45 protein-coding genes are annotated in these 47,276 nt (G+C 39.8%); 23 read left to right on the plus strand and 22 right to left on the minus strand.

The annotated features are described in order from the left end of the window. Positions 1–445 precede the first annotated feature (445 nt). The 7 genes from H6G08_RS08485 (at position 446) to H6G08_RS08515 (ending at position 5,984) form a co-directional block, all read left to right on the plus strand. Complete coding sequence (locus H6G08_RS08485; protein WP_190540470.1) at positions 446–733, plus strand: Mo-dependent nitrogenase C-terminal domain-containing protein; 288 nt, start codon at positions 446–448, stop codon at positions 731–733. A 187-nt stretch (positions 734–920) separates the two neighbouring features. Continuing rightward, positions 921–1,595 (plus strand): response regulator transcription factor, encoded by a 675-nt coding sequence (locus tag H6G08_RS08490; RefSeq protein ID WP_190540472.1) that lies wholly within the window; start codon positions 921–923, stop codon positions 1,593–1,595. A gap of 181 nt (positions 1,596–1,776) precedes the next feature. After that, the gene (gene arsM, locus H6G08_RS08495; protein ID WP_190540474.1) at positions 1,777–2,745 is read left to right on the plus strand and encodes an arsenosugar biosynthesis arsenite methyltransferase ArsM; all 969 of its coding nucleotides are present in this window, start codon (positions 1,777–1,779) and stop codon (positions 2,743–2,745) included. A gap of 341 nt (positions 2,746–3,086) precedes the next feature. Next, positions 3,087–4,094 (plus strand): arsenosugar biosynthesis radical SAM (seleno)protein ArsS, encoded by a 1,008-nt coding sequence (gene arsS, locus H6G08_RS08500; RefSeq protein WP_190540476.1) that lies wholly within the window; start codon positions 3,087–3,089, stop codon positions 4,092–4,094. Positions 4,095–4,357: 263 nt separating this feature from the next. Next, positions 4,358–4,498: a hypothetical protein gene (locus H6G08_RS08505; RefSeq protein WP_190540478.1), complete on the plus strand. Its 141-nt coding sequence runs from the start codon at positions 4,358–4,360 to the stop codon at positions 4,496–4,498. Between the two features lie 226 nt (positions 4,499–4,724). After that, complete coding sequence (locus tag H6G08_RS08510; protein ID WP_190540560.1) at positions 4,725–5,096, plus strand: four-helix bundle copper-binding protein; 372 nt, start codon at positions 4,725–4,727, stop codon at positions 5,094–5,096. Between the two features lie 87 nt (positions 5,097–5,183). After that, the gene (locus tag H6G08_RS08515; RefSeq protein ID WP_190540479.1) at positions 5,184–5,984 is read left to right on the plus strand and encodes a hypothetical protein; all 801 of its coding nucleotides are present in this window, start codon (positions 5,184–5,186) and stop codon (positions 5,982–5,984) included. A gap of 784 nt (positions 5,985–6,768) precedes the next feature. Here the strand turns inward: H6G08_RS08515 and H6G08_RS08520 are convergent. Next, complete coding sequence (locus H6G08_RS08520) at positions 6,769–7,485, minus strand: tetratricopeptide repeat protein (protein ID WP_242046102.1); 717 nt, start codon at positions 7,483–7,485, stop codon at positions 6,769–6,771. Between the two features lie 270 nt (positions 7,486–7,755). Here H6G08_RS08520 and H6G08_RS08525 point away from each other — a divergent pair, with 270 nt between their 5' ends. The 4 genes from H6G08_RS08525 (at position 7,756) to H6G08_RS08540 (ending at position 12,609) form a co-directional block, all read left to right on the plus strand. After that, positions 7,756–8,496, plus strand: coding sequence for a prolipoprotein diacylglyceryl transferase (locus tag H6G08_RS08525; protein ID WP_190540562.1), 741 nt, complete (start codon positions 7,756–7,758; stop codon positions 8,494–8,496). A 230-nt stretch (positions 8,497–8,726) separates the two neighbouring features. After that, a complete protein-coding gene (locus H6G08_RS08530; protein WP_190540481.1) occupies positions 8,727–10,145 on the plus strand; it encodes a radical SAM protein in 1,419 nt (472 codons plus the stop codon). 36 nt (positions 10,146–10,181) lie between these two features. Beyond that, complete coding sequence (locus H6G08_RS08535) at positions 10,182–10,502, plus strand: hypothetical protein (protein ID WP_096645508.1); 321 nt, start codon at positions 10,182–10,184, stop codon at positions 10,500–10,502. A gap of 106 nt (positions 10,503–10,608) precedes the next feature. Continuing rightward, a complete protein-coding gene (locus tag H6G08_RS08540) occupies positions 10,609–12,609 on the plus strand; it encodes a variant leucine-rich repeat-containing protein (RefSeq protein ID WP_190540483.1) in 2,001 nt (666 codons plus the stop codon). A gap of 131 nt (positions 12,610–12,740) precedes the next feature. On the opposite strand, the gene H6G08_RS08545 is transcribed toward H6G08_RS08540, so the two are convergent. Continuing rightward, positions 12,741–13,295, minus strand: a complete 555-nt coding sequence (locus tag H6G08_RS08545; protein ID WP_190540485.1) for a 1,2-dihydroxy-3-keto-5-methylthiopentene dioxygenase — start codon at positions 13,293–13,295, stop codon at positions 12,741–12,743. Positions 13,296–13,572: 277 nt separating this feature from the next. Further along, on the minus strand, positions 13,573–14,073 hold the full coding sequence (locus H6G08_RS08550) for a hypothetical protein (RefSeq protein ID WP_190540486.1): 501 nt from the start codon (positions 14,071–14,073) through the stop codon (positions 13,573–13,575). A 305-nt stretch (positions 14,074–14,378) separates the two neighbouring features. On the opposite strand from H6G08_RS08550, the gene H6G08_RS08555 reads away from it, so the two are divergent. Both H6G08_RS08555 and H6G08_RS08560 read left to right on the plus strand, forming a co-directional pair. Next, positions 14,379–14,561 carry a hypothetical protein gene (locus H6G08_RS08555; protein ID WP_096645512.1) on the plus strand — a complete coding sequence of 61 codons (183 nt, stop codon included), beginning with the start codon at positions 14,379–14,381 and terminating at the stop codon, positions 14,559–14,561. Positions 14,562–14,626: 65 nt separating this feature from the next. Continuing rightward, positions 14,627–15,412: an HAD family hydrolase gene (locus H6G08_RS08560; RefSeq protein WP_190540488.1), complete on the plus strand. Its 786-nt coding sequence runs from the start codon at positions 14,627–14,629 to the stop codon at positions 15,410–15,412. 183 nt (positions 15,413–15,595) lie between these two features. On the opposite strand, the gene H6G08_RS08565 is transcribed toward H6G08_RS08560, so the two are convergent. Continuing rightward, positions 15,596–16,102, minus strand: a complete 507-nt coding sequence (locus H6G08_RS08565; RefSeq protein ID WP_190540498.1) for a pentapeptide repeat-containing protein — start codon at positions 16,100–16,102, stop codon at positions 15,596–15,598. 111 nt (positions 16,103–16,213) lie between these two features. Continuing rightward, the gene (locus tag H6G08_RS08570) at positions 16,214–17,737 is read right to left on the minus strand and encodes an LCP family protein (RefSeq protein WP_190540500.1); all 1,524 of its coding nucleotides are present in this window, start codon (positions 17,735–17,737) and stop codon (positions 16,214–16,216) included. Between the two features lie 116 nt (positions 17,738–17,853). On the opposite strand from H6G08_RS08570, the gene H6G08_RS08575 reads away from it, so the two are divergent. The 3 genes from H6G08_RS08575 (at position 17,854) to H6G08_RS08585 (ending at position 21,744) form a co-directional block, all read left to right on the plus strand. Then, a complete protein-coding gene (locus tag H6G08_RS08575) occupies positions 17,854–18,918 on the plus strand; it encodes a mannose-1-phosphate guanylyltransferase (RefSeq protein ID WP_190540502.1) in 1,065 nt (354 codons plus the stop codon). A 193-nt stretch (positions 18,919–19,111) separates the two neighbouring features. After that, positions 19,112–20,758: an ABC1 kinase family protein gene (locus H6G08_RS08580; RefSeq protein WP_190540504.1), complete on the plus strand. Its 1,647-nt coding sequence runs from the start codon at positions 19,112–19,114 to the stop codon at positions 20,756–20,758. A 5-nt stretch (positions 20,759–20,763) separates the two neighbouring features. Then, positions 20,764–21,744 (plus strand): ABC transporter ATP-binding protein, encoded by a 981-nt coding sequence (locus H6G08_RS08585; RefSeq protein WP_190540506.1) that lies wholly within the window; start codon positions 20,764–20,766, stop codon positions 21,742–21,744. Positions 21,745–21,819: 75 nt separating this feature from the next. Here H6G08_RS08585 and H6G08_RS08590 read toward each other — a convergent pair whose 3' ends face one another. From H6G08_RS08590 to H6G08_RS08600, 3 genes are read right to left on the minus strand one after another with little or no spacing between them, the layout of a single operon-like run. Continuing rightward, the gene (locus H6G08_RS08590) at positions 21,820–22,245 is read right to left on the minus strand and encodes an HNH endonuclease (RefSeq protein ID WP_190540508.1); all 426 of its coding nucleotides are present in this window, start codon (positions 22,243–22,245) and stop codon (positions 21,820–21,822) included. Next, positions 22,242–22,631, minus strand: a complete 390-nt coding sequence (locus H6G08_RS08595) for a hypothetical protein (protein ID WP_190540510.1) — start codon at positions 22,629–22,631, stop codon at positions 22,242–22,244. The genes H6G08_RS08590 and H6G08_RS08595 overlap by 4 nt, the downstream gene beginning before the upstream one ends. A 4-nt stretch (positions 22,632–22,635) precedes the next feature. Next, positions 22,636–22,776: a hypothetical protein gene (locus H6G08_RS08600; protein WP_190540512.1), complete on the minus strand. Its 141-nt coding sequence runs from the start codon at positions 22,774–22,776 to the stop codon at positions 22,636–22,638. A gap of 58 nt (positions 22,777–22,834) precedes the next feature. Here H6G08_RS08600 and H6G08_RS08605 point away from each other — a divergent pair, with 58 nt between their 5' ends. Together H6G08_RS08605 and H6G08_RS08610 are read left to right on the plus strand one after the other, a co-directional pair. Then, entirely contained in the window at positions 22,835–24,613 is a 1,779-nt protein-coding gene (locus H6G08_RS08605; RefSeq protein WP_190540514.1) for a GmrSD restriction endonuclease domain-containing protein, read from the plus strand. 205 nt (positions 24,614–24,818) lie between these two features. Continuing rightward, positions 24,819–27,266 (plus strand): VIT domain-containing protein, encoded by a 2,448-nt coding sequence (locus H6G08_RS08610; protein ID WP_190540516.1) that lies wholly within the window; start codon positions 24,819–24,821, stop codon positions 27,264–27,266. Positions 27,267–27,440: 174 nt separating this feature from the next. On the opposite strand, the gene ureG is transcribed toward H6G08_RS08610, so the two are convergent. The 3 genes from ureG to ureE form a co-directional block, all read right to left on the minus strand. After that, positions 27,441–28,040, minus strand: a complete 600-nt coding sequence (gene ureG, locus H6G08_RS08615) for an urease accessory protein UreG (RefSeq protein ID WP_190540518.1) — start codon at positions 28,038–28,040, stop codon at positions 27,441–27,443. Between the two features lie 109 nt (positions 28,041–28,149). Further along, on the minus strand, positions 28,150–28,836 hold the full coding sequence (locus H6G08_RS08620) for an urease accessory protein UreF (protein WP_190540520.1): 687 nt from the start codon (positions 28,834–28,836) through the stop codon (positions 28,150–28,152). Then, positions 28,817–29,257 carry an urease accessory protein UreE gene (ureE, locus tag H6G08_RS08625; RefSeq protein ID WP_190540522.1) on the minus strand — a complete coding sequence of 147 codons (441 nt, stop codon included), beginning with the start codon at positions 29,255–29,257 and terminating at the stop codon, positions 28,817–28,819. The genes H6G08_RS08620 and ureE overlap by 20 nt, the downstream gene beginning before the upstream one ends. 123 nt (positions 29,258–29,380) lie before the next feature. Here ureE and H6G08_RS08630 point away from each other — a divergent pair, with 123 nt between their 5' ends. After that, positions 29,381–32,119: a cation-translocating P-type ATPase gene (locus H6G08_RS08630; protein WP_190540524.1), complete on the plus strand. Its 2,739-nt coding sequence runs from the start codon at positions 29,381–29,383 to the stop codon at positions 32,117–32,119. Between the two features lie 953 nt (positions 32,120–33,072). Here the strand turns inward: H6G08_RS08630 and H6G08_RS08635 are convergent. After that, positions 33,073–33,477, minus strand: coding sequence for a hypothetical protein (locus H6G08_RS08635; RefSeq protein ID WP_190540526.1), 405 nt, complete (start codon positions 33,475–33,477; stop codon positions 33,073–33,075). 578 nt (positions 33,478–34,055) lie between these two features. Continuing rightward, positions 34,056–34,715: a hypothetical protein gene (locus H6G08_RS08640; protein WP_190540528.1), complete on the minus strand. Its 660-nt coding sequence runs from the start codon at positions 34,713–34,715 to the stop codon at positions 34,056–34,058. 379 nt (positions 34,716–35,094) lie between these two features. Between H6G08_RS08640 and rppA the strand changes: the two genes are divergently transcribed. Together rppA and H6G08_RS08650 are read left to right on the plus strand one after the other, a co-directional pair. Next, positions 35,095–35,769 (plus strand): two-component system response regulator RppA, encoded by a 675-nt coding sequence (gene rppA, locus H6G08_RS08645; RefSeq protein ID WP_190540530.1) that lies wholly within the window; start codon positions 35,095–35,097, stop codon positions 35,767–35,769. Positions 35,770–35,963: 194 nt separating this feature from the next. Further along, positions 35,964–37,226 (plus strand): sensor histidine kinase, encoded by a 1,263-nt coding sequence (locus tag H6G08_RS08650; protein ID WP_190540532.1) that lies wholly within the window; start codon positions 35,964–35,966, stop codon positions 37,224–37,226. A gap of 229 nt (positions 37,227–37,455) precedes the next feature. Here H6G08_RS08650 and H6G08_RS08655 read toward each other — a convergent pair whose 3' ends face one another. The 5 genes from H6G08_RS08655 to H6G08_RS08675 form a co-directional block, all read right to left on the minus strand. Then, entirely contained in the window at positions 37,456–38,025 is a 570-nt protein-coding gene (locus H6G08_RS08655; protein WP_190540534.1) for a hypothetical protein, read from the minus strand. Between the two features lie 402 nt (positions 38,026–38,427). After that, on the minus strand, positions 38,428–39,471 hold the full coding sequence (locus H6G08_RS08660; protein WP_190540536.1) for a hypothetical protein: 1,044 nt from the start codon (positions 39,469–39,471) through the stop codon (positions 38,428–38,430). Positions 39,472–40,011: 540 nt separating this feature from the next. Beyond that, a complete protein-coding gene (coaBC, locus tag H6G08_RS08665) occupies positions 40,012–41,217 on the minus strand; it encodes a bifunctional phosphopantothenoylcysteine decarboxylase/phosphopantothenate--cysteine ligase CoaBC (RefSeq protein ID WP_190540538.1) in 1,206 nt (401 codons plus the stop codon). 67 nt (positions 41,218–41,284) lie between these two features. Continuing rightward, positions 41,285–41,497 (minus strand): protein IsiD, encoded by a 213-nt coding sequence (gene isiD / locus H6G08_RS08670; RefSeq protein WP_096645534.1) that lies wholly within the window; start codon positions 41,495–41,497, stop codon positions 41,285–41,287. Between the two features lie 154 nt (positions 41,498–41,651). Continuing rightward, on the minus strand, positions 41,652–42,278 hold the full coding sequence (locus H6G08_RS08675) for an alpha/beta hydrolase (protein ID WP_190540540.1): 627 nt from the start codon (positions 42,276–42,278) through the stop codon (positions 41,652–41,654). A gap of 216 nt (positions 42,279–42,494) precedes the next feature. On the opposite strand from H6G08_RS08675, the gene purH reads away from it, so the two are divergent. Beyond that, entirely contained in the window at positions 42,495–44,039 is a 1,545-nt protein-coding gene (purH, locus tag H6G08_RS08680; RefSeq protein ID WP_190540542.1) for a bifunctional phosphoribosylaminoimidazolecarboxamide formyltransferase/IMP cyclohydrolase, read from the plus strand. Between the two features lie 304 nt (positions 44,040–44,343). Here the strand turns inward: purH and H6G08_RS08685 are convergent, their stop codons facing one another. Further along, a complete protein-coding gene (locus tag H6G08_RS08685; protein ID WP_190540544.1) occupies positions 44,344–44,841 on the minus strand; it encodes a DUF2808 domain-containing protein in 498 nt (165 codons plus the stop codon). Between the two features lie 319 nt (positions 44,842–45,160). Here H6G08_RS08685 and H6G08_RS08690 point away from each other — a divergent pair, with 319 nt between their 5' ends. Beyond that, the gene (locus tag H6G08_RS08690) at positions 45,161–45,835 is read left to right on the plus strand and encodes a response regulator transcription factor (protein WP_096645538.1); all 675 of its coding nucleotides are present in this window, start codon (positions 45,161–45,163) and stop codon (positions 45,833–45,835) included. Between the two features lie 226 nt (positions 45,836–46,061). Here H6G08_RS08690 and H6G08_RS08695 read toward each other — a convergent pair whose 3' ends face one another. The 3 genes from H6G08_RS08695 to H6G08_RS08705 form a co-directional block, all read right to left on the minus strand. Next, the gene (locus tag H6G08_RS08695; RefSeq protein WP_190540546.1) at positions 46,062–46,358 is read right to left on the minus strand and encodes a type II toxin-antitoxin system RelE/ParE family toxin; all 297 of its coding nucleotides are present in this window, start codon (positions 46,356–46,358) and stop codon (positions 46,062–46,064) included. Then, entirely contained in the window at positions 46,355–46,585 is a 231-nt protein-coding gene (locus H6G08_RS08700) for an addiction module protein (RefSeq protein ID WP_190540548.1), read from the minus strand. The genes H6G08_RS08695 and H6G08_RS08700 overlap by 4 nt, the downstream gene beginning before the upstream one ends. Positions 46,586–46,653: 68 nt before the next feature. Beyond that, positions 46,654–47,013 carry a uracil-DNA glycosylase family protein gene (locus H6G08_RS08705; RefSeq protein ID WP_190540549.1) on the minus strand — a complete coding sequence of 120 codons (360 nt, stop codon included), beginning with the start codon at positions 47,011–47,013 and terminating at the stop codon, positions 46,654–46,656. Positions 47,014–47,276 lie beyond the last annotated feature (263 nt).

The following is a 47,276-nucleotide window of genomic DNA, read 5'->3' on the forward strand; positions in this document are numbered from 1 at the left end:
CGGTAGGGGCGGGGTTTCCCCGCCCTTGTGCGAGTTTCAATGTTACGTTTTAGATTGCAGTTTGGTATCAACAGTCAACCGTCAACCGTCAACCGTCAACCGTCAAGAATATCCTGTTTGTAATCTAGCGTAAAGCTGAAAGTCTTGCATTTAGGTATAGACGAACGATCGCGTTCGGGTAAGCCTACTGAAAAATCGCCAATTTGGCGTGGCAATTTTATCTTCAGACGTTAGGATAAGAGCGACAACAGACAAATTATCCGGAATACAGGTACTTAAGTGCGTAGTTGGATTTATCGCTAACAGCAAAATGCACCAACTAAATAACTAACTAAAACTGCAAAGCCCGTGCATAAGTCTCAACTAACTAAACCTATATATCTTTAGGGAATTAAATCCACTAACTAAGCAGGCTTTGCAATTATAAAATATTAGGAGAAAAATTATGTCATGCTTTACTCAAATTCTCTTACATCACGACCTTCTCTACCCAGTACGTCAATGGTTAGAAGGTATAGAAATTCATAACCGCAAACTAGCTCATTTCTTATGTAAAGCTATTCCCGCCCAATGTCCATTTGAAAGAGATATTACACTTTTCGGTCGCACCTTAATGCACATTCCACCGATGTGTAAGTTAAATCCTCTTTATGAACAAGTGGTAACTTTGCGTTTTAAAGCTCTCTGTTATCTTGCGGATGAGTGTGGTGAAGATATTGCAGTATACTGCTAAATTGTGATGATTTGGTGATGTAGCAGTCATCGGTAACCGCAGATTTACGGTTGTTACTGAATCCGAACTATACTAAGCTGACGGAGTACTAATTAGATGTCTAACTATTTAATAGTTAGTACCTCTCTAAACTGGGCGAGTCTGTATCTGTGCTAACCGTATTCTGCTGAAATTATCAACATCATCTATGACGCACATCTTACTGGTTGAAGATGAAGTCAAGCTAGCTCGATTTTTAGAATTAGAACTAAATTATCAGGGTTATCAAGTCAGTGTTGCTTACGATGGACTAACTGCCGTTACCGCAGCACAGAAGTTACATCCAGATTTAGTAATTGTAGACTGGACTTTACAAGGTTTATCCGGACACGAAACCTGTCATCGCCTGCGAAGTATTGACAAAGGACTACCAATAATTTTATTAACTGTCAAGGATGAAACAAGCGATCGCATTGCAGGCTTAGATGCTGATGTTGACGATCGGCTAGTGAAACCTGTTTGTATCGAAGACTTAGTTACCATCATCCGGACTCATCTGCGAAAAAGCCAAGTAAAACATGGTGCAGATATTTTAGAATTTGAAGACCTGAGTTTAAATCGTCTGACGCGCAAAGTATATCGAGGCCAGAGGTTGATTGATTTAACCGAACAGGAATTTGAGTTACTAGAATATTTACTGATACATCCGCGACAGATTATCACAAGCGATCGCATTTTAGCAGAAGTTTGGAGTCACAACTTTATCGCCGACTCTCAAATCGTGGAAATGTCTATTCGCTACCTCCGCCAAAAACTCGAAGCTAATAACGAAAAGCCTTTACTGCAAACCTTACATGGTATCGGCTACGTATTATACAATTAATCCTGACTCTCGCAAATCCCCTAAACTCCCTATTCTCTGGTTGTTTGGGGGATGCTTGTTGGCGGCAAAACCGTTAAAACCAGTAGTTTAGAGGTTGCTTGGATTCTTATCTCAGATTCATATAATTGAAAGTTAATTGTATTAGGATGCGTAAAGTTAAAGTTGATTTTACGCGATCACAATGACCTATTTAGAAACAGCAGCAGAATTTTATCGTGAAGTTGCACAAACACCACAAGTCGGACTTTGTTGTGTCCAAAGTACACCTCTGCAACTACCAGGATTGAAAGTACCTTTGGCGATGCAAGAAATGAACTATGGTTGTGGTACCACTGTTCACCCAACTGAACTAGCTAATCAACCTACCGTTTTGTATGTTGGTGTGGGTGGTGGCTTAGAAGCCTTACAATTTGCTTATTTTTCCCGTCGTCCCGGTGCTGTAATTGCCGTGGAACCAGTAGAAGCCATGCGAGAAGCCGCTACACGCAATTTAGAAATTGCTGCTCAAGAAAATCCTTGGTTTGATCCCAGTTTTGTCCAAATTTACGCAGGAGACGCCTTTAACTTACCAGTTGCTGATGCGGCTGTAGATGTCGTAGCGCAAAACTGTCTTTTCAACATCTTTGAACCAGAAGATTTAACCCGCGCTTTAAAAGAAGCATATCGCGTTTTAAAACCAGGCGGACGTTTACAGATGAGCGATCCCATCGCTACTCGTTCCATACCAGCACATCTACAACAAGATGAACGCCTCAGAGCCATGTGCTTATCAGGCGCACTAACATATCAAGATTATACACAATTGATTGTTAATGCTGGCTTTGGTCAAGTAGAAATTCGTGCCCGTCGTCCTTACCGATTACTAGATACTTTAACTTATAACCTAGAAGAAAATTTACTCCTAGAAAGTCTAGATTCTGTATCTTTTAAAGTTTCTATACCTGAAGATGGAGCCTGTATTTTTACAGGTAAAACCGCAATTTATGCAGGTACAGAATCTTTATTTGATGACGGAGCAGGACATTTATTGCAGCGTGGTATTCCCGCAGCCGTGTGCGATAAAACTGCTGCTAAACTTGCAGCTTTAAAGCCAACAGAAATCATAGTTACCGATTCCACATGGCATTATGACGGTGGTGGTTGCTGCTAATTTTTAACCACAAATTACTATCTATATTAGTAGGGTTTTTTATGCCAACGGCTAATATCAATTCTTTATGAAGCTGCATAGAATTTGATCCCCCCTAGCCCCCCTTAATAAGGGGAGAACCGGAATAAATCTATCAAAGTCCACGGCAGTTGCTTCAAGTCGGGAAACCCGCCCAACGCACTGCCTCCCCTTTTTTTAAGGGGGATTTAGGGGGATCTAAATATGTGCAACTTCACATAAAATTGATATAACTCACCACCTGAATATTGTGGTGCGTTGCGCTACGCGACAACACACCCTACAAAGATTAAGAGTGAATCTTATTGGAGAAAAAATCAACAATGCAAACTCAATCTTTAAATTCACAAGATATAAAAGTAACACCATTTAAACAGAAACTCAGTCAACCGTTAACTAAAACCGCTATATCTGTATTACAAATTAATTTAGGTAAACGCTGTAACTTAGCCTGCACACACTGTCATGTAGAAGCTAGTCCAAAACGCACAGAAGAATTATCTCCAGAGATTTGCGCACAGTTAATTGAGTTAATTGACAAGTTTCCCCAAATTCAAACTGTCGATTTAACTGGTGGTGCGCCAGAAATGAATTATGGCTTTAAGCCATTAGTAGCCGCCGCAAAAAAAACAGGTAAACAGGTAATTGTTCGTTCTAATTTAACTATTTATTTTGCTGATGGGTTTGGCGATTTACCCGAATACTTTGCAGAAAACAAATTAAGAATAGTCGCTTCCCTACCCTGTTACCTAGCAGATAATGTAGATAAAATGCGCGGTGCTGGTGTTTTTGATGATTCTATAAAAGCTTTGCAATGGCTAAATCGTCTTGGCTATGGAAAAGAATCAGATTTAATTTTGGATTTAGTTTATAATCCCCAATTACCCAAAGCAGAAAAATTTTCTTTAGCTCCTGAACAAACAAACCTAGAGAAAGCTTATAAAATGTTCTTACAAGAACATTTCGATATAGTATTTAACAACCTCTTCACCATCACTAATCTACCAGTCGGTAGAACAAAAATGTATTTAGAAAGGCAGAAATTGTCCGCCAGCTATTTGCAGTTTTTAGAATCTAATTTTAATGCTGGTACAGTTGAGCATTTAATGTGTCGCAATCAATTATCAATTGACTATTTAGGTAACGTCTATGATTGCGACTTTAACCAAATGATGAATTTACCAGCAAAAAGCCATAATGGTGAAACTTTGACAATTGCTAGCTTGTTAGCGGCTGGTAGTTTAGACTTGATTGATGAGATTCAAACCGCAGCTTATTGCTATGGTTGTACAGCTGGTTGTGGTTCTAGTTGCGGTGGTGCTTTAGTCTAAATTTTAATTGATTTTTAATTTGCTTATTTGTAAGCACCAAAATTTTTTGTCAGCAAAAGACTATTTTGTTACAAACCTGTTAAGCTTGCGTTACATAGCGTGAGATCGGTTTATCATGGCATTAATTAAGTCTCCTCACACCACACCAAAGCCGTGGACTTGTTATAAGTCTCACGGTTTTTATTTTAGGGGCTAGGAGCTAGGGAAGGGAGACAAATGACAATTGTAGAGACGCGATTCATCGCGTCTTTGCCCAATGCCCAATGCCCAATGCCCAATGCCCAACTTTTTATAGATATTTGTTAAGAGAAACTGACATAAATCTATCGTTAGACTTAAGCCGAATTAGCGATCGCATATTAACAAATTTAGTGATTTGCGAAAACTCCGATTTTTTACGGTAGTTTCCGAGGCTTTATTTTACAATAATTCTCGTGCAAATAACCAGATAAATATCACTAAACTATGTGCAATTAAGACAAATTAGCGGTAAGCATATCGAGATAGTGAGCATATAAATACCCTCGTAAAAACACTATTGACTCCCTAAAAAACTCAGTCTAAATTGATAGTTAAGTCCTCCACAGGACGAGTCAAAAACGCATCAGTTATTTAGGAGGTTTTCCTATGATGATGATGATGATGAACGAATCCATGACAACTGAAATGCAAACCTGCATGGACGCTTGCATGGAATGTCACAAGATGTGTATGGAAACCATGACTCACTGCATGTCTATGTCTCAAGGCAAGCAGATGGACATGAAAATGATGAGCATGATGAGCATGATGCGCGACTGCGCGGAAATGTGCATGATGTGCATGAACATGATGATGAGTGGTTCCGAATTCATGGGACGTACTTGTATGCTGTGTGCAGAAATGTGCGATCGCTGTGCAATGGCTTGTGACGAAATGGGCGGTGATAAAATGATGGAATGTGCCGCAGCTTGCCGCAAATGTGCAGAAACTTGCCGGATGATGCAAATGATGCCTGCTTAAATTCCATAACCAGCAGAAGTTTCTCTGCAACCTAATATTCAAGCGCTCAGGCTCAACAAGTCTGGGCGCTTGAAGTATATTTATAGGATGAAGCACCTTAAATCCCGTTCTCAAGATTTGCGGAGTTTATTTGAGAACAACATCACCATTGAATACGTAGCAGAACCCCTCAAAGCAGTGTCGGCGGAAGCTGAGGTAACAGAGGTGCTGCAATGGATGCAAGCACGCGACTTTGATGTCGTTGGTGTTGAGTCAGGTGATACCATCACCGGCTATGTAGAACGCGCCAACTTACACAAAGCAACATCGGGAAAAGTATGCAGCGATTATCAGCGCGTATTTCATCCCAGAGAACTCATCGCTATTTCTACCCCACTGATGAAACTGCTACCAATTCTGCAACAAACTCCCCGATTATTTGTGCTGGATTGCAATCAAGTCACGGGAATTGTTACCTGTGGCGATTTGCAAAAAGCACCTGCAAGAATGCTGTTATTTGGCTTAGTCACGCTGTTAGAAATGAATTTGCTGCGACTCGTGCGGCTTTATTATGTAGATAATAGTTGGCAGAAAGTTTTAAAACCAGAACGTTTACAAGTCGCACAAAGATTATGGCGCGAAAGCCAAGAAAGAAATGAAGCCACAGATTTATTAGATTATCTACAATTTTGCGATAAGCGCGAGTTAGTTTTAAATCAACCAGAACTGCTAGAACAACTAGGATTAAAATCCAAGCGATTTGGCGAAAGGTTTCTTAAATCAGCCGAACAGCTACGCAACCGATTAGCACATGCACAAAATTTAGTTAGCGGCTCCTCTTGGACAGATTTAATTTCTTTAGCGGAAGCGATGGAAAAATTATTGATTCTGTGTGAGGAAATTGAGTGATCATTACATAAAATTGTAGAGACGCGATTCATCGCGTCTCTGACAAATAACAATGACAACCCAGATTGAACCACATCTATCGTAGGGGCACGGCACCGACAATCTTTTGGTACATACAATAATTTTACTGATGCCGTGCCCCTACAGCGTGGTCTATTTACCTAAAAATAGCTGTAAGTAGCGGGTAATTTTTTCGTCTGCAATAATCGCATCAGGGGGAATTTTCATTTCTCATAACACCACAGATTTCCGTAACACTTTATCTCTCATCATGCTACAGTCTCTCGATTCACCGAATGCCCATGAGCTTGCGCTCGTTGTGCGATCGCCTGATACAATTCCAGGCAATGTCACTTGAGTATCAATGTCTCTGAGAATATACAGCAGATTGCAAGCCAATGAAGTACAGTTTATCGTTAATTGTAGGGGCACTGGCACTGCCATGCCCTAATAATTATCTGTACCTTACCAAATTGCAATTTGCTGTATGAGACGATGTGAATAACGAATATCACGATAATTTATGATAAAAATTGTGATATTCATAATAAAAATTGCAATATTTACGAAAAAATCGTGATGTTTTCTATGGAGAATACGATATTTATAATAAAAATTGCAATATTTACGAAAAAATCGTGATGTTTTCTATGGAGAATACGATATTTATAATAAACATCGCAATATTTACGAAAAAATCGTGATGTTTTCTATGGAAAATACAATCTTTATAACAAACATTACGATATTTATGATAAAAGTCGATTTTTTATTACTTTCTTAATTACGAATCACGATTTTCATCAAAACTCTGCCGCACTTCCTCAACCGACACCCCCAAAATTTCGGATACGGTGGCTAATAAACTCTCATCCTGAGTAACTTGGTAGAAACGGGCAAGATTACGCCGAGAAATTCCTAAACCATACTCATCATTAAACTCAGCCGTAATCTGTAAATCTTGCAGATAATAAGCTTTCGCTGATTCCAGTTCCCCTAATTCTTCTGCAAGTTTACCAAGGTGAAAATATGTGCCTGCACAATTATAGCGATCGCCATATTCGATATCAATATCCAAAGCCTGTTGATAATTGCGCCTAGCTTCTTCAAATTCCCGCAATTGTTGGGCAACAATTCCCAACTGGTGGTAGGTGCTAGCACAACTATAGCGATCGCCATATTCGATTTTAATATCCAAAGCCTGTTGATAATTGCGCCTGGCTTGTTCAAATTCTCGCAACTCTTGGGCAACTATTCCCAAATTGTGGTAGGTGCTGGCACAACTATAGCCATCGCCATATTCGATATAAATATCCAAAGCCTGTTGATAATAATCCCGTGCTTGGTGGAACTGTCGCATATCCACAGAGACATTACCTAAATAAAACCAGGAATTTGCAACAGCACGATGATTTTGCTGCTTTTTGGCAATTTCTAAAATTCTTCGCGAATAGCGATCATTGGCATGGTGCAGTCTGCTTGATGCTAAAGGCGATCGCATAATCATATACTACACAACAGATTTAGCGATCGCCTTTGAGTACTTTGTAGAACGATACCGTTCAGTTAAGGATAAATGTAGGTTGGGTTGAACGAAGTGAAACCCAACAAAGCGCTGAAAATGTTGGGTTACCCTACGGGAAGCCGCTCCGCGTCTACGTCCCTCAACCCAACCTACGCCAAATCAGTTAACGCTAACTGAACCGTATTGCTTTATTTATGTTTAACTACTTATTAATACAACTTGAGACTTTATAAATTACAAATTATGTTGACTTTCCCTGTTTATATCGGGATAGGTTCCTTACGAATTCATCCGCATATTTTATTTGAATCTTTAGCTTATGCTACTGCTTTTCGTTTATTAATAAAGCGTGTCCGTAAAGATTCAATTACACCTAGTCAACGTACTTCTGTAATTGTTGGGGGGATGATAGGTGCTTTAATTGGTGCCAAAATGTTGGTGTGGCTGCAACATATTGATTTAATTTGGCAAAATCAACAGCAATTACTTTTACTCTTATTGCAAGGTAAAACAGTAGTCGGCGCACTTTTGGGGGGATTAATTGGTGTAGAAATTACCAAAAAAATTCTGGGAATTCATCAGTCTACAGGCGATGTATTTGTATTTCCCTTAACTGTGGGTACAGCCATCGGGAGAATTGGCTGCTTTCTCACCGGTTTGAGCGATCGCACTTATGGAATCGCCACCACATTACCTTGGGGTGTAGATTTTGGCGATGGTGTTCCCCGACATCCCACACAATTGTATGAAATCTTATTTTTATTATTGTTAATTATATTCTTAAGCTGGCGCAGCCGTTTTCAATATGAAAATGGCGAATTATTTAAATTTTATTTAATTTCTTATTTTGCGTTCCGTTTCCTGATAGATTTCATTAAACCAGATTTTCACCCATTTTTGGGCTTGAGTGCGATTCAAATTGCTTGCTTACTCACTATTCTGTATTACCGTCGCAGTATTCCTCAGATGGTTCAACTCAAAAACTAATTTTAAATTGCATTTACAGCAGTTTTCACCTATTTAAACCACATCTGTCGTAGGGGCACGGCATCGACAATCTTTTGGCACATAAAATAATTTTACTGGTGCCGTGCCCCTACAGTGTGGTCTATTTACAGGAAGATGCTGTAACTGACATATTGCAACATTTTTAATCAGCGTAAGGTGGGCATTGCCCACCTTACAAAAACTGCCCTCTGCGTTATTAAAAAATTACCATGCCTACCCGCGATTATTTATTTTACGCCTTAACTAATAGTGTTTGCTCAAAATGCTTAGTTAAGGTAGAAGCAAAAATCATTTTTCAAGACGATTGTGTTTATTTAGTTAAACATTGTCCTACCCACGGAAAAGAAGAAGTTTTAATTGCTGATGATATTGAATATTATAAAAAATCTCTAGAATTTATTAAGCCTGGGGATATGCCCCTCAAATTTAATACGCCAATTAAATATGGTTGTCCTTATGATTGTGGACTTTGCCCCGATCACGAACAGCATAGTTGTTTAACATTAATTGAAGTCACCGATAAATGCAATCTTTCCTGCCCAATTTGTTATGCTGATTCGGGAGCAGAAGAAGTTTCTCAATTATCCCAGCAACCAAGACTGCATCGCAGTTTAGCACAAATTGAAAGTATGATTGATGCGGTAGTCGCTAATGAAGGCGAACCGCAAATAGTACAACTCAGTGGTGGCGAACCTACTACTCATCCTGAGTTTTTTCAAATCTTGGATATTGTCAAAACCAAGCCGATTAAGCATTTAATGATAAATACCAATGGCGTAACGATCGCTAAGGATAAATCTTTTTGCGATCGCTTGAGTCAATACATGCCCGGAATTGAGATATATTTACAATTTGATAGCTTTGAAGCCGCAGCTTTAAAAGAGTTACGCGGTGCAGATTTACGCCATATACGCGAGCAAGCAATTGCTAATCTCAATGAATATAATATTTCGACTACATTAGTTGTCACCCTCAAGAAAGGTTTAAATGATAGCGAAATTGGTAAAATCATCGAATATGCTTTACAGCAAAAATGTATCCGGGGTGTGACTTTTCAACCGATACAAGCAGCCGGAAGATTAGCAGGATTTAACCCCAAGCGAGACAGGTACACATTAACAGAAGTTCGTCGCTCAATTTTAGAACAAAGTCCTTATTTTAAACCGGAAGATATTCTTCCAGTTCCCTGTCATCCTGATTGCTTGGCGATGGCTTACGCATTGAAATTAAATGGTAAAGTTATCCCGCTAACTGGGTTAATTAATCCAGATGTGTTTGTAAAAATTATGCCTAATAGTGTACTTTATGAACAAAATGAAGAACTAAAACAGCAAATTTTTCAACTATTTTCTACCAGCCATTCACCCAATTCTGCGGCTTTATCACTCAAGCAGCTTTTATGTTGTTTACCGATGATAGCCGTACCTGAAGGTATTAATTACTCAAATGTATTTCGAGTAATGATAGTTCAATTTCTCGACCCTTTTAACTTTGATGTTCGCTCAGTCAAGCGCTCTTGTATTCATATTGTACATCCAGATGGTAGGATAATTCCATTTGATACATTCAATATGTTTTATCGTGCAGGAAGTGCTGGATATCAGTTGGTTAATAACCGTACTGATTGAATTTAATTGATCGGTGTCATCTATAGGGTTAAATTAATGTCTCAAAGAAATGAAATTTTCCAAATTTTATTAGGATTATTTCTGATAGTTGGCTTACATTCATTAGCAATACTGATCATATTTGGCTTGGGTTGGCTTTCTGTGCAGATATTTGGTTCTAATAATTATTACTATTTAGGTATATGGTTAGTAGGCGCTTGGGGATTTTTTATCTGGCAAATGTTATATGTAATTCCCGTTTGTATTTGGCTGAGAAGACAACAGCGCGTAGCAATGATGAAAGGCGTAATTATTGGTGCAGTAATTACTGCTTTATTAAATGGTAGTTGTTTTTTATTAATATTTACTAATCGTTAACTAATCGTTAATCAAGGGTAGCAAATCTCAAATTATTAAAGGGAACAATAAGGGAAGCAGAATTTTTGAATTTGCTTGAGATTAACCACCTATGGAGCATCTACCCATGAGTCAAGAGCAAGAAACAGCATTGCAAGAAGCTGCGAATGAAAATACCCCTTCTGAGCGTTTGCGAGAGCTTGCGAAACTTAGTATAGAGTTAGCCAGGATAGTTGCACAAAATCCTGGCACTGATGCGGATATTTTACATGAATTAGGCTCATACGCTGACGCAAAAGTGCGACAGAATTTGCTGATGAATCCTAACATTCCGCCATCTCGACTAATGTTTTTAGCCAAGCTGTTTCCTAGACATTTATTTAGAAACCCAGCTATTGATTTATTAATTTTAGAAAATCCCAATTTACTAGCTACAGCTTTTGATACAGTTTTACCTAATTTAATTAAGCGGAAGCTTGTGCCAGTTTCGCTTTTAGAATATGCCGCCAAATCTTCATCTGAAACAGTAAAATTAGCAGTCACGGTAAATAGCCAAACACCAAAAGCTACCCTTGAATATTTAGCATCTAGTAACAATCAGCTTGTGGTAGAAGCAGCGCAAATGCATGTTAATTGGAATGATGATGCTAATTGTGAAGATTGGCAAGAAATCGCCCAAACAGCAATAAATAATATATTAAATGATTGCTTAGAAGAATTTAAAGATGCAATTCAGCAAATCGCCAAAATTAATGAATTGCGCTCAGGTATTCCTAAACATTTTTTACGCTTTGTACCTTATAGAAAAGATGAATATGATGAAACTATTGTTAGCGAATTAGAAGAGATAGCACAGTCAGAGCAATCAAATGTACGCCTAATAGCTGCTAAACATCCTAATACACCTGCGCGTATTCTGGAACAATTGCTAGAGTTTGGGAATCGCAGTATTTTTTATGAATTAGCCAGTAATCCTAATACTCCTGTACATGTGTTAGAAAAACTCCTTCAGCAACCCGATCTCTATGAATTAGGTAGACGTATAGCTGGGAATCCCAACTTACCCTTAGAATTGCTAGAAGAGATGGCTGATTCGGATCGTCATAATGCAGTTCATGCAGCGATCGCATCTAACCCTCGAACACCTGTGTATATTCTGGAAAAACTCGCTAGTAATCAACGATTGAACAGTTATGTTCATCAAGCAATAGCTTATAACCCGAATACTCCAGTCAGCTTGCTAGAAAAATTAGCACGCGATCGCGGCGATGATTACACTGTTCGCAATAGAATTGCTAACAATCCCAAAACACCGAAGCAACTTGTTCTGAGAATGCTATGGCTGTTTGAACTCCGACATCTCGGCGGATACAGTTTATATTCTGGTGTTGAAGAATTTGGTATGATGAATCCCCATGTTTCAGGTAATTTTTTGGAAAAATTATTAGAATGCCAAGAAAATACTTTAAAGACAGCATGGCACCAACAGTTTAAAGATGCTGCTAAATTAGAAATCGCCGCAATTGCGGGTCATCCTAACTTACCTGAAAAGTCTTTAAAAAAGCTACTTTTAGAACACGAAAAAGACTTTATCCGTTACGCTGCTTGCGACAATCCTAATACACCAAATTTTATTGTGCAAATATGGGGAATAGATATTCTCAAAGACTTAAACCAAGGAATAGTTAATGTAGCAGTCTTGAAAAGAATAGCGGCTTCTCTCTACGCTAACCAAGAACTTTTAGCAGTCTTAGTTAACCATGAACATCCTAATGTACGCAAAGCAGCAGCCAGCAATCCCTGTATTGACGATGCAATTTTAGCATCTTGGGAATCTTCACCTAATTATCAGCCAGGTGAGTTAGAATCAAGCCTTTATCCTGAAAGAGAACTCCTCAGCAAATGGGAACAAATTCCTCTATCTACTCGCCTCACAGTTTTATTAAATCCACAAGCACCAAAGGGAATTTTAGCCAAAATTGCTCGCTCTTTTTCTTGGCTAGAACGTTATGCGATCGCACAAAATTCCAACACACCTACACAAATACGCCAAATTCTTACCCAAGATGGTAATCGAGTAGTACGTGCTGCGGCTAGTTTTACCAAGCCGATAGAATTACCAGAATAGCTATTACTCTTATTGTAAATAAAAGGGTTTAAGATCCCTGCTTCTATATGTAGTATCATTTTCAGACGAGGATTCAAACCCCGTCTGAAAATGTCTTTAATTTTGAATTTTGAATTTTGAATTTTGAATTGTTAACGCGGCTTGTTCATCGAGTCGCTTAACTGAGTTCCCGTGTAATTTGGTAACCAACCTTCTGCGGTGATAAAATAGCGTACTGCTTTAAAACTCAAGGATGCATTCGGACTACACCAATGCTCTACACCCGCAGGAATCACCAGATAATCTTGCGCTTGAACTAATAACTGAATCTGACTACCATCTGGTTTGACAAAGCCAAAAATCATCTCTCCCGCTAAAACATAGATAGGTTCAGCCGCAGTATGAGTATGATAACGGCTGTAAGTGGCAATTATTGTCTCAATATGCGGGGAACCTGGGTGTATATTCAGTAAGTCACACCAAAGATAGCCTGTTTCTTGCTGGAGAAATTCAAAGACTCCATTATGCAGTTCTAAGATGTAGCGCTTCTCGGATTCGGTAACAACGTCTTGATCGATTAAGTGCGGAAAAAGTAGCGATGTTCCTGGATCGTAGTGTTTCAAGTGAATGCCCAAAGGAGACAATTCACGGACTATTTCGCTTAAATCGCTCTCAATTGTACCGTCATCCAGCAATAGGGTAGCCATAACAGAAGCACTAATTCACCATTAAGAAAAGTATACTTAATTTTTATTTAATTAGCCATTATGCCGATAGGCAAACCGGAGTTGTTTATCTGCATTCTCTGACATACAGCATCCTAGTGGGGTGGTGAAAAATATCGGTTTTGGCTGTTGACGGTTGACGGTTGACGGTTGACGGTTGACGGTTGACGGTTGACGGTTGACGGTTGACGGTTGACGGTTGACGGTTGACGGTTGACTGTTGACTATTGATTATTGACTGTTGACTGTTGACTATTGATTATTGATTGTATAAACCGAAAGATGACTTGGTTTCCCATTGATTATTGTTTCTTTCCAGATAGAGAATACTTGCATAATTTGGACTGGATGGACAATAGGCTGCTAATTGAATTAATGCTTGGGAAAAATCGGGAGAAAATCCTGGTCGAGTTAACCAATAAAAATTAGCCCAGCGATAATTGTAGTCAGCACATAATCGGTTAGCTTCTGCGTCAGAAATCAGGGTGACTTGAGAATTAGCGATCGCATTTTTGAATAAGTATCTTTCCCTATTCATCAATACCCAATCATCGTAAGCCGCTTTCGGTACATTGTACGCCCCATCAAAAAACGAGCCACACTTGGACAGTTTTGGAAAACTCATATTTTCCCAAGCAATTATTTCACCGTCACCTTTAGGAGAAAAAATGCTACAGGAAGTTTCGATGAGGTAGTCTTGCCCAATTTGCTCACCTTTAATTAAGGTAGAGATAATCTGGGTTTCAAATTGCGATCGCATATCCATAGCATTAAGAAAAAATACATGAAATCAGTTATAAAATATACTCAATTCTTTTGAAAATTAGTAATAGGATAGATGGTAGGGGCATGGCAATGCCATGCCCTCTAAAATATATTGATGTGCTGCAAACAATATTTAAATTAGTATAAATTCATCAATAGCTGTATAACCTAGCAGCCATAAGGTTTTGCGGCTGAGATGGAGTATAATTTAACCTTGCTCAGAGAAATTTATCAGCAACCTCTAGCGCGGATACTCTAACATATTAAGAAACACCACAATCGTTAATGGTAGAGGTATCAATGGACGCTTTAGTGGAAACCCTAGAGACAAAATTGCGTCAGTGGAAGCCTGATGTTGCTGAACAGGTAAAGCAATATGTAGCAGCAATCATCGAAATGGCTGACCAAGATGCGTTAGATATTCTTCATTCCAGGGATGCTGATCAACAAGCGTTAGACTCTTTTGAAGAATCTGCAAACTAGCATGATACAGAAAAATTCTTGCCGGATGGGATAAGCTAACCAAAGCAGTTTTCATCCTCAAACCCATGACCGCAAGTAGTCCCACAATTTTAGCCCTAGACTTTGATGGAGTGATTTGCGATGGATTAATTGAATATTTTGAAGTAGCATGGCGTACCTATTGTCAAATTTGGTCGCCTGCTAATAAAATACCAGCCGATAACTTAGCTGCAAGATTTTATCGCCTCAGACCAGTAATTGAAACAGGTTGGGAAATGCCTGTTTTAATTAAAGCTTTAGTTGATGGTATTGATGATGACAAGATTCTTCACGAATGGGTAACTATTGCCCCACAAATTTTATTAGACTATAAGCTACAAGCCAGAGAAATTGCCGCAATATTAGATAATTCTCGCGATCGCTGGATTGCTAACGATTTAGATGGTTGGTTAAGCTTGCATAGATTTTATCCTGGTGTAATTGATAAAATCAAAGCCACTGTTGCCAGTAACGTTAAGTTATATATCGTCACCACAAAAGAAGGGCGTTTTGTGCAGCAGTTATTACAGCAAGCAGGTGTAGATTTAGCGCCCATAGTCATATTTGGCAAAGAAGAGAAGCGCCCTAAATACGAAATTCTCCGGGAATTAATCCAAAATGCTGAATATAAACCCGTAAGTCTGTGGTTTGTCGAAGATAGGCTGAAAACTTTGGAATTAGTTCAGCAGCAATCAGACTTAGCAGATGTGAAATTATTTTTAGCTGACTGGGGCTATAATACTCAAGCTGAAAGAGAAGCGGCGCAAAATAGCCAGCGTATTCAGCTAATATCACTGTCTGTGTTTGGTCAAGAGTTTTCTAGTTGGGCATAGGGCATTGGGCATGGAAAAGACCGATTTTTATGGGAACTCCAAAAAATAAATTATCCAACTTGTAGGGGCACGGCATCTACAAACTTTCGGTATTACCGATATTTTATCGGTGCCGTGCCCCTACGAAAGATGTGGTTCTTCGACAAATCTCAATGCCCCATGCCCAATGCCCCATGCCCATCTTTATCTACACCCCAAACTTTCGCGTGTAGAAACGCCGGTCACAGGGTTAACGCCATCAGCGCGATCGCATAATAACGATACTTGATAGCGGTCAATTAATGCATCTGTAAAATCAGCACCAGTAATCTCCGCATCATAAAAGCGACTATTGGTCAAAGTTGCTTCTGTAAAAATCGCATTTTTTAAATTTGCTTTATCAAAAGTTACGCGGTCAACTAAAGCACCAGTCAGGTTTGCATCTTGTAAATTAGCTTTTAATAAAACGCCTTTTGTGAGAATAGCATTTTTTAAATTAGCACCTTGAAAATTTGCTTCTCGCATTTCTGCAGCGACAAATTTAGCACCAGCTAAATCAGTATAAGAAAAATCGCGTTTTTCTAAATGAGTATTGTTGTAATTAATCGTCTTTTCTTGTGCAAAAGCTGGTTTAGGAGTAAAAATCACCCATAAACCAGCTAATAGTAAAATAAGTATTAAACTCCAAAGCCGTAGCCAGAAATTTCTCATAAATTTTTACCGAGTCAAAAGTCCCAAGTCACAATCAAAAGTTCTACTTAATATATTTTGAACCATTAACTATTGACCATTGACCATTGACTAATGACTCTTAACTCATGACTACTTCCAATCCTTACCGATACGAATTGTCAGATCAGATTCCAAATCTCCAGTAGCGGAAACTTCAACTTGACCTAAACCTACTATTTCTTGGAGGTTATCTCCTAGTTTTCGGTTACCTTTTTGGACAATAATTTGTGTTTGACGTTGGGTATCAGGCCAATCTGGCACTGCGTAAACACTGGTGAAGCCTTTTTGTTTGAGATAATTGATAACTTTTTCAGTTAACTGCGGTTGATTAGAAGCATTTTGAATAGCAATTTTGAGTTTAGGCACCGATCGCGCATCAGCTTTAAGACCAGGTACATTTACCCCAACATAATCATTCAATAGGCTTTGTTGTCCAGTCATATTCAACCAATAACTATCAGGATCTTGGCTGAAACGGCTGAAGCCACCAGGTAACACAGTCATTTGGAAATTGTCTCGGTCTTGATTGAGCGAGAAATTTACCAATGCCATCATTTCTTCAATTTTCAGGTTGGTATCAAAATACTTCCGCATAATTCGGGTTAATTGCGGCAACCTCGGTAAAACAGTCGGACTATTTAGACGTTCAAATAACGCCTTAATCAGCGCTTGCTGGCGTTGGACTCTAGGGAGATCCCCTAAGCCTGGTTCGCGGTAACGCACAAATAGTTCTGCTTGTTCGCCGTTGAGGGTTTGCCAACCACTAACCAAACTCACAGATTTACCAGCCGCATCTTGATATGACATTGCTTGGGGAACGAAAACTTCTACCCCACCCAATTGATCGACTAACTGACGTAAGCCACTAGTCGAGATGCGCATATAGCGATCGATTGGTGCATTACTCAAAGTCCGGCTGACTACCCGTGCTGCTAACACAGGGCCGCCTTGAGCATTGGCATCAGATACTTTGGTTAATCCCTTTTCTTCAGGGATAGCAATCATAGTATCCTTAGGAATGGAAAGCACTTTAATTGACTTATCGCCGGGGTTAAGTCGCGCCATCAGCATCGTATCGCTTTTACCAGCAAAACTTTCTGGCGAGCCATCAACAGTACCTTTAACTGGTTCAATCCCCATAATTAAAATATTCATGGGTCTTGAAAGCTGATATTCGGAGATTTTACCCCATAGCTCCCCAGGTAAAGGAATTTTTTGCTGTTCTTTAACTCCCAGTCCTGTATCTTCCTCTGTTTGGTCGAGATTACTCCATAAAGGAGTCCACAACGCCAAGGTAGATACTAGTAACCCAGATAAAACAATTCCCAAAACAACTGTTAATACCCATAACAGCCATTTCGGCATTGTTAAACCCAACCGTTCATAAAGCTGGTTGGGAATTTCACCTACAGACTCAACTACACCGCGAGAAACATGAGTTTGTTCCTCTGGTTGAACTTCTGGTTCTGCTGCTGGTGCTGGTGCTGGTGCTTCTGGCGATGGTACCTGATTTTCTGAACGCGGCAATTGTTGAGGTTTAACCCCATTTAACTCTAATTCTGCTACTTGTTGCGGCGTGATTTGATTTTCCGCCCATTGCATTTGTTTAATCACAATTATCTCCCCACTCAACCACTCCCTAAAAGTTATGTTAATGCAAGCTACAAATATTGCCAGTAGATCAGCCCACTGTAAACTTGTAGTGTTCTTTAGTAGGTGTGTATGACAAAATGACTAATCCATTGTTCCCCGTAATCCTTGCTGGTGGTAAAGGTGAGCGTTTTTGGCCATTGAGTCGTTATCGGCGACCCAAGCAATTTTTAAGCCTTGATGGTAGCTCTAGGAGCCTACTACAAGCAACAGCCGATCGACTGATAAATGTGGTCGGCGCATGGGATTCGTTGTTTGTCGTTACTTCTGCTTTGATAGCTGAAGGTGTGCGACAACAACTACCGCAATTGCCGTCACAAAATTTATTAATCGAGTCTGAGGGAAGAGACACCGCCGCCGCCGTTGCTTGGACAAGTTTAGAAATCAAACAGCGCTATGGTGAAGACGCTGTTATCGGCTTTTTCCCTGCTGACCACTGGATTGACGACCAACAGGCATTTGCAGACACATTACATGCTGCAACCTCATTAGCGGCAAGTACAGAAGCGATTGTCACACTGGGGATCAAGCCAACTTTTCCCTCAACTGGTTACGGTTATATCGAACAAGGCGCAAAAATTGGTAGCTTTAATGAGTTGCCAGCTTATCACGTGAACCGCTTTACTGAAAAGCCCAACCGCGAAACGGCGGAATCTTTTTTAGCAACGGGACGTTTTAGCTGGAATAGTGGCATGTTCTTTTTTCGCGCTGGGGTAGTTCTAAAAGAACTGTACACCCATGCTCCGGAAATTATTGAACCTCTAGCACAAAATGGGCCTGATATTTACCCGCAATTACCTAAAAAAAGTATAGACTATGCTCTTATGGAAAAAACCAATTTAGCATATGTCTTACCAGTGTCATTTGGTTGGGACGATCTCGGCGATTGGAATGCAATTGAGCGCTTACTAAAAACAGAAGAGACTCCCAATGTGGAACTAGCTACCCATGTAGGTCTGGATACCAAAGGGTCACTGCTTTACGCCACCGATGCCGATGATGTAATTGTTACCATAGGCTTAGAGGATGTTGTGATTGTGCGCGATCGCAATGTCACCCTCATAGTCAAAAAAGACCGTACCCAGGAAATAAAGCAGATACTCAAAACAATCCAAAGCGATCCCCGATTTACCGACTTGCTATAGCTGTAAAAGTTAAAACCCTTGGCAGAGGTTAATATTCTGCTTATTTTATTATAACTAGGGTGAGGGGTAAGAGCTAGAGGCTAGGTGCATTTATCAGGTGCATTTATAAGTATTTAATAATTAGTTGTCTTTTTTAGATTCCTCGCGTCTCCCTCATCTTCTTTTGCCTCACTACTCCCCAATCGCCAAAAAAATGTTCCTCACTCAAACTGTTCCGCGTCAACGAGAAATTATTGAAGTAGTGCTGCGTAATGGCTGGGACTATATGCGCAGGCTACTAACTGGTGGTAAAGCTGATGAACCTCAGTTACCTACACCGGCAGTCTTAAAAAATATTCTGGTGGATTTGGGGCCAGTTTATGTCAAACTCGGTCAGCTATTATCTACCCGTCCAGATTTACTGAGTGCTGGCTATATTGAGGAACTTTCAACGCTGCAAGATGAAGTTCCCCCAGTTCCTTGGACGGAAATCGAAATTCTGTTACGCCAACAGTTAAAAGCACCGCTAGAACAAACTTTTAGAACTGTGAATCCCGTACCAGTAGCGGCGGGATCAATTGCCCAAACCCATCGCGCTACATTAATTGATGGTAGAGAAGTGGCGTTAAAGGTGCAACGTCCGGGGATCGACTTAACAGTTGCTCAAGATATTGCTTTAATTCAAGGAATTGCCGATTTAGTCGCCAGGACGGATTTTGGGCGAAATAATGAGATAAAATCGATTGCGGAAGAATTTACCAAAGCCCTAGAAGCTGAATTAGATTTTACGCGGGAAGCGGGATATACAGACCAACTGCGGCGGAATTTATCTAAGAGTAAATGGTACGATCCCCAGCAAATAGTAGTAGCGCAAATCTATTGGGAATTAACTACAGAAAAATTAATGGTGATGGAATGGCTAGAAGGTGTGCCCATACTTTCAGCCAGGTTAAATAGTAATAATAATGGTAAAGATCCCGTTACAGAACGCAAAGCCATCACGAGTTTATTATTTAGAGTATTTTTTCAACAACTATATATAGATGGATTTTTTCACGCCGATCCCCATCCGGGAAATTTATTTTACCTCACAGATGGGCGGATAGCACTGTTAGATTGCGGTATGGTGGGCAGACTCGATCCCCGCACCCAGCAGATTTTAACTGAAATGCTGTTAGCGATTGTAGATTTGGATGCCCAGCGATGTGCCCAGTTAACTTTACAGCTAGCAGATTCTAGCCAGCCGGTGATTTTAGCCCGGCTAGAAAATGATTATGACCGGATGCTGCGCAAGTATCTGAATGTAAATTTATCAGAAATTAATTTTAGTCAAGTAATTTACGAAATTTTACAAGTCGCCCGGAATAATAAAATTCGCTTGCCGAGTAATATGGGCTTGTATGCTAAAACCTTGGCGAATTTGGAAGGGCTAGCGCGGGGATTTAACCCAGAATTGAATTTTGTTGAGGAAATTCAGCCATTATTAACAGATTTGTTCCGCCGTCAGTTAGTTGGGGAAAATCCAGTGCGATCGCTCTTAAGAACCGCATTGGATATCAAAAGTCTATCTCTACAATCTCCCCGACAAATTGAACTGTTGTTAGATAGAGTCACATCGGAAACATTGCAGTGGAATTTATCCCTACGGGGTTTAGATGGTATGCGCCGCACCGTAGATGATGCAGCCAATCGGCTATCTTTTAGCATCCTCGTAGGTTCACTGATAATGGGAGCAGCAATTATATCTAACCATGCTCAGACAAGCCAGCTATCTTTTTTGAGTACAGTTTTGTTTGCTGTAGCTAGTTTATTGGGGCTGTGGCTAATTGTGAGTATTTTGCGATCGGGTCGTTTAAAATAAGGCTTATGCCGATAATCGTGGCTGAAAACCTCAGCAAATTTTATCCTGTGGCGGTCAAAGAACCGGGAATTAAAGGAACTCTTACCCACTTTTTCCGCCGCACCTACCGTTCTATTAAAGCAGTTCAAGATGTTTCCTTTGAAATCGCTACTGGAGAAGTAGTTGGTTTTTTAGGGCCGAATGGTGCAGGGAAAACTACCACCCTAAAAATGCTGACGGGATTGATTCACCCTTCTAGCGGGAAGGTGAGAGTCGCGGGACAAATTCCCTTTCATCGCCAAGAAGCTTTTTTACAAAAGATTACTTTGGTGATGGGACAAAAGCAGCAGTTGATTTGGGATTTACCTGCTTTAGATTCTTTGAGAATTAACGCTGCTGTTTACAATATTAGCGATCGCGAATTTAAACAGCGAGTTGGCGAATTATCCGAGATGCTGTCTCTGGGAGGAAAGCTTAACCAACCAGTGCGGAAACTATCTTTAGGCGAAAGAATGAAAGCGGAACTTTTAGCCGCACTTTTACACCGTCCCCAGGTATTGTTTTTGGATGAACCTACCTTAGGATTAGATGTGAATGCGCAAGCAGGAGTCCGGGATTTTTTACGGGAGTATAATCAGCGTTATCAAGCAACTGTACTGTTGACTAGTCATTACATGGCTGACATTACAGCTTTATGTCAACGGGTGTTGTTGATTCATCAAGGAACGCTGATGTACGATGGCAGCTTAGATGAACTCTTAGAACGTTTCGCACCTTACAGAGAAATTCATATTGAGTTAGCCCAATGTTTACCGCCAGAAAAACTCGCAATCTATGGTGAAGTGCAGCTTTTAGAAGGGCGGAGTGTGAGTTTTTTAGTTCCGCAGGAGGCGCTGACGCAAACAGTGTCACGGATTTTGGCGGATTTGGAAGTGGTGGATTTAAAGGTAACTGAACCGCCTGTAGAAGAGGTGATTGGGAAGGTTTTTCAGGTGGGTGTGGTTTGAGAATAGTAGATATAATCACAAAAATGTTAGCAATTCAAAATTGCAATAAAAGTATAAGTCAATTTACAATTTGGCTCATGATTCAGTTGGTGGATGCCAGCCAGCTGACACCCAAGCTTGCCTAACAGTTACAGCATAAGGATTATTTAATTGTAAAGCTAAGACAGTTGCACGACCACAAGCACTCAGACCCGCAATTTGAGTGCCATCATTTGTCCAAGTGAAATGATCTGACCATTTTTGTTGACGAGGGTTGAACAGATGAACTTTAGTGTTCGTTATTGGATCTCTTGCATGAGTCTGGACACCTTTGTAAGAGTTACATAACCTACAGGCAAGCCATAGATTTTCCTCATCATCAGTCCCGTCTGCTGCTTTAGGAATGATGTGTTCAATTTCGAGAATTCCCAAAACATACTTTTGGAGACTAAGGCAGTAACCACACTGATTGTTTGCTTGTGTCCGGATTCGCGCCCGGATTTCTTCTGGAATTTGACTCACTTGCTTAAAGGTTGGATTAATCCGCGTTTAACAGCTTCGCTGAGTGCAGTTGCTTTCCGCAAAAGTCCTTCCTGATAAATCTGCATCAGGGCTTGTAACTCTGGGCGTTCATCTTCATTAAGAGTACCTGCTTGTTGGCGATCGAGCAATTGACTCAGGCGGGTATCCTGTTCTGCTTCCATTTTCAGGTCAGTTAAAGCTAGAACTTGTTCATCAGATAGCACAGAGATAGCTTCAAGATTATTAACTTCTATGCTGACGGGTGGAATGGAAAGTTGAAGAGTCTCTGCCAAAATGCTAGCAATATCCCGATTGGCTAGCCGTGCAAAACGTTCGGCACGTTGGTAAATCTCGTCTGGCAAGGTAATGGTAATTTTTGTACTCATGACTCTACAATGAATCTTCTTCTCTATTTTTACCTGCGATCGCATCTACTCTCAACGATAAATGCGATCGCTTTAAAGTTATTAGTACTAATATCTTGCTAATAACTTTAAATACATTACTTGAGCTAAAAATAAGTAAAATCACTATTTTAGCTGTATAATCTGGAGAAAATTATTCACATCTACATCTAAAAACGATAGTTATGAGTATTGTTCCACGTGGCATGAATATTACTGAAGCTTACCAACTTTACCGTTCAGGTAGCTTATTAGTAAATCGAAAATATCAACGGAAATTGATTTGGTCTGCTGAAGAAAAAGAAAAACTTATAGGAAGTATTCTTAAAGGTTATCCAATTCCTTTAATTTTATTAGCAGAACGTCCTCAAATCTATGGCAGTGGAAAATATGAAATTATCGATGGAATGCAAAGACTCAATGCTATATGTGGATTTATAGAAAATTTATTTACATTTGATAATAAATATTTTAATACTGAGGAATTTTCATATGCTAAACAGTTAGCTGATGAAAATGTCTTTAAAGTAGCAGGTAAAGATGCGTTATTTCTTTCTAGAAAGGAATGCGCTGATATTATTCATTATCAAATTGCCGTTACTATCTATACCGCAATAGAAGAAAGCGATATAACAGAAGTTTTCGGAAGAATCAACTCAAGTGGAAAGCATTTAAGTAGTCAAGAAAGGCGACAAGCTGGTGTAACTACACCGTTTGCCGAAGTTACACGTGTAATTGCAATGAAATTACGCGGAGATGACACTCCTAAAATACTTCATTTGTCTCAAATGCCTCAAGTAAGTATTGACTCAAAACAGTCCAATCAAGGCTATGGAGTTCAAGCTGAAGATACTCTGTGGTGCAAGCAAGGAATTCTTAGGGTATCTGAATTACGTGATAGTGAAGATGAAGATATGATTGCAGATATTTCAGCATCTATTTTGCTAGAAGAGCCTCTTCCCAGAAGTAAAGAACGTTTAGATAGCCTCTATGATGAACAAAGTAGCTATTTTCAGGATATAGCGAAATCTTTAGCAGTTTATACAGCAGATAAGCTAGAAGAAAATATTGTCCAAACATTTTCTGTTCTGGCAGAAACTATCGAAGCATACAGCCAGGAAAGTAAGTGCTTGTTGAATATTGTCAACCCTGGTAGCCACAATCCTATACCGCAAGCATTTTATACAATATTTATGGCTTTTTTTGATTTGATAATTAACCAAGAGCTTTTTCCAGCTAACATAGAAGGGATTATGAATGCGCTCAAGAATCTCCAACAAAAGCTAGATTTGAGCCGTCGCTATACAACCATACAAGATCGTAGAAATAATATTAATCAAACTAAAGGTTTGATTCAAGATTATTTTGCTAAAAAAGAGATATCAACTCTAGGACAAGGTGTTGAATTAATACAAAATTTTAAGAATTCTTTACTTCGCTCTCTTATAGAAACTACAAAATATGAATGTAAGCAAGGATTATGCGATTTATCTCCAAGAAGAAAACTAAATAAAGATTTACTTCAAAGACTAATTGAGACAATTTGTGGTATTGCAAATTCTGATCCTGAGAATGATGGTTATATTTTTATCGGAGTAGCTGATAAGAAAACTGATGCGGATAGAATTAAACAGTTAGATAACATTAATCCTATTGAGATTAATGGTAGATATGTTGTAGGAATTGATAGAGAAACTAAAATTATAGGAAAATCACTTGAGGATTATGTTGAGTTATTAGTAAATGCGGTTCGTCATTCTGAACTTACTAATCCTTTAAAAACTCAAGTTTTAATGAAGTTTGATACAATTTTATATAAAGGTCATTCAGTAATTAGGATAACTGTACCCTCCCAAACAGAAGTTTCATTTGTAGGTGAAGTAGCCTTTACAAGGGAAAATTCTTCAACGGTAGAAGCTAAAGGCCCAAAATTAATCGCTGTCTCTAAACGCTTTCAGAAATAAGAAATGAATTAAGATAGATAATTTGTAAATTTTTTTAGGCAACATCAAATTCTCGTGAAAGCTCGATTTAATAATGTAAGCCTCTACAGCAGTCAATTTAGTATTTAGCTACACACTGAGCATCTAGTGAGCACAAAACTGAGCACTTCTGCTACAGAAACAGACCTACGCTGAATGTAGAAAACAATAGCGTAAGGTTACTAATATGACTCAAATTCTAGAACGCCAAGCTGGTGGCTTATATGTTCAAACTCCTAACCAACAGCAAATTGCTTTTCCCCTGAAGCACACGGAAGTACAAGCTAAGGTTACAGGTAATATCTCGCGGGTGGAAGTTACCCAAAGCTTTGAAAACCCTTTTACGACTACCCTAGAAGCTGTTTATATTTTCCCGTTACCGGATGAAGCGGCTGTTGATGATATGCTGATTCGCATTGGTGACAAAACTATCAAAGGTAGTATTAAAAAGCGCCAAGAAGCACAGCAAATTTACGAACAAGCGAAGCAACAAGGACGCACTGCGGGGTTACTGGAACAGGAACGGGACAATATTTTTACTCAATCCCTGGCTAATATTAAACCTGGTGAGCAAATTGATGTGATTATTCGCTACTCGGATAGTTTGAAATTTGAGGGTGGGAATTACGAATTTGTCTTTCCGATGGTGGTAGGGCCACGTTATATTCCAGGGACGACTATCGAGGAAAATGCCGTTGGCGGTGGTTCGGCTTCTTTCCCGATGATGTCTAATCAAGATACGGATTTAGTACCAGATGCTTCGCGGTTGAATGCGCCGATTTTGCCTGCGGGGATGCGATCGCGTCATGATATTAATGTGACGGTAGAAATTGATGCAGGTGTAGAGATTCATGATGTGCGATCGCCTTCTCATCAAATCCAAATTTCTTACGAACAACAGCGCGTACTGGTAAAACTTGGGGGTGGCGATACAATCCCCAATAAAGACTTGATTTTACGTTATCAAGTTGCTGGAAATTCCACTCAAGCAACCATTCTCACCCAAGCTGATGAACGTGGCGGACACTTTGCACTATACCTGATTCCGGCTCTCCAGTACCGTCCAGAACAGGTGGTTCCTAAAGATATGGTGTTTCTCATTGATAGATCTGGTTCTCAAAGTGGCGCACCATTGATGCAATGTCAGGAATTAATGCGGCGTTTTATCAATGGACTCAATCCTCATGACACTTTTAGCATTATTGATTTCTCCGATACTACTCAGCAACTTTCGCCTGTTCCTCTCCCCAATACTTCACAGAATCGCACTTTAGCAATTAATTACATCAATCGATTAAACGCAGGTGGCGGAACGGAAATGTTACGCGGTATACGCACTGTGTTAAACTTCCCGGTAATAGATCCCGGACGGTTGCGCAGTATTGTACTGTTGACTGATGGCTATATTGGTAATGAGAACCACATCCTTGCAGAAGTTCAACGTCATCTCAAACCAGGAACTCGCCTCCATAGCTTTGGTGCTGGTAGTTCGGTGAATCGCTTCTTACTTAATCGCATTGCGGAATTAGGAAGGGGTATTTCTCGCGTGATTCGCCACGATGAACCAGTTGATGAGGTAGTGAACAAATTCTTCCGCGCCATTAATAATCCGGTTCTCGCCAACATTAATTTGCAATGGGAAGGTGATGGTGTAGCGCCAGTAATGTATCCTTCTACACCTCCTGATTTATTTGCGGAACAACCGTTAGTGCTATTTGGGCGCAAATCAGATAGTCGTGCGGGTAAACTGCATGTTAGCGGGATTGTTGCGGGTGGTACGCGCTATCAACAAAGCTTTAATGTGAATTTTGAGACGACGGGTAACCCTGCTGTTGCTCAACTTTGGGGACGTTCCCGCATCAAGGATTTGATGAATCAGATGATGAATGGGGAAACTAAATCAGGGGTGGAAGCTGTGACGGATACAGCGCTGACTTATCAATTGTTATCGCAGTACACCGCTTTTATTGCTGTGAGTGATGATATTCGAGTTAATCCTGCTGAGGCTTCTATATCTGTGCAAGTACCTGTAGAAATGCCAGAAGGTATCAGCTATGAGGGAATATTTGGTACTGCTGCGCCAACAATGTTGAGCGTTCAGTCTGACGCAGCTGAGTTTTTAACACAAGCAAGAATGCAACCTGTTGCGCTACCATCTCCAGCGCCGATGTCTCCCCCGCCGCCAATGGCTGCAATGCCATCCACTGCGATGCCTTATTTTGAGCAAACAGAGTTACCAAAAGTAGAAAGAAAAAGGGCTAAAAAGGAAGCTGAATCTGCGGTTCCCGGTGGAGTAAATTATGATGCAGAGTTAGAAGATTTAAAAGGCAAACTATCAGGAATTGCTCCTGTTTGTCATCCGCAAATTCTGAGTGTGTCAGGATTGGATCAACAGATGATTGCTTTACTGACTCAACATTTACAATCTGTGCAGTTTGTGACTAGTTTTAATGGTGATTTAGTTTTTGATTTACAAGTAAATAAAGGACGAGTCAGACAGGTGGTGCTTGATGAGCAGTTGTCTACTTTTAAGGAAGAAACAATCATTGATACGATCAGGCGATCGCTCTTGACTTGGGTAGCACCAAAGACGCTGACAACTACGGTGATTTTGACAATTAGAATTCAACCGTAATCAATTTATAACTACCGGGGGCTACCCCGGTTTTTTATCAGCATTTACGCAAAAATTTCCCAAATCCTTAATTTATTGAACCGCCTTCGCGCAGCGTCTCGCAGAGAAGACGCCAAGGACGCAGAGAGAAGAAATAGTAGAAAAAATCAATGCTGAACTTAACTGTATTGGGGTTTAAATATGTTTGCTAACAAATTCTATTACTTCTGTGAGTCCTTGTTGGGTTTTTAAGTTTGTGAAAATAAAGGGTTTATCGCCGCGCATTTTTTTGGCATCGCGTTCCATGACATTTAAATCTGCACCAACGTAGGGTGCAAGGTCGATTTTATTAATTACTAATAAATCAGATTTGGTAATTCCCGGCCCGCCTTTACGCGGGATTTTATCACCAGCCGCGACATCAATGACGTAAATTGTTAAATCTACTAATTCGGGACTAAATGTAGCTGCTAAATTATCGCCGCCACTTTCTAAAAAGACTAAATCTAAGTTAGAAAATCGCTGTTCTAACTGTTCAATTGCAGCTAAATTCATGGATGCATCTTCGCGGATTGCGGTATGGGGACAACCGCCAGTCTCTACACCCAAAATGCGATCGCTTGCTAAAGCCTGAGAACGCACCAAAAACTGTGCATCCTCCTGAGTATATATATCATTCGTCACCACTGCAATCTGGTACTGCTCGCGCAACGCCTTACATAAAGCATCTACTAACGCAGTCTTCCCAGAACCTACAGGGCCAGCAACCCCTATTCTAAATGTGTTGTTTGTCATTTGTCATTTGTCATTGGTCATTTGTCATTTGTCATTTGTCATTGGGCATGGGGCATGTTTCCCCTTCCATTCCTCTCCTCCTCTGCGCTCTCTGCGTCTCTGCGGTTCATTAACTCCTAAATAACCTCGTATACTGCGTTTCATGTTGCATACTAGCTAAAGACAAGCCCCAAGTACAACAGGCGAGATCGTCATCCTCTAAAGCTAAAATTTCTACCCCCACAACACTCAGTAATTCTTGCAAATCCAGTAATAACATCTGTCCCGCAGTTTGCCCTAAAGGTATAATTTTTACACCAGCAGTAATTAAATTACTTGCCCAACTATGCAGATATCCTAGTAAAGCAGCTTTAATATCAATTTGCCAATGAGCCGCAGCAATGCCAAATGCGATCGCATAATTACACTGACTACCAATATTATTAGTAATAGATAAAATCTCTGGTTGTAGTTTACCAAGTAACTGAATGAGCGATCGCCCCATTTGCCAGCTAGAGGTGCGTAACTCTTCTGTTTCCCTAGCCGCAGATAACCAGCGATTCCAATATGCTAAAGCCTCTAAATCACCGATTTTCACCGATTTATAAGCGCGAATCATCACCGCTGCCTCTATTCTAATAGCACCATAACGCAGTTGCGAGGTTAACCATCCTTGAAGATTTTGCTGATTGACAATGATACCTTGTTCTACCAGAGTTTCTAAACCTTCAGAATAACTATAGGCTCCCACAGGTAAAGCGGGGCTAGTTAACTGTAAAATTGATAAAAAAGCATTATCAGTGAGCATGATGTCCATAAGCTCCCTGTTCTGGCTGAAAAGGTAAAATTTCTTCTTTAATTTCCAGCCCCAGTTGTTCTAACATTGTTTGTAAAACTGAGTCTGTGGATAAGCGTAAATAGTTAATTGTGATTTCTACAGGGACATGACGATTGCCTAAATGGTAAGCTGCCCTGAGTAATAACTGTGGTGTTTGGGCAAAAACTGTCAAAACCGGTTCTGGTTTCGCCGTAATCCTAATTAAATAACTTTGGCTTTCATCTTCGAGAATATCCCCATCTTGCAATACCGTACCTCTCGGTAAACGCAAAAATACAACTTTCCCATCTTCCGTCTCAAAGCGATGACGACTGCGGGTGCGTTCTTCCGCTGTCAGAGGAAGGGTAAAGCTAACTACAGCATTAGGATTGGGCGGTTTACGTTGGGTAAACGTCAACATAATTGATCAACGAAAACTTTTAGGTACTATACCAGCGATGTGCCCATGAATCCTAAGTCACTTTTCTATCACATTTATTTTTCATAATGTTGCTGCTTGGGTAATCAATATTGAGGTAAACAAATGACAGCAACATCTGAAGAAATTATGCCGCCTAATGAATGGCATAATCTACCCGCATCAAAGGTTGCGCAACATTTAGATACAAATCTACAAACTGGTTTAACTTCAGATGAGGTGGTGAAACGACGAGAACGTTTTGGTGCAAATGAACTTCAGGCTAAATCTGGAACCAACCCAATACTAAGATTTCTGTTGCAATTTAACCAACCGTTGCTGTACATTTTGCTGATTGCGGGTGCAATTAAAGCTTTAATCGGACAGTGGGTAAATGCTTGGGTAATTTGGGGTGTTACCTTAATTAATGCGATAATCGGTTTTATTCAAGAATCGAAAGCGGAAAGTGCGATCGCAGCTTTGGCTTCTTCAGTACAAACTAATGCAACTATTCTGCGCAACAATCAAAAGTTACAAGTTCCTTCAACAGAGTTAGTACCAGGAGATTTAGTACTCCTGACTTCTGGCGATAAAGTTCCCGCCGATTTGCGTCTGATACAATCGCGGAATCTCCAAGTTAATGAATCAGCGCTGACTGGTGAATCGGTAGCCATTGAAAAAAATACCGAACCCCTTGAGGCTGATGCGCCTTTAGCTGAACGCAGCAATATGGCTTACGCTGGTAGCTTCGTCACTTTTGGCACTGGTAAGGGAATTGTAGTAGCGATTGGTGAGGAGACGGAAACCGGGCGCATCTCCCAACTGATGGAGCAAGGAACCAGCTTAAAAACGCCTTTAACGCGAAAATTTGATAAATTTAGCCGCACTTTGTTATACATCATCCTGGGTATAGCAGCGCTGACGTTTGCGGTGGGGTTGGGTTATGGCAATTCTTGGGCAAGTATGTTTGAGGCGGCGGTGGCTTTTGCTGTGAGTGCGATTCCTGAAGGCTTGCCAGCCGTAGTCACAGTGACATTAGCTATCGGTGTTTCCCGAATGGCGCGAAGACATGCGATCGTTCGGAAGTTACCCGCAGTGGAAACTCTCGGCGGCGCTACAGTTATTTGTTCTGATAAAACAGGTACGCTCACCGAAAACCAGATGACTGTACAGGCAATTTATGCAGGTGGCGAACAATACACGGTCACTGGTACGGGATACGCCCCAGAAGGAGAAATTTTATGCGATGAACAGCCTATAAATGGGCAGGATTTCCCGGTTTTAACAGAATGTTTGAAAGCTGGATTGTTATGTAATGATTCGCACCTCGAACAAAAGGAAGGAGAATGGCAGGTTGTAGGCGATCCCACAGAGGGCGGATTGATTGTTGTAGCTGATAAAGTGGGGTTGCATCGCCATAATTTAGAAATAGAAATGCCCAGACTAGATGCAATTCCCTTTGAGTCTGAGTTTCAATACATGGCAACTTTGCATGAAGATAGAAGTCAGAAAAACTCCGCAAGCGTGAGAACGGTTTATGTTAAAGGTTCGGTAGAGGCGATTCTCCAACGTTGTCAGCAGATGTTAGATACTGAAGGAAAAGCGATCGCGCTAAATCCAGAAATCATCCATCAAGAAGTAGATGTAATGGCGAATTTTGGCTTACGAGTACTAGCTTTTGCCAAAAAATCTCTAGCTAATGGGCAAAATTCTCTCAATCGTGCAGATATCGAAAAAGATTTGGTTTTCTTAGGATTGCAAGGAATGATCGATCCGCCGCGAACCGAAGCTATTAAGGCAGTAGCAGCTTGTCAGAATGCTGGTATTCAGGTGAAAATGATCACAGGCGATCATGCAGCGACAGCAAAAGCGATCGCTCAAAGTATGGGCTTCAATAAAAATGGTGAAGTTCTCGCCTTTACAGGTAAGGAACTAGCCCAAATGGATAATTCCCAACTAACTACAGCCATAGAAGATGGGGTAGTATTTGCTAGGGTTGCACCAGAACAGAAATTGCGCATTGTCGAAGCATTGCAATCGAAAGGCGAAGTCGTAGCTATGACAGGGGATGGTGTCAACGATGCACCAGCCCTCAAACAAGCAGATATTGGGATTGCGATGGGGGGTGCGGGTACAGAGGTAGCCAAAGAAGCCGCAGATATGATTTTGACTGATGATAACTTCGCTTCCATTGAAGCTGCGGTTGAGGAAGGGCGCACTGTTTATCGAAATTTATTAAAAGCGATCGCCTTTATCCTACCTGTTAATGGTGGCGAATCAATGACGATTTTGATTAGTGTCTTATTTGCTAGAGAATTACCCATTTTATCTTTACAAGTTTTGTGGCTAAACATGGTCAATTCCATTGCCATGACTGTACCTTTAGCCTTTGAACCAAAATCGCAACGGGTGATGCAACAACCACCGCGCAGCCCCCGCGAACCCTTACTTTCTCAAAGTTTAATCAAACGTATTCTGGCAATTTCTATCTTCAACTGGATTTTGATTTTTGGTGTATTTGAATGGATACAGCAAACTACAGGCAATACCGATTTAGCTCGAACAATGGCAATTCAAGCTTTAGTTGCTGGCAGAGTTATCTATCTTTTAAGTATTAGCAAATTGGGAATTTTGTTAATTAATAAACTTCGTGGTGTAAAAGAAAAATTTACCAATGTATCAGCAATGGCAATTGGCATAGCCGCTACAATAATTTTGCAGATTATTTTTAGCCAGTGGAATATAATGAACAGTTTATTTTCTACTGCGCCATTAAATTTAACTCAATGGTTAATTTGCTTGCTTATCGGCTTGCCAATGATTTTAGTCGCCACTCTAGTCAATCGTTTCGATCCTCTGAATTAATTGATAATCCATGCATATTACTACAGCAGATTATAAGTTAATGAGGTAAAGATAATCGTAGGCGCATCGCATTGCCCTACTTGTCAACTTAAGCTAAAAATAGCCTCTGTCTTAGCTTTGTCATCCGCCTTGGAATGAATTCCAAGGCTCATAGCCAAAGTCTACTAAAGTAGACTCAAGATTTTGAAGATATTTAGATAAATGTAGGTTGGGTTGAACGAAGTGAAACCCAACAAATCGCTGAAAATGCACCAACTTTATCATTTACACATATTAAAGACTGATTTTTATATTTTTTGTAAACAAAAAAGGCGATCGCTTTCTAATTTATCTCAATCAAGTACTCATTTTCCTGTTTTAAGTAAGCAAAAAGCCATTTCACCTACTCGTTAAGCCTTAACGAGTTCTCATTATTGTGTTTTCCGCAAGGAAAATACCATTTTACCTACTCAAAAAGCTTTATCGCCTACTCATTTAAGTAAATCGCGCACTCATTTTGGTGTTTTCCGCAAGTGAAAAGGTATATCGCCTACTCATTTAGGTAAATCACGCACCCATTTTAGTATTTTCCGCAGGTAAAAAGGTAGATTACTTGCTCAAAAATGGCAATGTTTGACAACAAGCGGCTGTGTAGCTAGGCTTTGTTGTTTTTGGCTCTTGCATTTATTCTCAAAACAAATTGCGTAATCGAATATAGACACCTAATTCAGAATTCATAATTCTTACCATGCCCTCTAGAATATATTGATGTATCGTCAATCAATTTTAGATTTTGGATTTACGATTTTGGATTAACCTCTCCATTAATGGAGAGGCTTAAATATTGAATTTTTTGGTTTTTCTCCGTAAACGGAGAGGCTTGAAACCATTTTTTGGATTCTAGATTTAGATTTAATCCAAAATCCAAAATCTAAAATCCAAAATTGTATCTGTCAATTTAATTTAAATTAAAACTACTTCCTTTTTTTGCATAAATTAACTTTTTTATTATTGTTCAAAGCATCATAATCCCGACAATCAATAGCAGCTTTTGTTAAAACAATCGAAGGATTTACAGCACAATTAAGATATTTGTTGTTTATAAAGAATCGGCAATCTTTACATGGAGAGTTTTCTAACTCTTTGACTTGTTTAGCTTCTGCCGCCAAATAGCGCTTATGAATAATAACTATCCAGCCCATTAATAACAATAAACAAGGAAGTAAAATTATCGATGGGTCTATATTCAATTCCGCCCTTGTATTCTCAGTAATTGAATTTTCAGAATCGCGCTTTTCATTTATTAAACTGATTCTGGATATGTTGTTTGTATGCAAATTTAAATTCTTATTTAAATTTCCCGATTTATTTTGTGTCATATTATTTACCTTTAAAACAATTTATTTCCTCATATTCTGTAAGTTATTAATGAGAAATGCATATAATAGCCAGTTGATTGATTGGCAATCGCCGAAAATCTCATGTATATTCAACTTATAAAAAGAATGTGAATCAAAAGTGACAAGACAAATGCAGATAAAAATCTATACCTTGAATTAAGTTATAATACTGGTAATACTAATTTCATATGAAGTTGCATATATCTAGATCCCCCTAAATCCACGCCACTTGCTACAACGGGGGGAACCCCCGCAACGCAGTGGCTCCCCTTAAAAAGGGGGACTTTGATTCTAGTTCCCCCCTTTTTAAGGGGGGCTAGGGGGGATCGAATTCTATACAGCCTCATAAAGAATTGGTATAACACTGTAAATTAATATTGATTGCACTTTGTCTGTGAACTAAGGAATAAATATATGGGTAGCTTAGTATTATTGTTAATTGGCTTAGGAATTTTATTGTTAGCCTTGAAAACTAAAGATGAAATTAATCGCCTTACTGCATTGGTTAGCGGGACAATTTCCCTAATTTGGGGATTAGCTATAGCACCTTTAGCATTTCAATTATTCATAGAAATTTTTTCGGTTGTAGCGTCTTTCTCTGTTTGCGTGCGTTGTTTAGGTTGCGGTGTAAAGAAAGATTGAGTTTTAACTTGATAACTTATCAGCTTCCTAACACCTTCACGAGATAAATTTAATAATTGTGCAATCTTGACTTCTAGACTTTTAACATCTGCTGTTTGTAGTACAAAATGCAGCTTTTTAACAGAATTATTAGCTGTTATAACATCAACATAACTAAAACCCTGCTCTTGGATAACTGCGGCTTTAATGGCGATTAAATTCAGCCGAAATTCCCGATTAAATTGCTGATTTACTGCCAATTTTCTGGCTTGATGAGATAATCCTAATTTTTTAGCGATCGCTATTTCTGTATCTTGCGAGTTAGGAATTTCTAATTCTAAGCTTTTCAAGAGAGAATTGCTCGTTTTGATGACAACTTGAGTATATTTATTTTCTGGCTTTATTTGCCAATTAATTACTTTAAAATTCAAGGTTAGCAATACTTGAGGAAGGGTATCAGCTTGCAATTTATCTGGCGTCCTATAAGAGAGGCTTAATAATTGCTGTGTCACTAAATCGCCACCAGTCCAGAAAACAAGTCCGATTAATATAAAAGATAGGAAAAATAAGAAAAATTGTAGGCGGATTGCGAACATTTTTTTTATAGAATTTTGTTTTATGTTTATAGATTAATACGGTTCATTTAAGGACAAATTGTAGGTTGGGGAGCCAGTGCGTTGCGGGGGTTCCCCCCATTGTAGCAACTGGCGTTTGAACGCAGTCAAACCCAACAAGCCACCGGAAATGTTGGGTTTCGTTCCTCAACCCAACCTACATATTTTAATATTTTTGACGCTCACTGAACCGTATTGAATTAGAGATAAATTATTCTATCTATCGATAGATATATTAAATTACTTAAATAAAATAAAATTTAGAATATCTAATTAGAGAAAAAACATAAATATAGTTAGCTTTTGTAATTTTCAAAAAGATTAGACAATTTGATTACAAAGCTGGAAGCTCAAAAGTTTTATGCGGATATTACTGGTAGAAGATGACATTGAACAATTAGAACCACTACAAGGTATTCTCTCAGAAGCTGGCTATATAGTCGATGCTGCGGAAGATGGAGAAATTGCACAGTGGCTAATTTCCCAAAAAGATTATGATTTATTGATTGTGGATTGGATGTTACCCACAATTAGCGGCTTAAATTTATGTCGCCAGTATCGTTTATCAGGGAAAAATGCACCAGTGTTGATGTTAACTGCTAAAGACACCATACCTGACAAAGTTATGGGTTTAGATGCTGGTGCAGATGATTATTTAGTAAAACCTGCTGATTTAGTGGAATTATTAGCAAGAGTACGCGCTTTAGGAAGAAGAGTTCCTAATTGGCAGGGTGATAGCTTACGCATAGCCGATTTACAATTGCATTTAGCTGAATTAATTGTAGAACGAAATCAAATTAAAGTAGAATTATCTCCCCGTGAAGCGCAATTACTGGAATATTTGATGCGTCACCCCAATCAAGTTTTAACGCGCAACCAAATTGAAGAATCTTTATGGGAATGCGGTATGGAACCAGAAAGCAACGCTTTAACAGTGCTAGTACGCAAATTGCGCCAACGTTTACAGATATTAGGTGCAGAAGACTGGATAAAAACAGTTTATGGTATGGGTTATCGCCTCAATGCTAAAAATTAAATTAACACTCAAAAGTATTATGTCAATTCTATTTCAGTTGCTAAAAATATCGGTGTTGACTGTTGGCTGTTGACTGTTGACTGTTCACCGTTAAAATTCAACAAACCTGCTTGTAATATTTCACCAATTATTTAGGATTGCTATAGCTATTAACAAATGACAAATGACAAATGACAAATGACAAATGACTAATTATGTTTAATCGCAGCCGTCGCAATCTTGCAAATTGGTTTACCCTGACAATGGGGAGTATTTTAATTATATTTGCGGCGGTAGTTTATTACTCAGAAGTCATTGATGAGTTGGAAGAATTAGACAGATTACTGTATAAAAAAACCATTGTTATGGCTGCAAATGTTAAGTTAGAGCAGCATAATGGACAGCAACAAGTAGACTTAGAACATGTACCATTATTAGGCAGTATGGTACTACCATTACCAGAGAGTCAACTAGTATATGCAGCTTGGTACGATAAACAAAAACAACTAGTACAATTTTTTGGTACAATTCCGAGCGATCGCCTTTTAGTCTCCGGTGGATTTGATACCATCAAAACTGATAGCAAAGTTTGGCTGCGTCAAGTAACCTTACCTGTCTATCAGGATGGTGTATTCATTGGTTATTTGCAAGCAGGAATGCCAATGACAGCAACCGAAACCGCTTTAGCAGAATTTCGGCTAGTTTTGGCTATCTCCGTCCCGATTACCTTAGGTATAGTGGCGCTGACTGGTTGGTGGTTGGGGGGGTTAGCAATGCAACCAATTCGCCACAGTTACGATAGTTTGCAAAGATTTACTGCTGATGCTTCTCACGAATTGCGATCGCCTCTTACCGCAATTATTAGCAATGCTCAGTATGGCTTTCTTTCTAACTCTACTGCTTTGGAGATCCAGCGTCAACGCTTCCACAAGATTTCTGATATTGCTAAATCTATGAGTACTTTAGTCAACGATCTCCTATTTTTAGCACGCAATCAAGGTCAATTACCCAAAGAATTTTTACAAGAAATTGAACTCAATAATTTACTTTTAAAAATCGTAGATGATTATCTCACCCAACCAGATGCACAACATCTAAGTTTAGTTTTTCACCTACCAAATTATCCTATAAATATCCTTGGCGAACCTAACTTACTCCGGCAAGCAGTTATTAATATCCTGAATAATGGTTGTAAATATACTCCTGCCGATGGTCAAGTTGAGTTAAGTTTACTTAAACAATCACATTGGGCTATTATTAAAATTATCGATAATGGAATCGGCATTCCCGCAGAAGATTTACCTTATATTTTTGAGAGATTTTATCGAGTTGATAAAAAGCGATCGCGCAAAACTGGCGGCTTTGGCTTAGGATTAGCAATAGCTCAACAAATCATTCAATCTCATGGTGGTCAAATTACTATTAAAAGCGTCTTGAAAGAGGGAACATCTGTACAAATGATTTTGCCTATCAAGTGAAATTGATTTCATCCCAATTTGAACAAAGAATAGGACAGATTGTAGGGGCATGGCAATGCCATGCCCTCTAGAATATATTGATGTACCGCAAACAGTTTTTAAATTGGTATCACAACTAGTTGCGGGTGAATATAACGCCCTCACCCTCAAGGGTGGGGCTATAATTGCAAAGCCTGCCTGCGCAGGCTAGATTATATGCATTTTCATCTTCAATTGTCATGACTAAAAATCATAATTGTTTATCTACAGGAATCAACAAGTAGGTTGCTTGCTCATCAGGTACATTGCTAGTCTGACTTTCACTATTGCTGATATTCGCTGCGTCTTCAACACTATCTTTGACATCAACAGCTTTATCCTTAACAGTATCTACTGTATCTTGAACAGTGTCATTAATTTTAACTGCTGTATTCTTCACCACATCCACTGTATTAATAACAGTATTGTTAACACCTTCAGCAGAATCTTTAATTGCATCTCCTACATCTTTAACAGTGTAATTAACACCATCAGCTACAGTCTTAATTGCTGTTCCCACACCTTGAACTGTATTGTTCACACCCTTAGCTGCACCTTTTACCCCATTTCCTAAACCTTGAATACCTTGATTGATTCTTTCGGCTGTACCTTTAATAGTTAAAGCAATAGCTACTGCGCCTAATGTACCGCCTATAATGGCTCCCATCGCTATTTTTGCCAGATTATTACTACCACTATCTGTTGTATAAGTCTCAGATTTGTCTGTGGCAAAATCAATATTATTATCAGACTTATCTAAAATCTGCTGGTTTCCATTCATAGTTATTTACTCCTTTATTATCCAAGAAATTGAAGTGTATTTATTACAGCAAATTGCAAGTTGGTGAGGTACAGATTATCGTTAATTGTAGGGGCACTGGCACTGCCATGCCCCGAAGCGCGTACCTCATTTACCTGAAATAAACTGTAAGTATTCCTAAGCCTTGATAATACCAATTTGAAGAATTATCGTTACAGATTTAAGTTGGGTTTCGTTCCTTAAGCCAACACCCCAACGCTTTATATATGTTGGGTCTCACAACCTATTTGTCGCATTCTTTTTTTAATTGGTATAACTTAAGAACACTTATCCATAAGAATTAATTCTTCAGCCATTATTGATGAAATTATCATCAATAAAACCCGAGTTTAATTCAGGATATGAGAGATTTTCACCTAACAGTCAGTCAAGCCGAGCAATTTCTTCTTCGAGTGAATTATCTTCCAGAGAATTTGCTGGGTTTTCCATCTCTGTTAAGGTCACCGAAGTAACAATTAGTCCTTCTGATTGTTCTGGAGATGAAATGTAGAACATTGACTCAGGATTTTGTTGACCTGTAACGCTTTCGTTTATATTCTGTTGGTTACCTGTCATCTGTCCTGGAGATTGATACCCCTGATTTCCAGATGGCTGGACATTGTTAACTCTATCTTTAGCTGAATCCGCTACACCTTGCACCGTTTGGTTAGCACTCTGTGCTGTATTTTGGATGGCGTCTAGGGTACCCATTGTAGTTTGTCTAGCTACCTCAGTAACGTTTTGCGCTGCATCTTTGGCGATGTTTGCACTAGCTTGGACAACCTGACTCACACCTTGCGCTGTATTTTGGACGGCGTCTAATGCACCAGATGCAGTTTGTTTGACACCCTCTGCAACACCCTCTGCAGTATCTAAAGTTCCACCAACAACGGCTTGGGAAGCACCTTCAGCAACACTCTTGGCTGCTTCACCTAAACCTCTAGCTGTTTGACCAAGACCTTCACCAATAGTCTTTGATGCTTCTGCTATTCCTTTTGCAGCAATATTCAAACCTATACCGATTCTTCTACCAGCTAAAGCACCTACAGTAGCACCAATAATTCCGCCTATAAGCGCCCTCGTAAAAATCGGATTTATCCCTCTATTTTCGGAACGATTATCAGATTGAGGCGTAGTTCTCGGAGGATTTATATCTGTTGATACTCCAGTACCTTGGTTAATGTTGGTCGAACCTGGATAGGATTGACCACCTGTTGTCCCACTATATCCAGTTCCAGAGACTCCGCTACCTCTGTTGATATTAGTTGAACCCTGAGAAGATTGACCTGTTGCTGCGCGATCGCTATATTCGTTTCCAAAGGTGCTAGCATCTTGGTTAATGTTAGTTGAACCTGGATAAGATTGACCTGTTGCTGTGCGGTCAACATTTCCACCTTGATTGTTAAAAGTCTGGCTGCTTTCTACCATATCAATAGTCTCCTGAGATTACAAAGGATTAACAAGCATTCATTTAATGTTTGCTCTTACCAGCTATTAACCTAACAATTATAGAGATTAAGTTAACTACTCTAAAGAAACACATCATTAAGTAATTATTTATCAAAAGTAGTAGTTTTTCACCCTAGTATCTTTTTAAAAATCAAGCAACAACAGCCATACTTTGCAAATATTGAATTACAGAAGAAATCGGTTAAAAAAATATTAATATTTACTGTGCCAATAGCGACATTTAAACAAGCATGGCTAAAGCAATAATAGGCGTATAAAGTTGAATAATCTAGAAATATTTACAATCTAGTTGGTAAGTAATTTATTTTGACAGAAAATTAGCTAAAAATTTGTAAAGCCATAGCAGAGTATGCTTATAATGCCAATATTTATCTATTAATGGAACTATTTTTGCTATGCACTAAAATAGTCTACCATTAGATAGAAATGGTATGAAATACTTTAAAGTATCCTAAATTAAATGTTTATTTTTGATTTAAAAGCAATCAGCTAATTGGTCTATCCCCAGGCAAAATCATATAAATGATGTGCCATTTGTAATTTGGAACAAGGGGGGATTTCTAACTGTTTTCCTTGTTTATCTAAAAATATCGCTTGATTATTATCGCTACCAAAGCCACTATCAGTTTTATCGATAGGATTGGCAACAATTACATCCAAGTTTTTTCGCTTTAATTTATCCAAAGCAGGCGCTACAATATCACCAGTTTGAGCCGCAAATCCAATCAAACATTGATGTGGCTGCTTCATTTTCGCTAGTTCGCTGACAATATCGGGTACAAATTCTAAAGCTAAAGATTCAGGAAGCGATCGCTTGGGTAATTTTTCGCTACTATAATCTCTGGGTTTAACATCCGCCACAGCTGCGGACATGACTATCATATCTGCACTCGTTAAATATTCCTGCATCACCTGCTGCATTTCTTCAGCATTAATCACAGGAATTGCTTGCACGCCTAAAGGTACGTTCCAATTAGCGGGGCCATGTACTAAAGTAACGTTAGCACCGCGATGAAGTGCAGCCTGTGCTAGCGCTAGTCCCATTTTCCCAGTAGAAGGATTCCCAATAAACCGCACCGGATCTAGAAATTCTCGCGTTCCCCCAGCACTAATTAATACCCGCTTCCCAACTAAATCGCGTTTACCGCCAGTGTGCAATAAAGACTGAATATAAGCCAAAATTTCTGGAGGTTCAGCCATTCTCCCCGCACCGACGCGATCGCAAGCTAATAACCCCGATGCCGTACCAATACCATGATATCGGCTATCTGTCAATAGTTGCTGCCAATTGCGCTGAACTGCCAGCTGTTCCCACATATCTGTGTTCATTGCAGGCGCTAACAGCACCGGACAGGTAGAAGCTAGTACAGTATTAGTGAGTAAATTATCCGCCATCCCATAAGTTAACTTGGCTAAAGTATTAGCTGTTAACGGTGCAATTACCAATAAATCTGCCCATTCACCCAATTCTATATGCAAAGGGCGAGAGTGAATCGGTTGCCAAAATAGCTCGTCGGTATAGGCGCTATGACGAGAAAGAGTAGCTAAAGTTAGGGGTGTGACAAAAGCCTGCGCTGAATTCGTGAGAATTACGCGCACTTCTACCCCAGATTGAAATAGCCGTGAAACCAGTTCACAGACTTTATAGGCGGCGATACCGCCGCCTACACCGATGACAACCTTTGATAATTTGGGATTTAGCATTGGTGCTAAGGATGAGAAAATAAGATTAAAGTACTTTCATCCTTCACACTTTATCCTTATCCTTTATCTAAGCTTCATCGTAGGGTTCCAAGTCTAAGAGGTGGATATAGGGTTCAACTAACTCCGGACGCTGAAATGCGATCGCTCGCAGTAGATGCCAATCATTCAAACCCTCAAAAGCATTGCTATAATTATCCATCTCCAGACGTGTAGCTAACTCTTCAACATCTGTCACAGTCATGGCAGCAATTTCTTTTCTGGAAATGCTTAGAGTTTTCATAATGCTTGCCCCTCCCTATTGCAGCATTCGCACCCAGCATGGGTCGGGTTGTGCTTTTCACGGCCACCCAATATATCTTACTCATTAGATGGTGTGGATTTTGTAAAAATTTTCCGGATTTCTACGTTCTTTTGTAAAAAAATTGCAACTAAGGCTACTCAATTGCATTGATTATAAAATTCCGTAGCAGCTCTAACACTTGTAAACCAATTTCATGACCCATATCAAACTCCTGATATTGCAAGGGAACTCCCAAGGCTTCTAAGGTAGCTTTTGCTTTCACCGCCGCCGATAAGGGGACAACTTCATCTTGTCTGCCATGAGTAATTAACGTAGGTGGAAAAGTATCTTTAGCAACTTTTCCAGCTTCAGGATGTAAATAACCACTCATCGCCACTAAACCGGCTAGAGGTAAGTTTAATCCTACATCCAAAGTCATCGCTGCCCCCTGGGAGAATCCACTTAAAACAGTGCGTGATAAAGGTACACCTGTGACGCTTTCCAAAGACAGCAACCAATCTGTGAGTATTTGCCGGCTTTCAGTTAAACCTTGATACATATTTTCTTCGCGCAGGTCATACCATGCCCTACCTGTGGCAGCATAGGGATAAGGGTAAGGCGCATTGGGAAAGGCAAACTGATAATCTGGCAAATCAAAATAAGGCAATAAACCCGCCACATCATCAGCACTAGCACCCCAACCGTGTAAAGTTACGATTAAACCTAATGGTGCTTGATCTGAGTCTGGGGGTACAGAAATGAATTCTAAAGTTTGAGTCATGTTTTTAGAGACGCGATTAATCGCGTCTGTACAATGGTCACTTGTTAGGAATAATTAACAACAGAGAATCCTCTTAAAAAGTATGCAACAAGAAGATAGGATTGCTGTCAAACTTTTTCTCCTTTCTGCCCCCTGTCCCCTGCCTTCTGCCTTGACCATTGACTTGTAAAATATTCTTCTGCCTTCATTGTTTGTACCAAAGGAAACTGGGGAATTATGGCACGTTTGGCTTTGCTGAGTGTATCCAATAAAACTGGATTAATTGACCTAGCGCGTAGCTTAGTAGAAGAATTTAACTTTGATTTAATTAGCAGTGGAGGTACAGCTAAAGCAATCAAAGATGCGGGAATACCAGTGACAAAAGTCTCTGATTATACAGGTTCGCCAGAAATTTTAGGCGGGCGAGTGAAAACTTTGCATCCGCGAATTCATGGCGGGATTTTAGCACGAAAGGATTTCCCTCAAGATTTGACAGATTTAGAAAATAACCAAATTCGTCCGATTGATTTGGTAGTTGTCAATCTCTATCCCTTTGAGGAAACTATTGCTAAACCTGGGGTAAGTTTACCAGAAGCGATTGAACAAATTGATATTGGCGGCCCGGCGATGTTAAGGGCTGCATCGAAAAATTTCGCTCATTTGACAGTATTATGCGATCCCGCCCAGTATGATGAATATTTACAGGAATTACGGCAAAATAATGGGGAAGCATCCCTAGAATTTCGCCAAAAGTCGGCTTTAAAAGGATTTTTACATACTGCTAGCTACGACCAAGCGATCGCATCTTATCTCACTGCTGCCCAAAATGATGCATCGGCTTTACCCCAGCATTACAGCCTCGCTGGAAAGCAAGTACAATCTCTGCGTTATGGCGAAAATCCCCATCAAAGCGCTGCTTGGTATGAAACAGGTAGCACATCTACAGGCTGGGCGGCGGCAAGTAAGCTGCAAGGAAAGGAACTCAGTTACAATAATTTAGTTGATTTAGAAGCCGCCCGACGCATCATTACTGAATTTACAGATACCCCCGCAGCAGCCATTCTCAAACACACCAATCCCTGCGGCGTAGCTTTAGGCGATACCATCAAAGAAGCTTATGAAAAAGCGTTTAATGCTGATGCTGTTTCCGCTTTTGGGGGAATTGTCGCCCTCAACCGTCCCATTGATGAAGCTACAGCCAGTGAGTTAACTAAAACTTTTTTAGAATGTGTGGTAGCACCTGGTTGTGAAGGCGACGCGCAAGCGATTCTCGCCGCTAAATCTAAAGTCCGGGTATTAATATTACCAGATTTAAACAGCGGCCCCAAAGAAACAGTCAAAGCGATCGCAGGTGGTTTTCTTGTTCAAGCCTCGGATGATATTATTGCTGACATCAGCCAATGGAAAGTTGCCACCGAACGCCAACCCAGCGCCAGCGAATTAGCTGAATTGCTGTTTGCTTGGAAAGTTTGCAAGCATGTGAAATCCAACGCCATTGTTGTCAGCCGCGATCGCGCTACTCTAGGAGTAGGCGCAGGACAAATGAACCGTGTCGGTTCCGCCAAAATCGCCCTCGAACAAGCCGGAGACTTAGCCAAAGGCGCGTTTCTCGCCAGCGATGGCTTTTTCCCCTTTGATGATACCGTGAGAGCCGCAGCAGAGGCGGGAATTACTGGCATTGTCCAACCGGGGGGAAGCCTGCGGGATCAAGATTCTATCAAAGCTGCCAATGAATTAGGTTTAGTTATGGTACTAACTGGTGTGAGACATTTTTTACACTAAATTTGTTCCCGTATTTAGTACACTTTTTCAAGTGTCACCGAACATACTTGTAAAATCTTTGAACAAGTGATATCTTCTAGTTGTGTGTGAGGAGCAAGTTAAAGATAAAAAACGTCTGGGGTGGAAACACGGCAACACTCCCAGGCGTTTTTTAATGGGCACTTGAAAATTAGGAAGAGAGACAAGGTGAAGGGAAGGGGGACAAGGAAGACAAGGGGGACAAGGAGGACAAAGAATATTCTCTAATGCCCAATGCCCAATGCCCAATGCCCAATGCCCAATGCCCAATGCCCAATGCCCAAATTCAACTTTGATCGGGAAGATCGATTCTTGCTGTCCCCACGGGAATATCCCCTTGCAATCCCATTCTTTGCGCAGTCACGCCATAAAGTAGAGTTTTTACCGCAGGAACCCGGTTTCTTACCCCTGCAAACTGCACTTCTATAGAATTACCAGGGGTTACAGGTTGCTCAAAGGTGATTGTTACACGCCCTTTAGTAGTCTGTGTTTTAGCAGCAATTTCTCTACCCGATTGATCCTTAATTTGAAGTTGCTCAAAACGTTCCATCTGGTAGGGGAGAGTAATCATTAAATCTTGTACAGACATCCCATCTACCGCGACTCTAATATAATGAGTATTATTTAATACGCCAGAACCAGTGATATGGGGAACGTTAATTGTATAGCCTGTTTGCGATTGTGCTTGTGCAATTAGGTGTTGAGATTGTGCAGGTGTGGCGATCGCTGTAGCAGATGTAGCTAGAATTAAAGTAGATAAAGCACCAAAAATAAATCCTTTCATGACTCAATACCTATTTTTTAGATGAACTATTAACTCTAAAGCGTTAAAAGCTTGTAATTAATAGATTGATTCATGAATATGAGATGACACTGACAGCTAAATGAAATTATTCTGAGATTTAAATATTAGTTTTCTCAGCTAAAATTTTATTAGCAATAATCCCTGAAAGTGGCTGATAGCAACACAAAAGCAAATTTTCTTATCAAAATCTATAACTCTTTTCAGGAAAAACTCATTTTTCTGGAGCATCGGACAATTACAGTAAAGTTATTTTTAAAAGTTATTTTTATTCTACGATTAGCTGCTTGAGGTAAAAAAGATGACAGCACATATCCTGGTGGTAGAAGATGAAGTCAAACTAGCGCGATTTGTAGAATTAGAATTAAGTAGTGAAGGCTATCAGGTGAGTGTAGCCCATGATGGGATTGAGGGTTTAACCTTAGCGCGAGACACATCACCAGATTTAGCGGTGCTAGATTGGATGCTACCAGGACTTTCGGGTGTAGAAATTTGTCGGCGGCTGCGGGCAACGGGTAACTCTATCCCCGTGATATTATTAACTGCAAAAGATGAAGTAAGCGATCGCGTGGCTGGATTAGATGCAGGTGCAGATGATTACGTAGTCAAACCCTTTAGCATTGAGGAACTATTAGCCAGAATCCGCGCCCATCTTCGCCGCACTCAAGAAACAGACGAAGATGTTTTGCAGTTTGAAGACTTGAGTTTAAATCGTCGCACTCGTCAAGTATTTCGAGGTAAACGTGCAATTGAATTAACCGCAAAAGAATTTGATTTGTTAGAGTACCTACTAAGTCATCCCCGTCAAGTTTTTACTAGAGATCAGATTTTAGAGAAAGTTTGGGGTTACGACTTTATGGGAGATTCTAATATTATTGAAGTTTACATTCGTTACCTGCGTTTGAAGTTAGAAGAAAATAACGAAAAACGCTTAGTTCATACAGTGCGTGGTGTTGGTTATGCACTGCGAGAATAGTACGATCGCACTTAATGTTTACAGCAGTTTTCACCTATTTGAACCACATCTATCGTAGGGGCACGGCACCGACAATCTTTTGGTACATACAATAATTTTACTGATGCCGTGCCCCTACAGCGTGGTCTATTTACCTGAAAATAGCTGTAATATTGAATTAGAGCGATCGCTGATATTTTATAAAGCGGTGGTGGTGAACTATTTAACTATTGATAACTATTGATAACTACGACTGTTTACGAACTTTCCAGTATCCAGGTTCTCGGCTGCAATGCATTACTGCCAGAATCAGAATGTAGTCTTGCTCAATTGTATAGAGAATTCCATAAGGAAATTTGCGTGTCATACACCGCCGTACATCTTCATCAATCACAATGTAGCGAGTAGGGGATTCTCTAATCCGATAGACTGCATCCTCTATAGCATCAATGAACGCCTGTGCTACCTCAACCCGTTGTGCCAAATAGTATTGAACAGCTTCAGTATACTCTGTGAGAGCTTCAGGGTGAAAAACATACCTCATTGCTCAAGCAATAGCCTCACTTGATTCAAAGCTTCTTCTCCTGGAATCGGCTGTACAGAACCGTTGCGAATTTGCTCTCGTCGTTTTATCGCTTCAGTAACCCAAGCCGCTTGAATAGTTGGATCGGTATCGAACTCTAGGCTTTCAACTAGCTTATCTGCTAAGAGTGCCCTAGATGCACTGGGGAGAGCTAATAATTCTTCTGTCAGTTGCTCAATTGACCGCATAGCTTCTCGCAAAATCCTACATTTTGCTTATATTTTAACTAGTATTGGTAGAGTACATTATGGATATTCTACAACCTTGATAAGTCGCTAAGAACTTTTTCCCGCCAATAGTTGATCTGGTTTTCTCGTGTTGGTGATTTACCCATTAGTTTATGCCAAGCATCATTTGCAGCACTACTCGGATGAGGAAAATTCAAATGTTTGATATCTAAATTACTGCTTTTAAGCATACTGTTTGCTTTCCGACCCCAAGTAATCACCGCAAGTGGTTCAAAAATTTCCAACTCTGTTCTCAGAATTTCAATGAATCTTGCACTGTCTTGTTTGCTCAAAGAAATACCGCGATCGGAATTAGCCTCACTGACCCAAATCTTGAAAATGTCCGTTAGATAGACTCGATATCCTTCCTCTAGCAGAACTTTGACCAAATGAAAATAACGTGATCTCTCATGACAATTTTTTAAGTGTAAGGCGTAGGGTGTTGCAATCTCAATTTTTTCTACTCGTTCCTTGCTTTTTCTTAAAGGATCTTGTCCAACAATAGCAATTGTTTTTTTGTTCAGAACGCTGTTATTCTTCTCTAGCAGGACTTACGCAACTGGCACAGGCGATCGCTAAATTTTAGTACATTTGTATTGATATGGACTTACACAACTGATACAGAGCGATCGCTATCTAGTAGTACCTTTGT

This window comes from Calothrix anomala FACHB-343 (assembly GCF_014696435.1).
GTDB lineage: Bacteria > Cyanobacteriota > Cyanobacteriia > Cyanobacteriales > Nostocaceae > Aulosira > Aulosira anomala_A.

Excerpts from the sequence above, each read along its gene's own strand:
- H6G08_RS08580 (WP_190540504.1), top strand. The coding sequence starts at position 19,112 with ATGTTCCTCACTCAAACTGTTCCGCGTCAACGAGAAATTATTGAAGTA.
- H6G08_RS08540 (WP_190540483.1), top strand. The coding sequence starts at position 10,609 with ATGAGTCAAGAGCAAGAAACAGCATTGCAAGAAGCTGCGAATGAAAAT.
- H6G08_RS08565 (WP_190540498.1), bottom strand. The coding sequence starts at position 16,102 with ATGAGAAATTTCTGGCTACGGCTTTGGAGTTTAATACTTATTTTACTA.
- H6G08_RS08575 (WP_190540502.1), top strand. The coding sequence starts at position 17,854 with ATGACTAATCCATTGTTCCCCGTAATCCTTGCTGGTGGTAAAGGTGAG.
- H6G08_RS08535 (WP_096645508.1), top strand. The coding sequence starts at position 10,182 with ATGTCTCAAAGAAATGAAATTTTCCAAATTTTATTAGGATTATTTCTG.
- H6G08_RS08675 (WP_190540540.1), bottom strand. The coding sequence starts at position 42,278 with ATGACTCAAACTTTAGAATTCATTTCTGTACCCCCAGACTCAGATCAA.
- H6G08_RS08530 (WP_190540481.1), top strand. The coding sequence starts at position 8,727 with ATGCCTACCCGCGATTATTTATTTTACGCCTTAACTAATAGTGTTTGC.
- H6G08_RS08695 (WP_190540546.1), bottom strand. The coding sequence starts at position 46,358 with ATGAGGTATGTTTTTCACCCTGAAGCTCTCACAGAGTATACTGAAGCT.
- H6G08_RS08520 (WP_242046102.1), bottom strand. The coding sequence starts at position 7,485 with ATGCGATCGCCTTTAGCATCAAGCAGACTGCACCATGCCAATGATCGC.
- H6G08_RS08485 (WP_190540470.1), top strand. The coding sequence starts at position 446 with ATGTCATGCTTTACTCAAATTCTCTTACATCACGACCTTCTCTACCCA.
- ureE (WP_190540522.1), bottom strand. The coding sequence starts at position 29,257 with ATGTTGACGTTTACCCAACGTAAACCGCCCAATCCTAATGCTGTAGTT.
- arsM (WP_190540474.1), top strand. The coding sequence starts at position 1,777 with ATGACCTATTTAGAAACAGCAGCAGAATTTTATCGTGAAGTTGCACAA.
- purH (WP_190540542.1), top strand. The coding sequence starts at position 42,495 with ATGGCACGTTTGGCTTTGCTGAGTGTATCCAATAAAACTGGATTAATT.
- H6G08_RS08555 (WP_096645512.1), top strand. The coding sequence starts at position 14,379 with ATGGACGCTTTAGTGGAAACCCTAGAGACAAAATTGCGTCAGTGGAAG.
- H6G08_RS08560 (WP_190540488.1), top strand. The coding sequence starts at position 14,627 with ATGACCGCAAGTAGTCCCACAATTTTAGCCCTAGACTTTGATGGAGTG.
- H6G08_RS08610 (WP_190540516.1), top strand. The coding sequence starts at position 24,819 with ATGACTCAAATTCTAGAACGCCAAGCTGGTGGCTTATATGTTCAAACT.
- H6G08_RS08685 (WP_190540544.1), bottom strand. The coding sequence starts at position 44,841 with ATGAAAGGATTTATTTTTGGTGCTTTATCTACTTTAATTCTAGCTACA.
- isiD (WP_096645534.1), bottom strand. The coding sequence starts at position 41,497 with ATGAAAACTCTAAGCATTTCCAGAAAAGAAATTGCTGCCATGACTGTG.
- H6G08_RS08650 (WP_190540532.1), top strand. The coding sequence starts at position 35,964 with ATGTTTAATCGCAGCCGTCGCAATCTTGCAAATTGGTTTACCCTGACA.
- H6G08_RS08550 (WP_190540486.1), bottom strand. The coding sequence starts at position 14,073 with ATGCGATCGCAATTTGAAACCCAGATTATCTCTACCTTAATTAAAGGT.
- ureG (WP_190540518.1), bottom strand. The coding sequence starts at position 28,040 with ATGACAAACAACACATTTAGAATAGGGGTTGCTGGCCCTGTAGGTTCT.
- H6G08_RS08505 (WP_190540478.1), top strand. The coding sequence starts at position 4,358 with ATGCCCAATGCCCAATGCCCAACTTTTTATAGATATTTGTTAAGAGAA.
- H6G08_RS08545 (WP_190540485.1), bottom strand. The coding sequence starts at position 13,295 with ATGGCTACCCTATTGCTGGATGACGGTACAATTGAGAGCGATTTAAGC.
- H6G08_RS08510 (WP_190540560.1), top strand. The coding sequence starts at position 4,725 with ATGATGATGATGATGAACGAATCCATGACAACTGAAATGCAAACCTGC.
- H6G08_RS08605 (WP_190540514.1), top strand. The coding sequence starts at position 22,835 with ATGAGTATTGTTCCACGTGGCATGAATATTACTGAAGCTTACCAACTT.
- H6G08_RS08655 (WP_190540534.1), bottom strand. The coding sequence starts at position 38,025 with ATGAATGGAAACCAGCAGATTTTAGATAAGTCTGATAATAATATTGAT.
- H6G08_RS08700 (WP_190540548.1), bottom strand. The coding sequence starts at position 46,585 with ATGCGGTCAATTGAGCAACTGACAGAAGAATTATTAGCTCTCCCCAGT.
- H6G08_RS08635 (WP_190540526.1), bottom strand. The coding sequence starts at position 33,477 with ATGACACAAAATAAATCGGGAAATTTAAATAAGAATTTAAATTTGCAT.
- H6G08_RS08515 (WP_190540479.1), top strand. The coding sequence starts at position 5,184 with ATGAAGCACCTTAAATCCCGTTCTCAAGATTTGCGGAGTTTATTTGAG.
- H6G08_RS08585 (WP_190540506.1), top strand. The coding sequence starts at position 20,764 with ATGCCGATAATCGTGGCTGAAAACCTCAGCAAATTTTATCCTGTGGCG.
- coaBC (WP_190540538.1), bottom strand. The coding sequence starts at position 41,217 with ATGCTAAATCCCAAATTATCAAAGGTTGTCATCGGTGTAGGCGGCGGT.
- rppA (WP_190540530.1), top strand. The coding sequence starts at position 35,095 with ATGCGGATATTACTGGTAGAAGATGACATTGAACAATTAGAACCACTA.
- arsS (WP_190540476.1), top strand. The coding sequence starts at position 3,087 with ATGCAAACTCAATCTTTAAATTCACAAGATATAAAAGTAACACCATTT.
- H6G08_RS08690 (WP_096645538.1), top strand. The coding sequence starts at position 45,161 with ATGACAGCACATATCCTGGTGGTAGAAGATGAAGTCAAACTAGCGCGA.
- H6G08_RS08630 (WP_190540524.1), top strand. The coding sequence starts at position 29,381 with ATGACAGCAACATCTGAAGAAATTATGCCGCCTAATGAATGGCATAAT.
- H6G08_RS08595 (WP_190540510.1), bottom strand. The coding sequence starts at position 22,631 with ATGAGTACAAAAATTACCATTACCTTGCCAGACGAGATTTACCAACGT.
- H6G08_RS08640 (WP_190540528.1), bottom strand. The coding sequence starts at position 34,715 with ATGTTCGCAATCCGCCTACAATTTTTCTTATTTTTCCTATCTTTTATA.
- H6G08_RS08490 (WP_190540472.1), top strand. The coding sequence starts at position 921 with ATGACGCACATCTTACTGGTTGAAGATGAAGTCAAGCTAGCTCGATTT.
- H6G08_RS08660 (WP_190540536.1), bottom strand. The coding sequence starts at position 39,471 with ATGGTAGAAAGCAGCCAGACTTTTAACAATCAAGGTGGAAATGTTGAC.
- H6G08_RS08620 (WP_190540520.1), bottom strand. The coding sequence starts at position 28,836 with ATGGACATCATGCTCACTGATAATGCTTTTTTATCAATTTTACAGTTA.